Genomic DNA, 57671 nt, shown 5'->3' with positions numbered 1-57671 from the left:
AGCATTAATATGGAAGGTTTGAAACGACGCGGTTTTAGCCGAGAAGAAATTTCAATGTTGAGCAAAGCCTTCAAAATTATTTATCGCCGTGGGCTAACGCTGGAGAAGGCGATTGAAGAGTTGGGTTCCTTGAGTTCCAACACGGCCGTTCTTACGCCCTTACTCGACTCCCTTAAATCCTCCAAGCGGGGAATTGTTCGCTAATGAGTGAACAAGGTAATTCGATACCCCCGCTAAAAATCAAGCGTGTGGGTATTGTTGTAGGCGAAGCCTCGGGTGATATCTTGGGTGCAGGCCTAGTTGCCGAATTAAAGCGCCGGTTTCCACAATGTGAGTTTGAGGGTATCGGTGGTCCGCGAATGGAGGCTCTGGAATTTCGGTCATTGTTTAATATGGAGCGCTTGGCGGTTATGGGCCTGGTGGAACCGTTAAAACGTTTGCCAGAACTCCTCTCAATAAGAAAGCAGCTGCGTAAGCATTTTATTGCCAACCCTCCCGATATTTTTATTGGTATTGATGCCCCGGATTTTAACTTATCGCTGGAGCAAAGTATTCGTGCTGCTGGTGTCCCGACGGCGCACTATGTTAGCCCGTCCGTATGGGCTTGGCGCCAGGGGCGGGTAAAAAAGATCGAACGCGCTGTGGACTTGATGTTAACGCTTTTCCCGTTTGAGGAAAACTTTTACCGCGACCACGAGGTTCGTGTCACTTGTGTAGGTCATACGCTGGCTGACGATATTGCGCTAGAGCCCAACCAACAGGATGCGCGTAATCAGCTGGGTTTATCTATTTCACCCCAACAGAAAGTAGTGGCCCTTTTACCGGGTAGTCGGGGGGCAGAAGTTAAGCATCTTGGTAGAGTATTTTTCGAAGCGGCTACACTCTGCACAGAAGTCCTGCCGAATATCCAGTTCGTAGTGGCTGCAGCGAATGAAAAGCGTTTGGAGCAAATTCAGTTACTCACGCAGGATTTTCCTGAGTTACCGTTAAAAGTAGTTTTGCAAAATTCCCATGCTGTAATGGCCGCGGCCGATGTGGTACTTATGGCTTCTGGTACAACCACTCTCGAAGCGCTGCTACTGAAAAAACCAATGGTTATTGCCTATAAAATGGCTTGGCTTTCGTGGCAAATTCTTCGCCGGTTGGTACGAAGCCCTTTTGTTGGGTTGCCCAATTTATTGGCGGGCAAGCAGCTGGTTCCTGAATTATTGCAAGACGAGGCCACGCCAGAAAATATTGCTAAGGCGCTAGGTCAGATGCTTCAAGACGTAGGGTACGTAAATCAATTGCAAGCTAGTTACCGCGATATTCATTTGTCTTTGCGGCGGAATGCCGATGCGGCGGCCGCCGATGCTATTTGTGAGCTATTGGTGCAAAGGAGAGATATCCATGGCAAAGCCTAATACTATTATTGCGGGTGTGGATGAAGTGGGGCGTGGGCCTTTGGCTGGTGACGTGGTTGCGGCTGCGGTGGTACTTGGGGCAGATCATGGAATTGTAGGATTGGCCGACTCAAAAAAGCTTTCGGAAAAAAAGCGTGAGCAATTATATGAGCAGATTTGCGAGCGCAGCAAGAGTTGGTCGATTGCGCGCGCGAATGTCGAAGAAATTGACGAACTTAACATTCTTCATGCTAGCATGTTGGCGATGAAGCGCGCAGTGGAGTCGCTGTCACTTCAGCCGCATCATGTGTTTGTTGATGGTAATCGATTACCGGTGTGGCAGTATTCTGCCGAGGCTGTGGTGCAAGGAGATAGTCTTATAGAGGAGATCAGCGCCGCATCGATTGTAGCAAAAGTGACCCGTGATCGTGAAATGCTTGAACTTGATGCCAGATACCCCGGTTATGGTTTGGCAAAGCATAAGGGCTACCCAACTAAAGCCCATATTGCGGCTTTAAAACTGATGGGTCCAACCATTATCCATCGGAAAACGTTTGGGCCTGTCAAAACTCTTATAGAGCAGCAGGCGCTGTTTTAGTCTTTTTAAATTTCTATTGTGTATATCATCCCTGTTCCGTCGTGCAGTTTGCTTTTATAGACGCGCCGTTTGTCTTTTCGTGGCATCAAAATAGTCAATTACACTATAAGCTTGCTTTTGGCTGTTATTTATCAGCTATACCTTAAGTAATGGACTTTGTGGCCGTTACTTCTTCATCGTGCTAGTGAAATGTTTGCGTGTAGAGGTTTCTGTCACCGGGCGTATTTAACTCAGCGCTATTCATTATGTCGAGTTGAAGTTCGGCGTATGGACGTGCCGCTAATCGCTGCATACGCATGTGATTTTTGAGAAGCGGGGAATCACTTTAGGTTTTTCAGTGTGTGAGTAAGACGTATCTGTAGGGTATTTTGCCCTACAGAGCCGTGAGTTGCGTTTGTTTGTCGGGTATTCGTACAACCTTGCTAAGGAATAACGTGTCTAAAATTGAAAGCTGGAATGAAAGATGCGTGTATAAACGGAAATGGAAGCTCCTATATTAATTTGATGCCAAACTGGGTGTGTTCAGCTGAGTTTCAGCAAGTTGATGTAAGGTTGATGTGGTATCTGGCTTTCAATGCGAGGCAGCAATGACAGTTAAAATTGAAAATAGACACTTCGGTGATGCAAATCCGGTTGTAAACACTTTCATCGGCTCATGGATGGGATGGTTCAATTACTGGAGCCACTGGTTTTATGATGATGATTCCCTTATGCGCCAGTTTATTCGACACCCTTCAGATATTCCTATCAATTATTGCTTGGGAAGAATCCAAAAAAAAACCATCGTAGAGTTGGAAAAAAACTTTTTTGCATCCGATCACTTGCGCGATGTTAGTCATGGAGGTTTGTGTTTCAGCGCTGATTGCCCGGTACGCAAAGGAACACAAATTCATATAGAGATTGCTATTGAAAACCCACCCTATGAAGCAGACGGTGTTGTTGCTTGGTGCAGGCCAGAAGGAGACCATTTCGCTGTTGGCGTACAGTTTAATGAACCCTCAACACAATTTAGCGTGCGTATGGTTGAGCAGGTTTGCCATATCGAACACTACAGAACTTTGGTGCGCCAAGAAGAGGGGCGACACTTGAGTAGTGAAGAGGCCGCGGAAGAGTGGGTAGCAAAATACGCTGCGGAATTTCCCGCCTGAGTATTCTTTTAGTGTTATTCCTTGCTGTTTAAAAGAAAGCTTAACGCCAAATTTTACTTGTTAAGCCGCCAAAAGTTTGTCGTATCGACGGCTGAGAATGTCGTAAAACTGTTCCCTTAATTGCATTATCGATATTTTCAGGTCGGCAATTTCCTGTTCACTGATATCCTGTCTGCCCACATAAACCTGCTTGCGGAAGAGTGCGATTCTAGCCGCATACAAGCGTAGGGTTTTCTCCATATTTTTTTCCCCTAGCATCAGTAAGCGCGCTTCTGCAGACGAGAGACGCTCGAATTCTTTTACTAATTCTGAATTTACGCGCTCAAGTTCCTGTTTTCTAGCCGGAGGCCAGCGCTTACCAAAGCGAGTCGATTCAATGACCAGGGAGGAGTACTTAGCAAAACTGTGATTTACGTGGCCAACATCTGAGGATATCTGCTCTAGTAGGCCAATACGTTTGCTCTTAGGGGACAGATCAAAGGGGGTTTCCTCTCGCCAGCGTTTACCCAGCCAAAAGCAGGCAGTCGCAACAAGCGCGCCGAGGCCAATTTTAAGTATGCTGTCGAGAATAAGCCAAATATCGGAAGTCATAATGCTGGAACCCTTTGTCGTCAAGTTTTTGACAAAACTGGCCCATAACGGGCGTGTTTAAGAGTCTCAGCAAGAAATAAACCAGACTGGCGGCATTGCTTGGCTTAACCGCCGGCTAGTTTGGTGTTATGCCCCAGCTTTGTTAATTGTTCTACAAGCTTTTCGCGATGATCTCCTTGAATTTCAATTACCCCACCCTTTACTGATCCGCCGGTTCCACAGATTTGCTTGAGTTTTTTGGCGAGATCTTTTAACGGCTTTTCTTCGAGTTCGAAGCCGCTGAGGGTGGTAACGCCCTTGCCTTTGCGACCTTTGGTTTCTCGGCGGATACGAATAATGCCATCGGTTTGAGCTGGCGCGGTTTTGGTCGCGCCTTCTTTGATTCGCCCACCATCGGTTGAATAGACCAGTTTGCTGTTTTTCATGTTGTGAACCCATGACCATAAAGGTGTGGATTATAACTTACGTAGTTATTTTTACGGCCGGAAGGGTATACTCTGGCGAAAAAAGGAAGCGCTATGGTTGCCAATTCGCCCTTTACCCCGTCTGATTTACAGGCAAAGCTCTACGAAGTTATTTTTGGTACGGATACCCCGCTAGGTAAACGCTTCGACATTGTGGTTATTTTCCTGATACTGCTCAGTGTTCTCGCGTTAATGTTCGATTCCATGGCTGGTTTTTCCGAGCAGTGGCAGAACTACCTGTATGTAACCGAATGGGCTTTTACTCTTGTATTTACGCTGGAATATATGGTGAGGATCTACTGTTCCCCCAAGCCGTTCCGCTACATTTTCAGCTTTTACGGTGTGGTGGATTTTATATCGGTGTTGCCCAGCTATCTAAGCCTTTTTATTGCCGGGGCCAACTATCTTCTGGTTATTCGGTTGTTGCGAGTGCTACGTATTTTCCGCATTTTGAAGCTGATCCGCTATTGGTCGGAAGCGAATATTTTAATGCGAGCGATGCTGATGTCTCGGCGAAAAATATTGGTATTTTTCATGTCGGTTCTTGTTTTAGCGACAATTTTCGGTTCGATGATGTACCTCGTGGAGGGGCCAGAACATGGTTTTAGCAGTATTCCCACAAGTATCTATTGGACGATTGTGACTATCACTACGGTCGGTTATGGCGATATCACACCGCATACAGGGCTAGGGCGAATCATTGCCTCGGCGGCGATGTTAACGGGCTATTCTATTTTGGCTGTGCCTACGGGTATCTTTACAGCAGAGCTTGCGCAGGAAATGCAGCGTGTGCGGAAGTCTTTGGTATGCGGGGGGTGTTCCGTTTCTGGGCACGAAACCGATGCGATTTTTTGCCGCCACTGCGGGTGTCAGCTTGGCAGCACAAATGCCGATTGATTGGAGGTGGCCTTTCTTCGTTTAAAAGTACATTAGTGCCAGCTTAAAGAATGTTTCAATGTAAGAGGAATCTGCCGCCATTCTTTCCTGTTCTATACTCTATTTGGTCTCTCATTCGATTTGCGTCTAGTTGCCGCTTTTGAAGAGCAATTAACGGTATGAATTAAAGGGTGTACGTTTGGTTAACCCCCCGAAGAGTCATTTACTTTTGGATATTGCTGGTTTTCGGCAATTTGATCCCACTAGGCAAGCCGAACTGGTCAGTATACTTAACAATATGAGTGCGGCGATCTACTACCTGGACCGCTGGGGGGTTATTTCTTTTACCAATCGAAAGGCGTGCCAAAAACACCCGTTCGCTGAAGTTAAGGGAAAGGGCTTCCTCGAGCTTATCCAGCACTGGGCGGACCCAAATGAAACGCAGCGTGAACTGATGCAGGTGGCTCGAACTGGCGTTCCCTCCAGGGCCGTGCGGGAGAGGACGTTTGAGCACGGGGTTGAGTGTTGGTTTAGCGTTGATAAGTTACCGGTATCGGATACTGAGAATCAGGTCGTTGGCGTAATATTGGTGATTCTGGATATTACAGCGGATGTTGAAGCTGAACGAGCGCTTCGGGAAAGTGAGGCCCGGTACAAGGCTTTTATATTCAATAGCGCTGATGCGATATGGCGCTATGATTTGTGCCCACCGGTGGATACGCGCCTGGGTATCGACACCCAGGTTAAGCAGATTCTTCAGCGCGCACTATTGGCTGAATGCAATGATACTTTGGCTGCTCTTTTTGATGCAGCAAACGCAGACGAAGTGATTGGCATCCCGCTGCATCGCAGCGGCTCTTTGTCCGGAAGGAAACATGTGAGTACCTTTGTTGAGCAGGGCTACAAGCTGGATGACAGTGAGTTTACTCGACAAGGAGGCAGCCTGGACTCGCCGAAAACCATGCAAACTACAGCTATCGGTATTGTTGAAAATGGTTTTCTAACGCGGGCTTGGGGGATTACCCGCGACATTAGCTCACAAAAGCGCAACCTTGATCATATGGAGTACCTTGCCAATCACGATTCACTAACCCGCTTGCCCAACCGTACTTTACTCTATTCCACCGTTGAAAATACGTTACAAAACCTCCCCGGGCAGAACCGGCTGATGGCCTTACTGCTGATTGATTTGGATCGTTTTAAGGAAATAAACGATACCCTTGGGCACCGGGCTGGCGACTCTGTGTTGCAACAATTGGGGCCGCGCTTGGAGGCTGAATTGTCGGAAATGGACGGCATGGTGGCCCGGCTGGGCGGCGATGAATTTGCGATATTTTTGCCGCGTATTCGTAATAGTCACCAAGCTGTTGTGATGGGGCACCGTTTCCTCGATTGTTTGACCGAGCCTTTTGATATTGAAAATATTCGTTCGGAAGTCAGTGCCAGTATTGGTATCTCCATTTACCCAACCCAAGCGCAAGATCTAAGTACTTTAATGCGATACGCCGATGTTGCCATGTACCACGCGAAGAGCGCTCTAAAAGGCGTGTCTGTATACGACCCTGAGTTCGACCCCCATTCTCCAACTCGACTAGAGCTAGTGGGAGCACTGCGTCGTGCGGTGAGAGAGGAGGGTTTAATGTTACATTTTCAGCCAAAAATTGACATGAAAAGCCACAAGGTCTACGGCTTTGAAGCATTGCTGCGCTGGAATCATCCTGTGGTGGGTATGGTGCCGCCAGGGGAATTTATTCCCATTGCCGAAAAGTCGAATATGATGTACCCGATGACCTGTTGGGTGATGGAAAACGCTATCAAGCAGTGTGCTATATGGCGGAACCAGGGTTATGACATCACCATCGCAATAAATTTGTCAGCGAGAAATGTGACGGATGATCGATTACCAAGTGAAGTGAAGAAGCTATTAGAACGGTATCAGTTGTCCGGAAAGCATGTGGAAATGGAAATTACCGAATCGGTTCTATTGGTAGACCCTAAAAAGGCGAAGCAAGTGATGGAGGAAGTGGCGGAGCTGGGTGTCGTGTTTTCTGTTGATGATTTCGGCACGGGTTATTCTTCCCTCGCCTACCTGAAAAGGCTGCCTGTGGAAACATTAAAAATTGATAAGTCTTTTGTGTTGGGTATGCTCGACGATGAGCAGGATGAAATTATTGTAAATTCCACTATAAACTTGGCACACAACCTGGGTATAAAAGTGGTCGCGGAAGGCGTTGAGACGGATGATGTATATCAGCGGCTTCATCTATATGATTGCGACAGTGTGCAGGGGTTTTTTATTGCCAAACCGATGAGTATAGAAGTCGCTAGTCAATGGTTGGGGTCCAGCCAATGGGCTTTTTAGTTTTCTCCTCAGCTTTAGTTTATTGCGGGGGCGCATAGATGTTGCGCCTCTCAAGTATAGGCTCCCACGTTTAGAAATCCGCCAGTTCTCGCCGCATTTTACGAATAGATTTTAGCTCTTCTTGAATTTTCGCCCTAGTCTGTTCGTCTGTGTTTTTTACCAAACGTAGAGCATTAGCCATTTGGATTTCAGCTTTATCAAACAGGCCGTTAAGCTTAAAGTATTGCGCTCGAGCCATGTGAACTTCAAAAATATTGCCCGCAAGCCCTTCCACTTCGGCCAGCAGGTACCAAATGTAGTCATCCTTTGGGCGGCGTTTTACGTGCATGCGCAGTATCTGGTTGCAGTAATTGTATTGGCCTGCTTGCATAAGAACTTCAGCTATTCGGGTGTTGTAGGCGTGGTTATTGGGCTGTTGTTTTAGCTCTTTTTCCAGCAGTGTAATCGCTTGCTCGTACTTCTTTTCGCTTGCATAAATGTCTACTTGAGCGACTAGAAAAAAGTCGTTGCGCGGGTCTTCTTTTAACAGTGCCGATACCAATTGTTGCGCACGCTTGGTTTTCTCGTCACGGATAAGCGCGAGCGCTAGACCGTAATTGGCAGCGGTATCACTGTAGCGGTCGCCACGTACTTCATCTTCGAAAATTTGCACGGCCGTATTGCGGTTTTTTTCGTGTAATAGGTGTGCACGTACCTTAACGAGTTCGTATATAAGTTTGGTCGAACTGGCGCCTACACTTTCTTGTTGCGCGCGAAGCCGCGCCTCGGAAACGCGCGATTCCGTGACCGGGTGGGTCATAAGAAATTCGGGGGGGCGGCGGGTGAAGCGAGATGCGTGCAGCATGTTTTCGAACATTTTTGACATTGCGTAAGGGTCCATTTCGCTGCGTACCAATGTTTCCATACCAATACGGTCTGCTTCCTGCTCCATTTGCCGGCTAAAGCGCAACTGTGCATCAAGGGCGCCAGCCTGCACGGCGGCGATAGCGGCAATACCAGCGTCACTGCCCGCTGTCATACCAAGGATAATGCTCGCAACAAAGGCGGCGATTAGCGAGGTACTGGCATTGGCTTGTTGTTCAATGCGCCTTGCATAGTGACGCTGGCTGAGGTGGGCGATTTCGTGCGCGAGAACCGATGCTAGCTGTTCTTCAGTATCGGCGTAACGGAATAAGCCTGTATGTACGCCGATGATACCCCCAGGTACGGCAAATGCGTTCAGCGTAGGGTTTTCAATAACGAGGATCTCAAGGCGTCGATCTTGGAGCTGACTGTAGGTCGCAAGTTGTCGAACCAGCCGTTCAATATAGACCTGCAGGAAGGGGTCGGATGTGGTGGGTACCTGGGCTCGATAAACCTGAAGCCACTTCTGGCCCAGATCATATTCCTGTGCTGGGGTAATCAGGCCTGCACTGCTGCCGCCCAGTTCTGGAATTTGGAGGTCGGCGGAAAATACCAAATTCGACAGCGATAACCCTACCAGAATTGATATCAGGAGCCGGTAAACGCTATTTAATACTCTTGCTGTGGGTTGTGACTTATACAAAATGCTTAAACCTTGTGCTTTTCGGCCAGCTATTAATTCCGGCTTTATCCTATTCTCTTGTTCTATCTGGAGGGGTCTATGAACTATAATTCCGCGACTCCAAAGTGTTAGACGCTTATTTACTCTCCGAGGTTCCCCGACTGTTCAAATGCCCACCATTGAAACGAATCTGACTATAGATGCAATGGGCCTATCGTGTCCAATGCCGTTGCTTAAGGCTAAGCAGGGGCTGAGCAAATTGAACAGGGGTGAGACCCTGAGGTTACTTGCAACTGACCCTGGTTCCGAGCGGGACATACAGGCTTTTGCCAAGCTTTCAGATCATACCCTTGTCAGCCATGAATCAACCGATGGTTGTTATCAATACATTATCCAAAAAGGCTGAATTCAGATCTCATGATAAAAATATTTCAAACTTGGCTGGAGCGTTACTTCGCCGATGAGGAGGCCGTTCTCGTTGCCGTTATCCTTGTGGTGGGTATCGTCATATTGGCCAGTCTTGGGGTTGTGCTGGCGCCAATGATTGCGGCCATAATTATTGCTTTTTTGATGCAGGGGATGGTGCTTAAATTGAAATCTTGGGGGGTGTATCACAACGTTGCCGTTAGTATTACGTTCCTTGTTTTGACGAGCGCACTTTTGTTGTGCATGTTGTTTATTGTGCCGGCTTTTTGGCGGCAGTTAATTAATTTATTGAATGAAACCCCTAGAATGTTGGTGCAAGGCCAGCAGGTTTTATTATTGTTGCCGCAAAAATACCCTGCGTTAGTTTCAGAGATGCAAGTTAAGGAATTAATTGATGCTTTACAAATTGAAATGACCCAGTGGGGGCAGAGTATATTGTCGTTTTCGCTGGCGCAATTACCGGTATTGGTTGGCGTGTTGATATATGTAGTGTTAGTCCCGATTCTGGTTTTTTTCTTTTTGAAAGACAGTGAGGTTATGCTTGCATGGCTGGGCAATACCTTACCCAGCCGCCGGCCGGTAATGACTGAAATTTGGCGCGAAATGAATTTGCAGATTGCGAATTATGTTCGCGGCAAAGCTATAGAAATAGTGATAATAGCCGGTGTAAGTAGCGTTATCTTCAGCATATTGGGCTTGCAATATGCGTTGCTTCTGGGGATTGCCGTAGGGCTTTCTGTGTTAGTGCCATACATTGGTGCGGCGGTTGTTACGTTACCCGTTGCTATGATCGGTTTTTTTCAGTGGGGTTGGTCTAACGAGTTTTTCTACGTGATGATTGCGTATGGCGTTATTCAGATGCTTGATGGCAACGTACTTGTGCCGGTGCTTTTTTCCGAGGCGGTTAAAATGCACCCCGTTGTTATTGTTTTGTCTGTGTTGGTGTTCGGTGGTTTGTGGGGTTTTTGGGGGGTTTTCTTCGCTATTCCGTTGGCTACGCTATGTAAAGCGATTATCAATGCATGGCCAACCGTGTCGAATTTTGGTGCCGATAACAAAACTTGTATTCAAGATGAAGACGCAGCCGGGAAAGCGCCGTGATACGGCCGTATTCGATCTGAGTTCGGGTACAGCCAAGCGCAGCTAGGGGTTGCTCTTGACCCGGTATTCGTAGTTTGAGCCTGCTTTTCTCCTGGTTTTGTTATACAAAATTATGCTGCATCGCAGCTAATTTGACCGCTGGCTTATTGAAATTTATATGTGTAGAATCGTGACACCAAAAAATCTCGCACACCTCAGGTTTTTTGTTAGTAGGACACACTGCCGCGCAATTCCCGCTACCGTTTAAATTGTAATCAGCCATTAAACAGTAGTGTCATTTAGCAGTTGCAGCTGATTGTTACCCACTTATTTCTACCCCGGAAACTCAACCCCCAAGGTTAGAAATGATTTTGGTGATACGAGGAATAGAGCACTATTCTTCAATCGGTCGGCGTAATCCTTACTGACAGGCAAAACCACATTATCCAAGCGATGAAAAACTGAGCAGTCGATGCTTATGGTTACCACTATAAGTAGCGTTGGCGAGAATACATTTATCTAAAAAACTACCTTTCCCTGGTGGTTACAATAGGAGGCTTGAATGCTTGAGGAAACTGATGCTCTTGAAACTCAGGAGTGGATAGAGGCTTTAGAATCGGTAATTCGGCATAGCGGCCCAGATCGCGCCCGTTATCTATTAGTTGAATTGGCTAACAAGGCAACCCATAGCGGTGTACGCCTACCAACAGCTATCAGAACCCCATACATCAATACTATTCCCGCAAGCGAAGAGAAGCGCTCACCCGGCGACGAGCATATGGAGCGTCGAATTCGCTCATTGGTTCGCTGGAATGCGATGGCAATGGTAATGCGCGCAAACGATAATGCGGACGCACTTGGGGGGCATATCTCATCGTTTTCCTCCTCAGCAACACTCTATGAAGTCGGTTTCAACCACTTTTTCCGTGGCGATGATGGTGAACAGCGCGGTGACCTCATTTATTTTCAGGGTCATATCTCTCCCGGTATCTATGCGCGCTCCTATTTGGAGGGTCGCTTTTCCGAAGAGCAGCTTGATAATTTCCGCCGCGAAGTTGATGGCAATGGTCTTTCCTCATACCCGCACCCGTGGTTGATGCCGGACTACTGGCAATTCCCGACGGTATCCATGGGCTTGGGGCCGATTCAGTCTATATACCAAGCGCATGTTATGCGCTATATGTCGGCGCGTGGTCTTTCTCCGCGTGGTGATCGCAAGGTTTGGGCATTCCTCGGTGATGGTGAGTGTGATGAGCCGGAAACATTGGGCGCTATTTCTTTGGCTGGTCGCGAGCAGCTGGGTAACTTGATCTTCGTTATCAACTGTAATCTTCAGCGCTTAGACGGTCCTGTGCGAGGTAACGGTAAAATCATTCAGGAGCTTGAAGGTGTATTCCGTGGGGCTGGCTGGAATGTAATTAAGCTGGTCTGGGGAGGCGGCTGGGATCGCCTGCTAGAGAAAGATAAGTCAGGCTTGCTACAGAAACGCATGATGGAAGTCTGCGATGGTGAGATGCAGAACTACAAAGCGAATGGCGGTGCATATACCCGTGGGCATTTCTTTGGTAAATACCCCGAGTTGCTGGAACTGGTTTCCGATATGTCTGACGAGGAAATCTTCCAGTTGAACCGCGGTGGTCATGACCCTCAGAAGGTCTATGCGGCCTACGCTGACGCAGTTGATCACAAGAAGCATCCAACGGTGATTCTTGCTCAGACCGTAAAAGGTTACGGCATGGGCGCCTCCGGCGAGTCGGCGAACGTTGCTCACTCTGTGAAAAAGCTCGACTTGGAAGACCTGAAAAAATTCCGTGATCGCTTTGGTATTCCTATTTCTGACGACGAGTTAAAGACGGTTCCTTACTACCGTCCTGCGCCGGATTCACCTGAAATGGTGTATATGCGCAGGCGTCGTGAGGTGCTTAACGGTTACCTGCCTTCCCGCGTTTCGGACTTTGAGCCGCTTAAATTACCCGAAATGGACAAATTTAAAGGCTTGCTGAAGGGGACTGGTGAGCGAGAGATTTCTACCACTATGGCGTTCGTTCGCTACCTTTCTACCCTAGCGAAAGACAAAAATATGGGCTCACAGGTTGTGCCTATTGTGCCTGATGAGGCGCGTACCTTTGGTATGGAAGGAATGTTCCGCCAGTTAGGGATTTATTCTTCCGGGGGCCAGCACTATACGCCCCATGATCACGACCAGATCATGTACTACAAGGAAGACAAAAAGGGCCAAATTCTGGAGGAAGGGATTAACGAAGCCGGTGCCATGTCTGCGTGGATTACTGCCGCAACAGCCTACAGCACTTATCGTGTGCCAATGGTGCCTTTCTACGTTTATTACTCTATGTTTGGTTTCCAGCGTATTGGTGATCTCGCCTGGTTGGCTGGTGATATTCAGGCTCGTGGGTTCTTGATTGGTGCGACTGCCGGTCGTACCACTTTGAACGGTGAAGGCCTGCAGCATCAAGACGGCCACAGTCACTTGCTGGCGAACACCATTCCTAATTGTCGTTCATACGACCCTACATACAGTTACGAGCTGGCGGTGATTATTCAAGACGGCCTCAAGCGTATGTATGTGGACAAGGAAAACGTCTTTTACTACCTCACCACCATGAACGAAAACTACGTTCACCCCGATATGCCTCTCGGTTCAGAAGAGGGCATTATTAAGGGTATCTATAAGCTTAAGGAAGGTAAAAAGAGCGTTAAGAAGAAGCGCGTTCAGTTAATGGGCGCCGGTACTATTTTGCGTGAGGTTGAGGTGGCAGCTGAAATGTTACGTGAAGATTGGGGTGTTGAATCCGATATTTGGAGCGTAACCAGTGTGAATGAGTTGGCCCGCGATGGCCAGCGAGCCGACCGCTGGAACTTACTGCACCCGGGTGAAGAGCCTCGCAAGGCTTACCTCACCGAGCAACTTAGTGAATCAGAAGGCCCATTTGTAATTTCTACCGATTACATGAAGAGCTATTCTGAGCAATTGCGCGCTTATGTGCCTGGTGCATACGCCGTATTGGGAACCGATGGTTTCGGTCGTTCCGATGCCCGAGCCAAGCTGCGCAGTTTCTTCGAAGTTGACCGCTATTTTGTCACTATTGCGTCCCTGAAAGCTTTGGCAGACGAGGGTAAAGTACCAGCAAAAACTGTAGCTGATGCCATGAAGAAATACGGCATTAACCCAGAAAAAACTGACCCAACGACATGCTAAGAAGGGAGTAACGTAGTGGCTAAGCAAACTATACAGGTACCCGATATCGGCGGTTCAGACAACGTTGACGTAATCGAAGTGTGCGTTGCGCCTGGCGATGTTGTGGCTGCCGAGGATTCCCTGCTGGTTCTGGAATCCGATAAGGCCTCCATGGATATCCCAAGCCCAATGGCGGGAACTATCGTCAGTGTTCTTGTCAATGAGGGTGACACTGTTTCCGAGGGCGACAATATTATTGAAATAGACACAGAGGCGGCTGATAGTGTGGTCGCGCCTGAGCCAGAAGCACCTGCTCCTGCTGTTGTAGTAGAGCCCGCGCCGGTTGCGGCGCAACATACTGCAGAGCAAGTTAGTGGTGGAGAGGAAACGATAAAAGTTCCTGATATTGGTGGTTCTGAAGGTGTTGACGTCATTGAAATATGCGTCGCGCCGGGTGATGAGGTTACTGAAGGCGATTCTCTTATCGTTCTTGAAAGTGATAAAGCCTCGATGGAAATTCCTGCTCCTGTGAACGGAACAGTGGTAAGCCTTCTTCTCGCCGAAGGCGATAAGGTTTCCATGGGTGATGATGTTCTGGTGATGACGACCGGTGCTGCGCCCGCTGCGGCTATTGAAGTAGCTGTAGCTGCGCCCGCTCCGGCCGTTGAGCCTGCTGCAGTGGCTTCTACTCCGGTTGCTGCCGGCGGGGTGATAGACGTTAATGTGCCCGATATTGGTGGCTCAGAAGGTGTTGATGTAATTGAAGTTTGCGTTGCCGAGGGTGACGAAATTTCAGAGGGCGATTCCATGGTCGTGCTTGAAAGTGACAAGGCTTCCATGGAAATTCCAGCGCCCCAGAGTGGAAAGGTGATCTCTCTGCTTCTTAATGAGGGTGACAAAGCTTCCGAAGGTACGCCGGTACTTAAGTTAGAAGTAGCTGGAACCTCTGCGGCTCCGGTTGCTATACCAGTTTCAGCTGCTGCAAGTACACCTGCTGCGAGCAAGCCTGCTGCTGTAGCTGCGACAGCCGTAATTGACGAGGTGAGTGCAACTACGGGTGATGTTTATGCTGGCCCAGCTGTACGTCAGTTGGCTCGTCAGTTGGGTGTTGATCTGGCTAAGGTTCGGGCCTCTGGTCCGCGCAGTCGTATTCAGAAAGATGACGTTCGCAAGTTTGTAAAAACTGTCATGAGCCAAAAGGCATCGTCGCCCAACGCTGTCACAGGTGGTGCAGGAATTCCTGCTATTCCTACGATAGACTTCGCACAATTCGGTGAAATCGAATTGGTGAAAATGTCTAAAATCAAGAAAGTTACCGCTGCGAATATGTCCCGTAACTGGTTGAACGTGCCGCACGTTACCCAGTTTGATGATGCCGATATAACCGACCTAGAAGAGTTCCGTAAGGGCATGAAGGCCGAAGCCGAGAAGAGAGGTGTGAAGTTAACGCCATTGCCTTTCTTGCTTAAAGCCTGTGCTGCCGCGCTAAGAGCTGAACCTAAGTTCAATGCTTCTTTGCATGCCGATGGTGAGCACATTGTGCAGAAAAGCTATGTGAACATTGGGGTCGCAGTTGATACACCGAACGGTTTGATGGTTCCTGTTATCCGTGATGTGGATAAGAAAGGTCTGTATGAACTGGCTAAAGAATCTGTTGAACTAGCGGGTAAGGCCCGTGACGGTAAGTTGCTACCTCGAGATATGCAGGGCGGGTGCTTTACTATCTCCAGTCTTGGGCCAATCGGTGGTACAGGCTTTACGCCAATCGTTAATGCCCCTGAGGTTGCGATTCTTGGCGTTTCTAAGGCAGCAATTAAGCCCGTATGGAATGGTTCTGAGTTCGTGCCACGTCAGACATTACCGCTGGCGCTCTCGTACGATCATCGAGCAATTAATGGCGCAGATGCAGGTAAGTTCTTTACCTACCTGAGTGCAATTCTTGCCGATGTACGGAAGTTGTTGTTGTAACGGTTTATTAAGTTTCGCAAGAAATCAAAAGCCCGCGCTTCTACAGTGCGGGTTTTTTTGTGCTTAACAGAAAGCTTGAGGCGCCTCTATGAGTCGAACGCAAGTAAGCGCCAATCCGACTACAGGCTTGTATTCCAAGGCAGTAAGGCCTCAACCTGTTCGACACTTTGAGCGTTTGGAAGCTCTCTAAAAACCTGTACGAGGTAGTCATACACATTTAGCTCATTCGCCTTGGCGGTTTCGATCAAACTATAAAGGTTGGCGCTAGCTTTGGCACCCGCTTGGCTTTTGCTGAACATCCAATTCTTTCGACCAATTGTAAACGGACGTATTGATCTCTCCGCCGCGTTGTTATCAATTGGGTATCGACCATCGTCGACATAGCCAACCAAGCGACCCCATTGATTATTCAGGTACACCAAGGCTTTACCGATTGCCGTTTGTGGTGGCACAGTAACAAGGCTTTTCTCCATCCATGTTTTTAGTTTTTCGAGGATCGGCAAGGCGTCGCTTTGACGAATTTGGTAGCGTTTATCCGGCGGTTCGCCTTTGATTTTCTTCTCAATGACGTAGAGCTTTTGGATATAGGCTAAAGCTTGATCGGCTTTGCCCGTTTTTCCTTTCTTTTGTAATGCTTGTGCATCTTTAAACTTTCTTCTGGCGTGCGCCCAACAACCTATACGAGTAATGCCGTACTCAGTGCACGCTCTTTGGTAACCCTCATAGCCATCCACCATAATCGCAGCGTTATCTTGACTGAGCAGGTTTAGTGGTACTTGCTGGCTACGCGTATCAGCATAATGGAACACGCATGCGGGCTGGTGGCCGGTGTTGGTCATTACCCACATGTAGCTTTTACTTTGCGCTGCCTTTCCGGGCTCATCTAATACCTGCAGCGTGGTTTCATCTACATGCAAGCACGGTTGACTATGGAGATGATCGATCAGTAAGTTAATAAGTGGTTGTACTCGCTCACCGCATTTGACCATCCAGTTGGCCATATTCGTTCTATCCAGCTTAATGCCTATGCGCTTGAACATCTCGCTTTGGCGGTACAGCGGTAAGGCGTCAGCATATTTTTGAGTGGCGATGTAGGAAAGTAAGCTAGGACTAGCAATGCTTTTTTCGATGGGTTGTTTTGGCTTGCTCGCAGTAACAATATGATTGTCACAGCAGGGGCAAGCATATTTGAGCCGCTTATGCCGTATCACTTTGATCTTGGCTGGAATGATCTCTAATTGCTCATGATCGTCACTGCCAATGTTTTTAAGCTCGGAGCCATCGTGCGGGCATACTTTCTCCTCTTCCGGCAGGTCGTGGATAATGTCTTCACGTGGGAGGTTGTCTGGAAGGGTGATCCGAGGTTTACTTTTACGTGTATGGCTTTTAACAACCGTAGTTTCAGATTCTGAGATTAAAGCTTCATCAACCAGGCATTCTTCTACTTCATTAAATAAGCCCATCTGATCTGGCGATGATTTTTCACTAGAGGTGCCGAAGCGCTTACTGAGAAGATGTTTTATTTGTTCGTGAAGAGCCGATATTTGTGCATCACGCGCGGCTATTCTTTCTCCACTTTTTACTTTTTCAGCGGCGAGCTGCTCACGCAATAAATCATTTTCTTTTTGTAAGGCCGCTGCATCGTTCATAGCGGCTATTATACAAAATATTTAAACGACTTCGGTATACTTTAATTGCTGATGGGGCATAAATTTGGCAAAGTCGAAGCCGCGTAACAACCAACACCATTGCTCGTAGGTTATTGAAACCGTCGCCAGCGGCGCTTTCCTAGGCCATTTGAATTTAGCTTTTTCTAAACGCTTCTGCCAGAGGGAAAAACCGGTGCTATCCCAGTACAGGACTTTAAGCTGGCTACGGTTCTTATTGCAGAAGACAAACAAGGCACTATCGTAAACATCCAGCGCCATCTCTTCGCTGACGATGACGGCCAATCCATTAATGGCTTTGCGGAAATCTACAGGGTCACGGTGTAAGTAGATTGGAATTGAATCTCGCCACTGGATCATGCCAGAGAGCGCACCAATGAGACGAAGGACGGTATGGACATGGTCGCAGGGCAATGGATTTTACAATGGCCCACCTCTACAGTCAGGCCTTCAGGTGAGGCTGGCTCCAACTGCACAATAGCTTTCGCAAAAGCACCACCGTCTTGAGCTTTGCGCTTGGAGAGCTTTAAGTTGAAATATTTGGTATTGAGATTGTGTTGTTTGCAGAACTCTGTCTGCGAGAGCCCTGACGAATCGAATTTTTCGAAAATCTCGGGCCAATTGTATTTTTGGTAAGCCATACAGCCTCCTTGATAAGTGAGGCTGTAGAGTAGTGAGTGATTCAAGCTGACTGAAGGGTGTAGTTCGTTTGGCGCTTACGAACGCAAAGCTCCGTTAGGCCGCGCAGAGGCTAAAATTAATTAATGGGTGAGTCGAGGTTATTTGGCTGGGGAGCTGTTAGTTCTGTTCAGCGGTTTCGTTGAAGCAGCGTACTCGATCAGCGGTTTTACTAGGGTGCATGTCTCTGCACTGTTCACGGGTTGGCCGGATGGCTTGTGGGGGTGTGGCTGGCGCTAAAGATGCTTTTTTTGCGCGTTTGCGCTTCTCGCGCTCTTCGGCTTTGCGTTGTTGGGCTACTTGTTTTTCATAGTTGGAGGTTTTTCGTTTGAGCGCCTTGAGTTCCTCTTCATCTAGCCCTTGGCGTGGGGCCTCTTGGAGCTCAACGGGTTCAGCGCTCTTGCGGTATTTTTCTGGCACGCGATCCCCGTAGTGAACCTTGCCTTTTTCGTCCACCCACTTCATTGCCTCTGCGCTCACGGTGCGACATATTAGTGGTGTTGCCACAAAACACAGTAGCGCCAAACTGACACACAGTTTACTGTACATAGATGAGAACCCTCGCCTGTGCCCTTTCGTCAGGGTGCTTAAAAGCTATCTACTCGTATTTTAGACATTAACTATTGGATTTTGTCCTTTTTCTTCGCTTTTTTAATTTTAATTTGTTTAGAGTTTTCTCCCCAATAGCGCATTTTGCTCTTACCGCTTGGCTGATATTGCAGTGTTAACCCTGCGTTGCCATAACCTTGGAAATAGCTCAGTTTAAGTTGGTGGTCACCTTGATCGAGCGTGACTCTGCATACCTGTTTGCTGTATGCGCGGTCGCCACTGAAGGAGCATATCCGTTTACCGTCTATTTCCAGCGCGAAACCGTCGTCACTACCCACAAGGAATCGGTAGCCACCTTTTTCTTTCACGGTAAAATCTGTATTAATCTCAGCAAAAAAATCATTGGGCCAGCCTAACAAACCAAGCTTTGGATGAAAAAAACGGTCTTTATCGTAAAGGTTAACCTCGTCGATCAAAATACTACGGGTGTCAGAAATTGAGCGTGTTTGATCAATGGATGTAATGTGTGAGCGGCTTTTCATTAATACCAGCTCTATCACGCCGTCTACGGACGGCGGCGTAATTTTATTAACGATGATAATAAACAATATGGCTAGCAAGGCGGAAAATACCGTATTGCTATCGAGTTTAACTTTAATCATTTCACCACCTCCAGTTGCCAAAAGTCGAACCAGTTGCGCAAATTAAATTCTGCCTCGGTTATCGGCACGCTGTAGGTGAACGGGGAAAAGATGTAAAAAGCAAAAGCAACCAATACTACGGCAGCTGCTAGGTTGATTAATGCGTGGCGGTTATTCTCGGCCAGCGCTTTGTGGAAAATATAGTTGTAAACCAGTGCGAGGTTGATTATGCCGAAAACAAGCGGCACCAAGTAGTGGTAAAGGTACATTACCCTTTCAATCTGCAGTATTGCGGTCATGTAGGCAATGTATAGAGAGGTAAAGGCACTGATCCAGTAAAACAACTTAGGGTGTGCAATGGGGTTTTGGTACACAAAGCGGCTGATAATGAGCCCTACCGATAAAAGTAGCCCGGCAATTACCGAAAACCAGACAACGGGGTTGGGCACAATGTTGTGGTACTGAACCTGGGTTACACCATTAACGGTATCTTTGTTCCAGCGGTAATTAATGGTTTTCTGACCGATAGGCCAGCCAATCGAATGGCTGCCGTTCTCGCCAGTTTTACATACGTCGAGCCGGGGAACACCGTCTGCATATTTGGACATATTGGTGTAATTGTCGCGCAATGCTATAGCGAAAGTGGCGAGTGAGCCGGTGTTACCTTCGCGGATAGCTTGTCGATATTCTTCGCTAGCACTGTAGGATTTGGGGCCCATCGTTGTACCAAGCGAAATGTGCACATAAAAAACGGCCAGTACCACCAGAATAACCGGTACAACCCCAGCCGGCACAGTGACTGCCAAGCGCTTAATCAGTGAGGGGAAATTCCAAGTTTGAATGTTTTGCCATTGGTCGACGCCATACAGTATGACAAACAGCAGTAGTAGCACGGCAGCGTTGACCTTAACCGAAAAGGCAAGGCCAATGAAAACCCCAAGAATGGCATAGTCTTTTAATTTTATGGCTTTGGCCACTTCTATGGAGCGTGTTAGCCAGTAGATGGCACCGAGAATAAAAAACATCTGGATACCTTCGAGCATGGCTGCTCGGGAATGCACCACCATAGCGTTATCGAGAATAATGATGGCGGAAAAGGCGGCGGCCAAGTGTGCATTTTTCGTTATGTTGTTAACTATGCCGAAAAAGAACAGTGCTGATAACGCCATTAGCAGTGTTGATGGCAGCCTAAAGCCGTAAAAGCTGAACCCTTCTGGGACATGGCTGCCATTGATATAGTCGGTTCGTGTAAAGGCTTTTTTGTCGAGGTGGTCATTCAAGCCCAGTAACGATTCTGATGCGGCCATAAGGAGCTTGCCCAGTGGAGGGTGTGGCTCCATATACATCACGCCGTCGATGTATTTTTGGGCGGAAGCGATGTGATAATTTTCATCCCAAAACAGAGAGGTAGGCTGGCCGTAATTGGGTAAATAAATGGATAGCGAAAGCAGCAGAACAAGGCCAAGGTAGATATGCTTGCAATGCTTTTTTATTATATTTTGCATGGCTTGTTATTATTGTTTAGTCCTAATGGATGATAGTCTGGTCACTAGATCAGGCTATTACAGCGAACGAACGAGTTTAGTGGATCAATCCTTATTCTGCTAGTGTTAGGCGCGTTGAATGTGAAGAGGGTTTGCTGGTGGGGTGTTGTGTTTGGCAGACGTTTTGGACCGTTTTTGTGGGGAAGCTTCCATGCTGTACTTCTCCTTCTCCTTCTCCTTCTCCTTAACCGTTCGTGGTGATTGCTTTCCTTGTGGCTTAGGTTCTGTGTGAGCGATTAAAAAATATTCAGTTGCTTGGTTTTACCCTTTCGGCTTTTGTCATTGGGGGTTGGGGTGTGCTGGAGCAACATCGTTTCCGGTCATCCATGGTTTTCGGGATGTACCTACGTCCTGTAGGCCGTTGCTCCTGCGCATCCATGCGCCCGCGACATACCTACGTCCTGTAGGCCGTCGCTCCTGCGCATCCATGCGCCCGCGACATACCTACGTCCTGTAGGCCGTCGCTCCTGCGCATCCATGCGCCCGCGACATACCTACGTCCTGTAGGCCGTCGCTCCTGCGCATCCATGCGCCCGCGACATACCTACGTCCTGTAGGCAAAAAATCCCGGCTTTTCGGCCGGGCAAGACTCGCAGGAGGCGTTTGGTGGTTTACTGGTTGGCGGCTACTTCCTGTTGCTGGCCGGGTGAGTAAACCTCGATGCGTACTTTTCTTTCCATGGCATAGGCATCCATATTGTTGTCGAACGATTGCGATAGGCTCGATCCATGGGCTTGGTATTGAATTCGGTCTTTTTCTACTCCGCGTTCATTTAGTAGTTTCACTACGCTTAGTGTGCGTTCCTCAGACAGTACGTTGTTGTACTCGTCGGTGCCGCGTGGGTCTGCATGGCCATTCAAACGAACATTTAGTGAAGGGTTGTCACGCAGGTAGTTGGAGAGCGAGTGAATGCGCTGCTTGTCTGAGTGCGAAAGGTCATCGATGCCGGTGGGGAAGAACACCATAAACTCTAGGGTGTCGGTGGCGTGCCTTTCTAGCTGCGTTATTTTTTTGTTTTGCGCATTCATTTCGTACTCCAGTGAGGCAAGCGAATTTTCGGCGTTGTCGAGTTCTGCCTTGGTTTTTGCGGCAGCAATACCTTTTTCACCAACGTAGATACCGGAAACTGCACCAATAAAGAGTCCTACAGGGCCAGCTACCGCGGCACCCGCTACGGCTGCCGTGGTGGCCCAAGTAGCGCCTATAAGACCAGCTTTCGTTTCTTCAGACATTTTTTTGTCAGCGGCCATTGCGGAAGATGCGCTTAGCAGTAAGGTAAGGCTTAGGGCTGTGGCGGCTTTAGGGTTAAGTGTTTTCATGATGCTTCTCCTTGAGAGATTTAAACTAGATTTACTGGGAAGTTGTTTCGTTGCCCTTGCTTGGGGTACAGGCTTATTAAGCGCTCACAAATGGGCAGACCTGTGGTGATCTCAGGGCAAAGTAGCGATTGAAAATGGCGAAAAATGGCGGCGAGAGCTTAGTAGGTGGGTCGATTGCACTTGTTCAGCAATCGCTATAAAGTTGCGCAGCCTTTAGTTAAACCCATGAGATGTGATCGAGCTTGGTTTCAACAAATAAATCCGACACCCAAAAAAGCGGCAAAGCGAAGCCAAGGGGTATGCTGAGATCCAGCGCTGTTGTTAGTAGTATGACAATGGTGTCTCGGGTGCTTGGGCTGATTCGGGATATATTATTTGCGCGGTTTTTGGGCGCAGAAGCCTCTGCCGATGCTTTTTATGTAGCTTTTAAAATACCTAACTTTTTACGCCGTCTTTTTGCTGAGGGTGCTTTTGCGCAGGCTTTTGTGCCGGTGTTGTCGGAGTATCGCCAGCAGGGGAGTCAGGCTGCGGTTAGGCATTTTATCGACCGTATTGCGGGTTGCCTTGGCTCTTCGCTTATTTTAATCAGTGTGATTGTGGTGGTAGCTGCGCCCCTGGTAACTGCCATTTTTGGTATGGGGTTTTTACTGAAAAACCCCGATAAATTTGACCTTACCACCGACCTACTGCGTATTACGTTCCCGTATATATTCCTTATATCGCTCACTGGGTTTGCCGGTTCAATTCTTAATAGTTACGATAAGTTTGCGGTTCCTGCTTTTACGCCAGTATTGCTGAATGTTGTGTTGATTATGGCAGCGGCAATCGTTTCCCCGCTGATGGAGCAGCCAGTATATGCGCTTGCTTGGGGCGTGGTTGTGGCCGGAGTATTGCAGCTGCTCTTCCAGGTGCCGTTTTTGATACGCTTGGGTTTATTGCCGCACCCGAAGGTGGATTGGGGCGATGAGTCTGTTGTAAAAGTACTGAAACTTATGGCCCCGGCAATGTTTGGTGTATCGGTCGGGCAGATAAACTTGTTGTTTGATACGGTGCTGGCATCCTTTCTTCCTGATGGCAGTATTACTTGGCTGTATTTTTCTGATCGTTTAACCGAGTTACCCCTCGGGGTGTTTGGGGTTGGTATTGCGACCGTTGTGTTGCCGAGTCTTTCTCGACAGTTTGTTTCGGGTACTGAGAAGTTTAGCGCAACACTTGATTGGGCTATTCGTATGATTTTACTCGTTGGCTTGCCGGCGGCGTTAGCGCTGATGATTCTTGCCGAAGCCATTCTCTATGCGTTGTTTCAGTATGGGGAATATCTCTCCATAGACGTGTATATGTCGAGTTTTAGTCTGCGGGCGTACACCCTTGGCCTTGTGGCTTTCATGTTGATTAAGGTACTTGCCAGCGGCTATTTTTCGCGTCAGGACACACGCACACCCGTGCGTATTGGCATTATTGCTATGGTTGTTAACATGGGGTTGAATATAGTGTTTGTTGTTCCATGCCATTTTTTGTGGCAAATAGGCCACGCGGGTCTAGCGCTTGCTACATCCATCTCCGCTTTCCTTAATGCCGGACTTCTTTATCGAGGCCTTAGAAATGACAAGGTCTACGTTCCCGGGGCGGGCTGGAAGCGCTTCTATCTGCAGGTGTTGGGGGCAAACGCGACAATGGTGGCGGTATTATTGTTTGGCCTCATTTTGGTGGGGGATCTTGCCAATATGGGCGTAGTTGAACGCGTCTCGCGCGTTATATTGCTGTGTTTGGTTGGGCTTTTAAGCTATTTAGGGGTGTTGCTACTGCTTGGTATGCGTATGCGCCATCTTCGTGTTGCGGGCTAGCGCTCGGTTCAACGCTAACACCCGTCGCTCACTAACCCAAGCTGCGCTATAATCGCCGCTTTTCGCGAACCCGGACAGGCTGGTCCCACGTAATTCAGATGGCGCAGCAAGAATTTATTAATGGCCTCAATGCATTGTTGCCTTGTCATCACGACTGTGTGGCGACTATTGGCTCTTTTGATGGTGTTCACCTCGGTCATCAGGCCTTGATTGCTCAAGTTCAGAAAATAGCCTCTCAGTTGGGGCTGCCTTCCGTGGTTATAGTGTTTGAACCTCAGCCCTACGAGTACTTTTCTCGAGAAAAGGCTCCGTCGCGTCTTACACGCTTGCGAGAGAAGGTCGGGCAGCTATTTGAGCAAGGGGTAGATCGCGTACTTTGCCTCAAGTTCGACCCGATGTTGCGAGGCCTATCGGCTCAGGCTTTTGTGGATCAAGTACTGGTATTCGGGCTGGGAGTTCGCCACTTAGTGGTGGGGGATGATTTTCGCTTTGGCTGTGATCGTAACGGTGATTTTAGCTTCCTCCAGCAATACGGTGAGCATGCTGGGTTTAGCGTAACTGATACACACACTCAGTTAGCCGAGGGCGTACGTATTAGCAGTACACGTATTCGCTCCTTGCTGGAACAGGACAAGCTCGCTGAGGCGAGCAAATTGCTTGGCCGAGAATACAGCGTCACCGGCAGGGTAGTTTACGGTAATCAGCTGGGACGCACTTTGGGTTTCCCCACCGCAAATATTGGCCTTGGTCGATATCGAGCTGCCGTGCAGGGGGTATACGCTGTTACGGTTACCGGCGGGGGCTGCTGAAATCCCACCGAGGTGTGGCAAATGTGGGGGTGAAACCTACCATTAGTGGCGGGCGAAAACCGCTGCTCGAGGTGCATATACTCGACGTGGAGGCTTCTTTATACGGGGAGTGTTTGCATGTCGACTTTAAACATAAGTTACGTGCGGAAATGCGTTTTGATAGTCTGGAACAGTTAAAAAGCCAGATAGCGCAGGACGTTGAATCAGCTCGCAGCTGGTTTCAGTATCCCGAATACCAAACGAATTAACATCATTAGATTAGTTCAATACAGAGACATTATGACCGACTATAAATCGACCCTGAACCTCCCCAAAACCAGTTTTGCTATGAAAGCAAACTTGGCTCAGCGGGAGCCGCAAACCCTTAAACGCTGGTATCAGGAAGAGCTGTATCAGCAAATCCGTAAAGCTCGGGCGGGGCGTGAAAAGTTTATTCTGCACGATGGCCCTCCCTATGCGAATGGCGATATACATATCGGTCATGCGGTTAATAAAATCTTAAAAGATATCATTATTAAAGAAAAAACCATCAGTGGTTTTGATGCGCCTTATATTCCCGGTTGGGACTGTCACGGCCTGCCAATTGAGCACAACGTGGAGAAAAAGGTCGGAAAAGCCGGAGTTAAAGTTGACCACGCTACTTTCCGCAAGAAGTGTCGGGAGTATGCTGCACGCCAGGTAGAGGGGCAAAAGAAAGACTTTATTCGCCTTGGCGTTTTGGGCGAATGGGAAAACCCCTACCTAACAATGGACTTTGGTACAGAGGCCAATATCGTTCGTTCATTGGGCAAAATTGTAAAAAATGGTCACCTGAATCGTGGTTTTAAACCCGTGTATTGGAGTGTTGTTGGTGGTTCGGCGCTTGCGGAAGCGGAGGTTGAGTATCAGGATAAAACCTCTTTTTCTATCGATGTGAAATACCCCGTTGTCGATGAAGCCGATCTTACCGCGCGCATGGGGGCGCTGAGCGGCAGCGGTTCGGTATCCGTGGTGATTTGGACAACCACCCCTTGGACTTTGCCGTCCAGTCAGGCGGTAAGCGTGAACGCAGAGTTGGATTATGTACTGCTTCAGGTAGGCAACGAGCGGCTGCTTTTGGCCGAAGCGTTGCTGGATACGGTCACTAAACGCGCGGGCTTTGAGAATCCCAAAGTTGTGGCTACCTGTAAAGGCCAGCAATTAGAAAACTTACAGGTAAACCATCCTTTTTATAGTCGTGTAATACCGGTGATTCTCGGTGATCATGTCACTACGGATGCGGGTACTGGCTGTGTGCATACCGCTCCGGATCATGGTGTGGAAGATTTCGTGGTAGGCACTAAATACGGTATCGGCACACTTAACTATGTGGATGAGCATGGTGTGTATCGCGACGAAGTCGAGATTTTCGCCGGTGACCATGTGTACAAAGTGGATGAAAAAGTCATTGCCCTGCTGGAAGAAAATCATGCGCTGCTTCATCAAGAGAAGTTTGTTCACAGCTTTCCCCACTGTTGGCGAACAAAAACGCCGTTGATTTTCCGAGCAACACCGCAGTGGTTTATTAGCATGAACCAGAATGGTTTGTTGGCGAACGTTAGAAAAGCCGTCGATGGCGTTAAGTGGATTCCCGATTGGGGTGAAGCGCGCATTAATTCAATGTTGGACTCCAGCCCAGATTGGTGTATTTCTCGCCAGCGTACTTGGGGCGTTCCTATTACGTTGTTCATACATAAAACAACGCAGGAGCTACACCCAAATACTAATGAGCTGATTGAAGCCGTAGCGAAAAGAATTGAAGAAAAAGGTATGGAGGCCTGGTTTGAACTGGATGCGGCAGAGTTGTTGGGCGAGGATGCCGAGCGCTACCAAAAGGTAACCGATACGCTGGACGTATGGTTTGACTCGGGTGTTACGCATTATTCAGTGATGCAGCAACGCGAGCAACTGGGTTATCCGGCCGACTTGTATCTGGAAGGTTCAGATCAACACCGCGGATGGTTTCAGTCGTCTTTAAAAACAGCCATTGCGATTAACGGCACTGCGCCTTACCGGCAGGTGTTAACCCACGGTTTCGCCGTTGACGCCGAGGGCAAAAAAATGTCCAAATCTATCGGCAATACGGTTTCACCTCAAAAAATAATGAATGACCTAGGTGGAGATGTCTTGCGCCTATGGGTAGCCGCCACGGATTTCAGTGGTGACATGAATGTGTCGGACGAAATCCTCAAGCGTACCGCAGATTCCTATCGCCGTATTCGCAATACCGTGCGCTATTTTCTCTCCAACCTTACCGGTTTTGATCCCGCAGCCGATGGCGTAGCCTTTGACGACATGGTAGAGCTTGATAAGTGGGCGGTAGACCGTGCAGCTAAACTGCAAGCAGAGATTAGAAGCGCCTATACAAACTACCAATTCCACACAATTTACCAAAAATTACACAATTTTTGTGTGGTTGATATGGGGGGGTTTTACCTCGATATTATTAAAGACCGCGTGTATACCATGAAGGAAGACAGCGCTGCACGGCGCTCTGCGCAAACTGCGCAGTACCATATTGTGCAGGCGTTTGTGCGTTGGATAGCGCCAATTCTCTCGTTTACTGCGGATGAAGTTTGGCAAGCATTGCCGGGCGAAAAAAGTGGTAGCGTGTTTACCTCTGAATGGTGGCCATTGGAGCAGCACGCTGAAGATGAAATGCTGTCGGAGACATTTTGGCTTCAGGTCGCCAAGGTTAAAACGGCGGTTAACGGGGTGATAGAAAGCAAGCGTAATGATGGCGCTATTGGTGGCTCCCTAGCGGCCGACGTCACCCTATATTGCAGTGATGAACTCTATGGCGCGCTGTCCAAATTGGGTGATGAATTACGTTTTGTGTTTATCTGTTCCAGCGTTCAATTGGCGAAAACCAATGCGGGAGCAGGTATGGAAACCGATGTCGATGGGCTAACCGTCGCAGTTGAAAAATCCGAGCAACAAAAATGCACCCGTTGCTGGCATCACCGTAAAGATGTCGGTGCTTGCAGCAAGCACCCAGAATTATGCGGTCGCTGTGTAGATAATATTGATGGCGCCGGTGAGGAGAGACAGTTTGCTTAATCAATTACAGACGGTATGGAAGTGGTATCTGCTGGCCCTAGTTGTGATTGTGTTGGACCAGATTACTAAGCAGTGGGCAGCGGGGGTATTAGAATATGCTCAGGTTGAGCGCGTCACCTCCTTTTTTTACCTGACCCTGCGCCATAACAACGGAGCGGCTTTTAGTCTATTTGCTGAAGGTAGCGGCTGGCAGCGTTGGTTTCTCGGTGGGCTAGCGGCCATTGTAAGCGTGCTTTTGGTGGTTTGGATTGCACGTTTACGCAGTACTAATTGGCGAGAATCCTGCGCTTTGGCTCTGGTTCTGGGGGGCGCGCTTGGTAATTTGATCGACAGGGCCTTGTTCGGGTACGTTATTGATTTTATTGCAGTGCACTATCAACATCACGAGTGGCCAGCCTTCAATATTGCTGATTCCGCCATTTGTATTGGCGCAGGGCTTATGATTTGGGATGCCGTTTTTACAAAAAAAGCCGGGTCCCCAAAGGTTGAATCACATGGTTGAAATGGTTATTGCTGAGGGTGCTCAGGTTACTCTGCATTTTGCGCTGGTACTCGAAAACGGCGACATCGTTGATTCCAATTTTGACGGCGAGCCGGCCACGTTTGCGGTGGGGGATGGCAGTTTGTTGCCTGGCTTTGAGCATTCATTGTTCGGAATGGCCAGCGGTGAAAATGCCGAGCTCACCATTCCGCCAGAAAAGGCTTTCGGCCAGCCAAACCCCAATAATATTCAGCATGTCGATCGCAGCGCTTTTAGTGAAGACTTCGAGCTTGCACAGGGATTGGTGGTGTCGTTTGCCGACGCCGCCGGATCTGAAACTCCCGGTATAATTGTTGATGCAGACGACAAAGAGGTGACCGTGGATTTTAACCACCCGCTGGCGGGAAAAAGCATTCTCTTCAAGGTGGAAATTATTGCCGTTGTGCTGGCCGTAACCCACTAATCGCTTTACAGAGTTAACCTAGTATGGAAATTAAATTGGCAAACCCCCGTGGCTTTTGTGCGGGAGTGGATCGTGCGATTGATATCGTCAATCGGACTTTGGATGTTTTTGGCGCTCCTATTTATGTTCGTCACGAAGTTGTCCACAACAAATTTGTTGTAGAAAGTTTAAAAGAGCGCGGTGCGGTTTTTGTCGATGAGCTTGAGGATGTGCCAGATGACGTCATCGTTATTTTTAGTGCTCACGGTGTTTCACAGGCGGTTCGTGCCGAGGCCCAACGCCGGGGTTTAAAGGTGTTTGACGCGACTTGCCCACTGGTTACCAAGGTGCATGTTGAGGTCGCCAAATACAGCAGCGAAGGGCGTGAATGCATTTTAATTGGTCATGCTGGTCACCCTGAAGTTGAAGGCACCATGGGCCAGTATGATACGTCCAACGGCGGCATTATTTATTTAGTGGAAGATGAAGCGGATGTGGCGCGGTTACAGGTTAAAAACCCGAAACACCTTTGCTATGTAACGCAAACAACACTCTCCATGGATGATACCGCACGGGTCATTGATAGCCTGCGAGAAAAGTTTCCCTATATCAGGGGCCCCCGTAAAGATGATATTTGTTACGCAACGCAAAACCGTCAGGATGCTGTAAGGCAGTTGGCGTTGGAATGTGATCTTGTTCTGGTTGTTGGCTCACCCAATAGTTCTAACTCGAATCGGTTGCGCGAGCTAGCCGAGCGCTGCGGTGTAAAGTCATACTTAGTGGATGGCCCTGAAGACTTAGATCAAAAGTGGTTTAACCAAGTACATACAGTGGGAATAACCGCTGGCGCTTCCGCCCCCGAGGTTCTGGTTAAAGATATATTTGATGGTTTAATGGCTATGGGCGCTTCGGCACCACAGGAACTTAGTGGGAGGGAAGAAAATATCAGCTTTTCGTTGCCTAGAGAACTGCGCTGAGTAGTTCTTACTGACTGACCTTGGGGCTTTTAGATTAATTACAAAGTGCTAATAATTTTGCTGTCTTACGGATTTGACTGCTGGTTCAAAGAATAAGAAACGTATCTCAATAAGAATAAAAAGTATTTAGTGATTAAGATAATTTGTTCTACGGCTAATAAGCGTTAAGATCGCTGACCAAATTTTTTTCGTGACACTGTTCACAGCAAGGGAATGCTTACAAACCACCTTACGTTGTTTGTCGGTGCTTTAAGCCAGTTATCCTCTAATTGGCACCGACGTTCCCCAATTTTGTTATAACTATTTAAGCGAAAGCTTTCATCATGGATCTGATATGTTCTACTTTCATTCGCAACGCGGTATGACCCTTCCGGAACTTATGATGGGTATTGCCCTCTTTGCGATTCTTGTGAGTATGGCTGTTCCCAGTTTCGAAGGAATGATGCGTCGCCAAGAATTGAACGCACAGCTAGGTCTGCTAAATTCAACCCTCGCATTTGCACGTAATCAAGCCATTACTCGAAAAGAAGATGTCACTTTTTGTGGCACGGCCGATGGTGCTACCTGCACCACCTCCAGCAACTGGAGTGCAGGCTGGTTAGTTTTCGTCGATGAAAATAGCAATGGCAATTTTGATGTGGGTGAATTGGTATTAAGGTCGGGTGGCGAAGATGGCGGCCAGGCAAAACTAAATGTTGTTAGCGCCGTGCCATTGTCTGTTCGGTACCAGGCGTCGGGAGAATCCGAAACTGGAGTATCTACGCTGTATTTGTGTGCGGGTAATGCAGAAACCGGTGCCGACACTAGTAAATCCAGAACGTTGACGGTATCTCGGGTTGGCAGTACGCGCGTTGCAAAAGGGGCTACCTGCCCTTAAGCGAGGCCCTGAATCCTTTCGGGGCATTATTTGGAGTTGGAGTTATGTTTAGACGGAATTTGAGTCCTATGCCTTGTTCATCACAGCAAAATCAATCTGGCGCGGCAATGATCGAAACGGTGGTTTCCCTTTTTATGTTGGCCGTGGGGCTGATGGGGACGCTAGCCATGCAAGTGAAGGGCGTGAACAGCAACCAGCGTGCAAACCTTGTTACCGAAGCGAATATTCTCGCTGCGGATATGGCCGACCGAATCCTCGCCTATAACAGTGACGATATAGCGTCAGATGATGATGACTACGCAGGTATTTATACGGGTTCAGGCAATGCACAAGACAATAGCAGCTGTCTTGACGATGGTTGTGATAGTAGCGAACAGAAAACGCTGGATACCTACCAGTGGGGGCAGGCCGTTAGTTCTAGCCTTCCCGGCGGTACGGGCGAAGTTCAGTACGCTGATGGTGTATACACTGTTGTTTTAAAGTGGAGCCAAAGTGATACGTTTGTCGATTCCACCTGCAGTGGTATCGGTGATGATCTGCAAGATACCAGCACCGAAAAAGCGTGTTTTGCCTATCAATTTCGGTTGTAAGAAATGGACTTTAATATGCGAAAAAAACGCGAAAAACGCGTCTCAGCTTTTCCCTATTACTCTGTAACACTGCTACGCCACCAGGCGGGTGTCACCATTGTTGAGGTGATGGTGTCTATTGCTATTGGCCTGTTTATTTTGGCTGGCGTTGTTCAGCTTTACGCGAGTGCAACGCAAAACTCTGCTGTTGTGCAAGGCTCGTCAACCATTCAAGAAAATGCGCGTTATATCTTTTCTCGATTGGCGGAGGATGTAAGTCAGGCGGGGTTTGGGGGGTGCTTTAATCTGACGGCAGCTTCTGCCAGCGGTGCCTCTCGGTTTACTAATGTGGTTGCAGGTAATAATGCGGAGGGAGAGTTATATGATTTTGAGCAGTTTATAGACGGTGTTGATAATGAGGCGATTGAAAATCTTACTTTCGATGCTTTTACTGTCCGTTACACTAAATCCTCCGAACGTCATCTTGCACTTACTCATGTAAACCCCAGTTTTACGATTGCTGATAGTGCGCCTTTTAAACAGGGTGATTTGGTGCTTGTCACAAACTGCTCGCGCATGACAATGTTTCGTGTTTCGAATGAGCCGGCAGGTTCTGGCGTTCTCAGTTATGCGGAAACAGACGGTTACAACTCTTTGGGTGAGGGTGGACTTGAGGACGCTTATGAGGTGCGTGTTAAGGAGGAGCAAAAGCCAGGAACTCCTCCGGTATTCCTTTCACGCAGTACCATGGGAGTGGCCCAGTACCGCATAGACACTAGTGCAGCCGGGGAAGCGGCTGGTGTGAATTGTTCATCTGAAAATGCCCATTACTGTGCGCTCTTCCGTAAAACCACAACCGAGGGGAAGGGCGATGAATTGGTTGAGGGGGTGCAGGGCTTTGAGGTGGAATATGGCTGGCAGGATTACAACAATCAGGACACTTTATATTTTACCGATGCAGGTAGCGTACAAAATAACTGGAACTTGGTTGATCGAATTAAGGTTACAGCTACGTTAAATTCTATTAGCACGGCGCCCACGAACGAAGGGGTTCAGCGTATGGAGCGATCCTATTCGCGGGTATTTTTAGTACACAACCAATTCCCCAGTGATACTCAGTTCCGAGAGGAGCTTTAAACGTGAATATCGATAGTATGTATACTCATTCCCAGCGCGGTGCAACCTTAGTTATTGCATTGATTATTTTACTGATTATGTCGTTAATCGGTATTTCGAATATGCAGTCGTCAACTATGCAGGAACGCATGGCCGCCAATAACCGCCAGAAAACCGTAGCGCTTTACGCCGCTGAATCGGCGCTTACGGCGGCTGAAGAATGGGTTCAAGATAATGTCAGGAGTGTGGGTGACCTGTTGCGGTTCTCGGGTAGTGACGGTCTGTATTCAAGAACGGATGTGTCATCGGGAATTTCTGCCGCGCCATTATTAAATCATGTTGCCGATGTGACGGATCCTGATAGCTGGGGGGATTTCGGTGTGTCCAGTATTGGCGAGACCCCTATTGTTGATATTAATTTAGTGAGTCAACAACCTCGATACGTAATTGAATATATAGGAATCGATAAGGGCACTGCCGGGAGTGATGTATCAGAACTTAATGCCGATACACACGATAAACCATCAATAGCCTATATGTTCAGGATAACCGCGATCGGTTGGGGCAAGGATGACAATATTTACACTGTGCTTGAGTCTGTAATTCGTACCGGTAGTGGAGAGTTTTTTTCCTACTAGTCTTAGTTCTTGGATTAAGCACAGCAAAAAATTTCAGGCGGAAATAGAGTATGAATGGAATAACGGCAAGTAAATGGAGATTGGCAGTTGTCGCAACTGTTGTGTCGCTGACGTTTAGTGGGTGGAGCTATTTGGCTTCGGCTTCGCCGCTGGTTTTAAGTAAAGCGCCGCTTTATGTTGGCTCGGGTGTTCAGCCCAATGTGCTGTTTCTGCTCGATGACTCGGGCAGTATGGCGCAGGAAGTGTCGATGACTCAGGGAGCGCGAATACTCGCCAAGGCGATACATGACGAAACTGATGTGCCCTTGTTTAATGATGCATTCAATTTTGATACTAACCAGGTAGATTTATCGCCTGATGACCTGCAAGAGTATCTCAAAGTATGCTCCGGCTACAACGCATTGGGCTATAACCCCAATGTTATTTACACTCCGTGGGAAACGTTTGGTAATGCGGTATACCCTAATATGTGGAAAGATCCCACGAACCAAAACGAGGGAACAGTATCGATTAGTGGTGTGAAATACGTCGAGTGGAATGATACCGGTGTTGCTGGATATTTTGAGCTGGGAGAATGTAACGTAACGAGAGAAGACGGTCCTGATGGTATTCAGTACACCTACGATGAAACTAACTTAATAACGCCGACGACCGATTTAGATAAACAGAATTACGCAAACTGGTATACCTATCATCGAAGCCGGGATTATTTATTTAAGCGCGCGCTTTCTGGTGTGTTTATGGGGCTACAAACCCGGGCCGCAGTGGCAACTATTAATGCCAACGCCGGTCTAGGTTGGGGCATGGAAATGAAGGACGTCGATGATGTATCCAACCCCAGTAATGCAGGTGATCCTGATACTGCTCAAGAGCTGAATAAAGCAGAGCTGCTCTCTACGCTTTTTCAAGTGTCTAATGCAAGCGGCATCCGCCGTACGCCTTTGCGACGTGCATTGGAGAATGCCGGGCGATATTTTTTGGGTGATTACGCCAATTATACGGTGCAAGAGGGGTTTGTTACGGCTAGTGGGCAGCCGACCGATCCGATTTTAGCGGAAGCTGCTGGTGGAAGCTGCCAGCAGAATCATACTATTCTGGCTACCGATGGGTACCGAAATGAAAGCTCGAATGCACATTTTATTGTAGGGGATTATGGAAACGCAGACGATGAAACAGGAAATGCTTACGATGGAGGTCTTTACGCCGATAGCTTAAGCAATACACTTGCCGATATTGCCATGCATTTTTATAAAATGGATATGCGTGATTACAGCAATGATGTAAGAGCTAATACTGCCATTGGCGACACCAACCCCGATGAAAACCCGGGACAGCATATGACTACTCATACGCTGTCATTTGGTATTGTTGGCAATATTTCTGGTCCTCCAGAGGAGTGGTCAGAAGGGCAGGGCTGGCCTACTTCGATTTCGAATAATACTCCCGAGACATTGGATGATCTGATTCACGCTGCTTATAACGGTCGCGGGGAATACTTAAGTGCCATGGATATTACTAGCCTGCAGGCATCGCTGCAGTCTGTGATTGATACCATTAAACAGGCGGCAGAGGGCACCGGTGCTGCGGTCGGCTTTAACTCTACCAGTATTGCCGAGGGTTCAACGCTTTATCAGGGCAAATTCAACTCCACCCATTGGGACGGGGAGCTATTTGCTTTTGATTATTCCACTGGTGATGTAGAGACATTGCTGTGGGAGGCAAGTGATCAACTGGATATATTGGTTGAGAATAGTTCCAGAAAAATTATTACCTACAACGGTTTGACTGGTGTTCCCTTCGTTGCGCCCAGTAATTATGCAAGCCTCAATCTTGCTGATGGTGACCTCTCTATCGCGCAAATGGCGGACTTGCTCATAGGCGGGCCTTTGGCCGATGGTGAAAAACAGGCCTACGTACAGGATGTTGTTGAACACCTGCGCGGAGATGGTGACGGCACGCTGAACGCCGAGCGCAGTTTTCGTCAGCGGGAAAGTTTGTTGGGCGATATTGTCCATTCCAGCCCACAGTTTGTAGGACAGCCTTCTCAGCCCTACCCGAACCATATTGAAAGTTCTGCAGCACCCTATTTTTCTTACGTTACCGACAACGCCGAGCGTACGCCAATTGTTTATGTGGGTGCCAACGATGGCATGCTTCACGCGTTCAACGCGGATACCGGTGTGGAAGTGTTTTCTTATATTCCCAGTGCAGTGTTTTCTACTGATGTCGATGCAGGCCTGCATCATCTGGCGAGCGAAAACTACACCCATTTACCCTATGTTGATGCGACCCCAACATCCGCGGATGTGTATATCAATGGCTGGAAAACCTACCTTGTTGGTGGTTTGGCTGGTGGGGGCAAGTCTATTTATGTTCTCGATATTACCGACCCAGCTTCGTTAACAACGGAATCCGCCCTTGCTTCTTCGGTTGTTGTATCGGAATTTTCTGATGAAACTCTGGGTTACACCTATAGTCGCCCACGTATCGCGAAATTAAACGATGGTGAATGGGTGGCAATTTTCGGTAATGGCTATAACAATTCCACCGATGGCGAGGCATACCTCTATGTGCTTTACCTCGACGGGGCTGGGCCAAACGGCTCAGCCTATCAAAAAATTGGCCCGCTTGGGGGTGATTTAGGAAATGTAAGCGGCGGCGGTTGTGAAAATGCGGGTAGCGACTGTAATGGTTTATCTTCTCCAACGCTGTTGGATTTGAATGGTGACTCAAAGTTAGATCGCGTTTACGCCGGGGACCTTCATGGCAATATGTGGGCCTTTGATTTCACCGCGTACGATAACAACAATCAATATATTGAACCGGTGGTTGCCCATAGAGATGATTCCGATAACGGCGCGCCACTGTTTAGTGCTTGTTTGGGCGCGAACCCTGAAGGCGGCTATTGTGCCCCGTCGGATAGACAGCCGATTACGCTAAAACCCAAAGTGGTTGCTCATGAGAGCGAAAACGGCTCTAGCACTAAACCAAATCTGATGGTGTTGTTTGGAACGGGGCGTTATTTGTCATCGACAGATTTAACCGATACTACTCAGCAAGCCTTTTACGGTGTATGGGATGCCGGCTCAAATTTTGGCGAGTTAAGGCCTGCTGACCTGACCGCGCAAACGCTCACGGATTTGGCCGCAGGCCAGCGAACGGTTTCCACTAATGCGGTTGATTTTGTAGCCAGTACGGAAGAGTTGGTAGATACCAACTTTGGTTGGTATCTAAACATGGCTGAATCTCGGGAACGGGTAGTAATCGACCCTTCCGTGGCTGGGAATTTGGTATTGTTTGTCACGACGATTCCGGTAAGTGGGGTGTGTAATCAGGCGGGCACAGGAAACCTGATAGCCGTGAACATGTTCACGGGTGCTAGGCCCCCATTTGAGGTGTTTTCATCTCTCGGTAGTAACGTGGCGAGCATCCCAATTGGAGCGCTGCCGGGAGGTCTGGTTATCCTTGGTGATCGCATTATTATTTCGGATTCCAATGCAAGTATAAGAAGTATAGAAGGCCAGTTTGAGCATAAGCGACCCACGCGTAGGTCAGCTTGGTCAATACGTAAGTAATGAGAGGCAGGAAGGTGAAACGTTTAAGCAGCGGTTTTTCTTTGATTGAGCTTTTAATTGTTCTTGTAGTTATTGCAATTATTTCTGTAATTGCAATACCCTCTTATAAAGAGCAAGTTGATCGAGGGCGCAGAGCTGAAGCTAAAGCCTATCTAATGGAACTCGCTTCCCGACAGGAACGCTTTTTTACCCAGTATTCATCCTATGCCGACAAAATTCATGAAGAAAGTTGTGTTGGGGCGAGTTGCGGTTTGGGTATGGCTAATGATTTAAGTCAGGAGGGCCACTATCAGGGTAGCCTATCCGCCACACCGGATAGTTGCACCCCTACTGGAACACTTTGTGTTTCCTTTGTACTAGCCGCTACCGCTATAAATTTAGATGAAAAGTGCCCAACGCTAACGTTGGACCACACGGGGAAAAAAGGTGTTCAGGATGAAACTGATCCGGTTATTATTGATTATTGCTGGCGCTAATTAGCCACAGCGGTTCCTCAGTTCCGCTTCCGGTGCAATTCGCACTCGGCCTGTCCTGTACACTATTAGCTGAGCTTTGTAATTGTTTGTATCGCTGCTTAGATCACAGTAGTAGATCCTTCCGCTCTGGTAGCGAGTGCTACCATTCTCGTCGAAATGTACAAACGGTTTGTTTAGCGAGGATCTCCAACTCAGCGACTGCAATGGTTGGAGTAAATCTAAGCTGCGCAGCAAGGTCTCGTCTTCGTCGAGCCTGTTATTGCGGTTTTTATCGACAAAAACAATAAAGGGGTGCTCCCAGTCCGAGCTGCAGCTCATTTCATCGGCGCTGGAGCAAACGACAACGGTTTCTCGCCTATCGACGGCTTCTTGGCGACCATAATTCAACAACTGCTTGATGGAATACAGTGTTTCTTTTTGCTGATTTTTTTTTAAAAGGTGCGAAAAAGAGGGCACGGCTATGGCGGTAAGAATGAAAAATAAGCTGGTTGCGATTAACAAATCCAGCAGGCTCACGCCGAGTTCCCGGCGGCGGAGCTTCTGTGCCTGAATGCTATTGTACATGTTAGCCGTCCCTGTGTGATTTCTGTAGAGCACAGGGTAACCACTGGGACGTCATTTGACTGTAGGAAATCGCTTGTGTAAAAAGTAAGACCTTGGCGGTTAAGTCTGCAGTAATGCGCTAGTCATCGCTGTCATCCAAGCCTAGTTTTGCCAGTCGATAGCGCAATGAGCGGAAACTTACTCCCAGTTTTTTGGCCGCCATGGTTTTGTTCCAGCGGGTTTTCTCCAGCGTTTCACAGATAATTTCTTTTTCTACTTCTGCTAGGTAATCGTCGATGGATGCGTGATTCTGGCTGGCGTGAAAGTGCCCTGCTGTTCTAACATTTTCATTTTTAGGCTCAGGTTCCGCGCTGTGTTCCAGTTGTAGATCGAGATCGGTAATTTCATCCTCATCACAGAGCGTGAAAGCGCGTTCGAGAATATTTTCCAGTTCACGAATATTGCCGGGGTAGGGGTACTCAATTAGCCGTTGCTGCGCATTTGGGTGAATGCGTGGTTTCTCTAGGTCACAGGCGGTTGCGATGCGGGTAAGCAGTGTGTTGATCAGCTCCGGAATATCTTCTTTGCGGTCGCGAAGCGCAGGAACATTCATTTGGATAACGTTTAGACGGTAAAATAGATCTTGGCGAAAGTCTCCCTGGTTCACGAGCTTTTCGAGGTTTTTATGGGTTGCGCTCAAAATCCTCACGTTAGTTGCGACTTCGGTGGGGGCTCCTATGGGGCGAACAGCTTTTTCTTGGATGGCCCTCAGCAGTTTTACTTGCATATCTAAGGGCAAGTCGGCGACCTCATCCAAAAACAAAGTGCCGCCTTCCGCGGCTTGGAACAGGCCTAGCTTATCCTGACCTGCACCGGTAAAAGTACCTTTTTTATGGCCGAAAAACTCACTTTCCATTAGCTCTTTTGGGATTGCGCCGCAGTTTACGGCTACAAATGGCGCACTGGCTCGAGGACCAAGTTCGTGTATTGAGCGTGCCACCAGTTCTTTACCGCTGCCGGATTCGCCACTGATATAAATCGGTGCCTGTGAGCGGGCCACCTTCTGAATCGTTTTTTTCAGTTTAATAATAAGCGGCGAGCTACCCATGATTTTTGCGCTGCTTTTACTGGTTTCTGGCAGTTTACTTGCGGATAAGGCGGAGCTTACCAGTTCACGCAGGGAGGGTAGATTGATCGGTTTACTGACAAAATCAAAGGCGCCAGCTTTCATGGCTTCGATGGCAATGTCCATGTTGCCGTGGGCCGTGATTACGGCTACCGGGAGAGCACTTTGACTCTTTTGAATATGCCGAACCAAATCCAGTCCGTCACCGTCCGGCAGCTTCATATCGGTAAGGCATATGTCATAGCTGCAAGAATCCAAGTAGTTTTTTGCTTCGCGAATATTTGCGGCGCTATCCACATCCAGTGCCATTCTGGAGAGTGTGATTTCCAGTAGCTCACGAATATCCGGTTCGTCGTCAATGATTAGGGCGCGCATATTGGGCATTAGATCATTCTCTGGTGGTGAGTGCTGTCTATCCGAAAACAGCTTTTATTGTCAGTTGTTCGCTTAAAGTACAAGCTCGCTTGGTTGATTTCACACAGCTCTCTGGAAATGTACAAGCCCAAACCTGAACCTTTTTCGTCGGTGGTGTAAAAGGGGTCAAATATCTGCTCTAGCGTTTCCGCATCAACACCAGGACCGTCGTCAATAATTTCAATAAAGGCGGTGTCGTCATTTTCGCTGATTCCAGCATGGATTGTCACCTGTGCGCGACCGGTGCTTTCCTTGCTGAAACGAATGCCGTTATCGCAAAGGTTAGTGATAACCTGGGATAGGTGCACAGGATCGAATTTAGCCGTTGCTGTGGCCGAGCCGATGGAGAAGGCAATGGTGGCTTTCTTCACAGCTTGGTATTCGTTGATGAATTTAGGTAGCCACTCGGCTAATTCGAGGGTTTGCGGGGAGGGCTCTTTTCGGCGTGAAATGGTGAGAGTGTTCTCAATAATTTGATTTACCCTGTCGGAATGCTGCAAAATTATTTCGATGAGGCGGGTATCCGCTTTATTAATGTAATCGGCTTCACTCAATAACTGTGCCGCGTGGGAGATAGCTCCTAGGGGATTGCGGACTTCGTGAGCAATACTTGCGGTGAGCCGGCCCAGGGAAGCAAGCTTGAGTTGCTGTAATTGTTGTGCAAGTGTGCGGAAATCCTCCATGTACAGAATCGTACGTTTGGCTTCGCCGGTATCGAGGATGGCGAAGCTGACGCGAACATCTTGCCCCACTCTCAGCGTATGCTGGCGTGGCGCTGATTTTTCGGGCTCTAGTTTCCACACTTCAATCAAGTTGCCAAAATTTGCCAGTGACGATAGTAACGAGCCAGAATAGTTCGCTTCTGGGAGATCCATTAGCTGAAGCGCAGACTGGTTAATGAGCTCAATGTGTTCGTCTTCATCAACCACAATAACGCCGGTTCGCATACGCGTCACAATATGTTGTGCCAGTCGTTGTAAATGCTTGGCGTATTCGGCTTGTGCGGCGGCCTCGATATCGCTCTGGCGAATTTTATTGGTAAGGTAGTGAAAGCTTATAGCGGTAAGGAAAACCAGTATGCCCAGAGTGCCAGCCGAAAATAGCTCGCTGGAGAGCCCGCTTTTGGACACGCTTGGTAGATACAGCGCCTCAGCGATAGTGATAAGGCTGGTTAGTGCAGCAAAAGCGAAGGCCAATTGGCCGCGGACAAATATACTGGCCATGGCCACGTTAATCAGTAGCAGATAGCTTAGGCTGCTATTCAAGCCGTCGCTGGCGTGAATCATCAGCACTAGCGCGGCAAGGTCTATTATCAGCATGGCGCCGATGCGCTTGGTCGAGTATGCAAGATCTTTGGCACTGAACATTAGAATGTTCAGCACGCAGGCAAATACATAGCCTAGGGAAGTCCACTCAAATAGCTTTGGGGCCAGTTTTCCTAAAATTTCGTGGGGACCACTGAATGTGAAGGTTACCCACAATAGGCATCCGAGCACCAATCGATAGTATAAATAAACCCTCAAAACCCGAGGATTATGGGGGGGCTTGTTATGGGTGGAGCTTTTAGAGTTGTCGTCGGCCAAGATTTCGTCCTTTTTATGCGCGGTGGGTGCCGTGCACCTTTGCGCTTTAGTGGTTAATCACCGAAAATGTGCGCCGCTTTTATATTTCGCTATTGGAGTAGCAGAAACTATATGTCTACCTTAAAAATTGCAATGGCTCAGATCAATCCACATGTTGGTGACATTGATGGCAATCTCGAAAAAATTTGCTATTACGTAGAGCTGGCGTTGCGTCAATTTGATGCGGACATTATTGTCTTCCCAGAACTGGCGCTTACAGGGTATCCGCCGGAAGACCTACTTCTGCGCCCTAGTTGTGATATCCGGGTGTCTCGCGCGCTAAAGGAGTTGTGTACAAAGAATTACCCCTGTGCTGTGGTTATCGGGTATCCCAAGAAGGTGGACGATAAGTTATTTAATATGGCGGGTGTTATTCGCGACGGTGAAGTTGTATTTGAATACGCAAAACAGTGCTTGCCAAATTATCAGGTATTTGACGAAAAGCGATATTTTACTGAAGGTGCGGGCAGTTGCGTTTTTACCTGTGAGGGGGTGAGTGTTGCACTCTCCATATGCGAAGATATTTGGGATGGCAGCCCTATTGCACAGGCCCACTCCTGTGGCGCCGATATTTTGTTGAATCTGAACGCATCGCCTTACCATCAATGTAAGCAAGTCGAGCGGGAAACGCTGGTGGCCATGCGTGCAAAAGACATTGAAGCGCCGGTTTTGTATGTAAATCAAGTGGGTGGGCAGGATGAACTCATCTTTGATGGCGGATCATTTGCTGCGAATAAACAGGGTAGTATCATTCCCGCCGCTGGTTTTTTTGAAGAAAGCCTCGCCGTATTAGCCTTCGATAAGGCATCTTCTCAAATTAGCGCTCTTACACCGTCCCCGAAAAAACAAACTGAACCCCTCGCAATTATTTACCAAGCACTGGTGCTGGGGGTAAAAGATTATGTGAATAAAAACGGTTTTAAGGGCGTTGTGTTGGGTTTGTCCGGGGGGATCGATTCGGCATTAACCCTAGCGATTGCTGTGGATGCTCTGGGCCCGGAAAAAGTAAACGCCGTGATGATGCCTTTCCGCTATACCTCTGACATGAGTAAAAATGATGCTGAAGAGGAGGCTAAGCGCCTTTGCGTGGCCTACCAGAGCATCAGTATTGAGCCCATATACGAGGCCTTTATGAGCCAATTGGCGGGTGCGCTTGCCAATACCGCGCGTGATACGACGGAGGAGAATCTTCAGGCCCGTAGCCGGGGAGTGTTGTTGATGGCCATTTCGAACAAGCTTGGTTATTTAGTATTAACCACAGGTAACAAGAGTGAAATGGCTGTGGGTTATGCCACTTTATACGGCGATATGGCGGGTGGCTTGGATGTATTGAAAGATGTACCTAAAACAGCTGTATTCGCATTGGCGCGCTACCGTAACACCTTGTCTGAGGTTATTCCTGAAACGGTTATCACCCGTCCACCTTCGGCCGAGTTAGCGCCTGACCAGAAAGATGAGGACTCGTTACCGCCGTACGAAATTCTCGATCAGATTCTGGAGCTTTATATCGAGCAGGACTTCAGCGCGCAAGCCATTATTCAGCAGGGCTTTGACGCACAGGCGGTAAAAAGGGTGATTCGTTTAGTTGATGTAAATGAATACAAGCGTCGTCAGGCGCCTGTTGGTATTCGTATCAGCGCCAGGGCCTTTGGTCGAGATCGCCGATATCCCATTACTAATGGGTGGAAAATCGGCGATTAGTGCTGAACCCCCGCCTCTTTACTGCGGTGGCTGTGGATCTGTCTGTTCCTGGTAAAACGAGTTGTACTGTTCACGCGTATCGAAATTGATGTGGGGTTGTTTTTTAAACAAGCCCAGGGTGATGTAGGTAACCCAAGAGGTTTTCTGGTCGCGGCCAAAGCGATAATTAAACTCGCCTTTTTTCAGCGTTGGGTGATCCGGGTAGTTGGCAATAAGTACCTTGGCTGCACTTTCAGAAAGGTCTTGCATACCCAGCATATGGTAGGCCTGCGCCATTACAGCGAGAGCGTCGGGTACGGCTGGTGTTTGGTGCAAGTGCTCCACCACATATCGGCCACGGTTGGCGGCAGCAATGTAAGCGCCGCGCTTAAAGTAATAGTTAGCCACATGAATTTCGTAACGAGCGAGCATATTACGCAGGTAGGTCATGCGTTTTTGCGCGTCCAAAGCGTACTGGCTTTGAGGGTAGCGTTCGAGTAGCTGGGTAAAGTAGTCGAAAGATTCTCGTGCTGTACCGGCATCGCGCTTGGTAATATCGGTAGGCATTATGGCGTAAAAAGATGTATCGTTTTGGAATGCAGATACACCGCGCATATAGTAGGCATAGTCTACGTTGCGATGTTGCGGGTGCAAACGGATAAAGCGGTCCGCCGAGGCGACGGCGGCGTCGTATTCATCGGCTCGGTAGTAGGCGTATATTAGTTCGAGCTGAGCCTGTTCGGCGTAGGTGCCAAACGGGTAGTTTTCTTCCAGCAGCTCCAGGGTTTCGGTCGCTGCGTCCCAGCTGGACGTACGCAAATATTTTTGCGCGACCTCATAGGTCATTTGTTCGCCGGTTTGTTCCAGTTTAGAATCTTTGCTTGAGCAGCCGCTCAGGAAAATAAAAAAGGCAGCAATTATTGCTGGGTAAACATTTAGGTGTTTAGTCATTTCAAATCTTGGCTAATTGCTTTATAAGGCCATTGTGGCAATGTCTGTGTAATATTGTTCTGTGTTTCTTTTTTGGTTTCGATTAGAGCTAGAATCGAAACCTGTAGCAGAGCACGGGCTCACAAAGAATCGTCTCTACAATAAGCGCTGAATACTATAGTGGCGTCTCTTGAGAGGGCCGACAGTGTAATCCAGCACTAGGTTTAAATACAAATGCCCCCTGAAAATATGTTCACATTGGAAGACACTCCACTCTCAGCAAGCAGCTCCGGCGAAGCCATTGACCATACTTTTACGGTTCCGGTTGAAAAAGCCGGCCAAAGGTTGGATCAGCTGGTAGCCGAAATGTTCCCTCAATACTCACGTTCGCGATTTCAGCAGTGGATTAAAGACGGTGCTCTTACTTTGGACGGAGCCCAAGTAAAACCCAAGAGCAGGGTCAGCGGAGGTGAGCGGGTTGAGCTGCGTGCGCGAGAGGAGCCCCGTGGGGATTGGCTACCAGAGCCTATTGAACTGTCGATTGTTCATGAGGATGACAGCATTCTTGTGATTAACAAGCCCGCAGGCCTTGTGGTACATCCCGCTGCTGGCAATTACTCGGGCACACTGCTGAACGGTCTGTTGTACCATCGGGCCGAGCAGGTTAATGTCCCGCGCGCAGGTATTGTGCACCGTTTGGATAAAGATACTACTGGGCTTATGGTTGTCGCTAAAACCGATGCGGCACAGCTGCACTTGGTGAACCAGCTACAGGCACGAACAGTTAAGCGCAGCTATCAGGCTATTGTCGTTGGCGAAGTCCGTCAATCGGGGATTGTGGAAGCGGCTATCGGTCGCCATCCGTCAGCTCGTACTCGCATGGCCGTAGTGAAATACGGGGGCAAGGAGGCCGTAACGCACTACCGGCCCATTCGCCAGTATCCTGGGTTTACGCACCTCGAATTGCAATTACAAACGGGCCGCACACATCAAATTAGAGTCCATATGGCACATCTAGGATTCCCGCTGGTAGGAGATCAAACTTATGGACGAAGGCTTCCCGCCAAGCTGCTTAGGGCTGAGCCCCAATTGGAGCATCTGGCACAATTCAACCGGCAGGCGTTGCATGCGTTCAAGCTTGGCCTTCTCCACCCTGACTCAAGTGAATATTGTGAATGGCAGGTACGACTCCCAGAAGATATGTCTGGCTTGCTAAGCTTGCTGAAAACCATATAGCGGAGATATAGGCATGGAAGTGCTGACTGAACAGGGGAACTCCATTCTCCGGCCCACGTGGCCCCTACCTTCGGGCGTCAATGCTTTTGTTACCACGCGCCATGGGGGCGTGAGCGATGGCGCTTTCGATAGCAACAACCTTGGCCTGCATGTGGGTGACGATGTAAAGGCTGTCGAAGTCAACCGTCGCAAACTGCTTAGCCATCTGCCTTCCGAGCCCATGTGGCTTAATCAGACTCACAGTACCCGTGTCATTCAACCTCGCCCGAGCATGCGACTCTCGACAAAAATGCCACCCAACGCCGACGGTGTTTTTACGCGGGAGTCGGGGCAGGTTTGCGCTGTTATGACTGCGGATTGCCTGCCGGTTCTTTTTTGCGCGGAGGATGGAAGTGAAATCGCTGCCGTGCATGCAGGCTGGCGTGGCCTCGCCAATGGCATACTGCCGGCCGCCTTGTTAGCTTTTCGATCACGGCCGCACCGCATCATGGCTTATTTAGGGCCCGCCATTTCAGCGCTACATTTTGTGGTCGGGGTCGACGTTTATCGGGCGTTTGGTGAAGCGGGCCGAGCCCGAGGGTATGCTTCTATGGTGGATAGCGCTTTCCGTCTGGTAGACCCGGTAGTGGGTGAAAACCGCCGTGCGCTGGACAGTGGCGCAAAGCTGCACGCCGACTTATTCCGTTTAGCGAGGCTTGAACTCGAAAGTTTGGGCGTTAGTCAGGTGTTTGGCGGAGACCTTTGTACGTACAGTGATCAGAGCCGGTTCTATTCCTACAGGCGAGACGGCCGAACCGGTCGCTTTACTACGTTGATCTGGAAAGAATAAGCGCCTAGTTTAATCTAGCGCCAGCGACCGTGTAATTTTAACTAAGGTGGTATCATCTGGGTAACGTTTAATGCTGAACCCAAGGTTTTTCGCTAGCTTCAGCATTTTTTGGTTGTCAGATAAGACTTCTCCCTCCATGACTCTTAGCCCTTGATATCGGGCGTAGCTCATTAATTCATTCATGAAATGCTGGGCAAGTCCCTTGCCCTGCCACTGGTCGGCAATGGCGATGGCGAATTCGCAGCTTTCTCCGTCTATGCCCATAACATAGCGAGCCACACCAATTTGGATGTCTTGCCCGCGCTCTGTAACAACCGCAATTAATGCCATTTCACGGTCGTAGTCGATCTGGGTTAGGCGAGCGAGCATATCGGGAGGCAATTTGCGAAAAGTGTTCATGAACCGGTAATGCTTGGCCATTTCCGATAGTCCTTCAACAAAATCACTCTCAATTTCGGCGTCTTCCGGGCGGATGGGGCGGATAGTACAAGGGTGCACCCCGGCCAGTAAAACGTCCTTGGTCAGGTGGCTGGGGTAGGGGTGTATTGCCGTATGCGAATAGCTATGTGCGGTTGTGCGGTAATTTTGCAGCACGATGCGTGCATCCACCGCGATAGCGGCTTCACTGTCGGTAATTAGTGGGTTGACTTCGAGCTCGCGGATTTGTGGAATTTCGCAGGCAATTTCTGAAATACTGAGGAGCACATCTTCAACGGCCTGCACATTGGCTGCGGGCATACCCCTAAATGTCTCCAGTAGTCGCGCGGCCCGGGACCGGGAAATTAAGTCTCTGGCCAGTAGTCGGTTCAATGGTGGCAGGGCTACGGCTCTGTCGGCCAATAGCTCTATGGTGTTGCCGCCTCCCCCAAAGGTAATTACGGGGCCAAATATGGGGTCTTGGGAAATGCCCACGCTCAGCTCACGCCCGGATTGGGAGTGGATCATAGGTTCCACGGCTACGCCTTGAATGTTGGCCTCGGGGCAGTGTTTTTTTGCTACATCAATCAGTTCGTCAAAAATAGCGTGCACGGCTGCAACACTGGTTATATTCAAGCGTACACCGCCGAAATCTGATTTGTGGCAAATATCCTGCGAGAGGATTTTCATTACCACTGGAAACCCCATGTTTTTCGCTGCAATTACAGCATCCATGGGTGTTGTGGCAAGCATAGTTGGTGCAACCTGAATGTGAAAGGCCGCTAACACAGCCTTAGATTCAGCTTCTGTCAGCACCGTCCGCTTGTTGCCAAGGGCATTTTCGATGATGAAATTAGCACCTTCCATATCGGGCTTGTTTTCATGGAATAGCGGGCCGGGTGTTTGTAGGAGAAGTTGCTGATTACGATAAAAATCGGTGAGGTATGAAAACCCCTGCACAGCGGTTTCCGGTAGTCGAAAGCTGGGTATGGCGGCATCGTTAAGAATGTCTCGCCCAGGCTGCACGAGTTTTTCCCCCATCCAGCAGGTGAGGATGGGTTTACGTTTATTTTTGCGTCCCAGTTCGGCAATTCGTTCGGCCACTTTAGACGGATTGGTGACCGCCTGCGGTGTTAAAATCACAATGACGCCGCTGGTTTCAGGGTCGTCAAGTACCAACTTGGTGGCTTCCTCGTAGCGGTCGGCGTCGGCATTGCCAAGAATGTCTACAGGGTTGCCGTGAGACCACATCGGAGGCAGTACCTCGTTTAATTTCTGCATGGTGTTTGTACTGAGATTTGCCAGCGGAATATTCAGGTCACAAGCCACATCACAGGCCATGGCGGCAGGCCCGCCCGCGTTTGTCACAAAGGCTAGCTTATCGCCGCCCTTTACACGCAACCCCTGTGAAAGTACCGCAGCAGCCGTAAAAAAGTCGCCCAAATGCATGCCGCGAACAACGCCCGCGCGTCGGATAGCGGCGTCGAATACGTCGTCGTCTCCCATGCGAGCGCCGGTGTGAGATTGGGTAGCTTCCATGCTGGCTTGATGGCGGCCGGCTTTCACCACAATCACGGGTTTTACCCTGGCTGCGGCGCGCAGGCCCGTCATAAAGGCGCGCGCGTCGCGAATGCCTTCCACGTACAGCAGAATGCTGTGGGTTTTCGGGTCAGTAATTAGGTAATCGAGAATCTCACCAAAATCGACATCCAGTGACATGCCGCTGGAAATAACCACCGAAAAGCCAATGCCTTTTCCCTGTTTGGCGGCCCAGTCTAGGGTAGCGGTACAAACGGCTCCAGACTGGGAGATGACGGCAATATTGCCTTTGGAAACCTCTCCGTCGGTAAAAGCGGCCGTAAAATTATAAGAGGGGCGAATAACACCTAAGCTGTTGGGGCCAAGAAAACGAATTTGGTGACGCTTGGCTATTTCGCGCACAGCCCGTTCCAGTTCCTCGCCCTCGGGCCCCATTTCGCTAAACCCTGCAGAAAGCATTAATACGGATTTAATACCGTAATCACCGCATTGTTCGAGAATACTGGGAATGGTGTGGGAGGGAGTGGCAATAATAGCGAGCTGAATGGGAATGGCTGCCGCAGCGAGATCGCCAAAGCAGGGTTTGCCTTTAATGCTTTCATGTTTGGGGTTGATTGGGATGACGGGTTTATCGAAGCCGCCATTGATGAGATTGTGGTAAACGACACTGGCCAGGGTATCTTCGCGATCGCTCACACCAAAAACGGCAACAGACGTCGGTTCAAAAAGTGCAGACAAGTAGTGCTCGCGCTCGCCGTCCATAGAATCTCCTTTGATTCATACTACCAACGTTGTGTACGCCAATTTGCTCATACTAGACCTTTATCCGGGCATGAGAAATGAGAGAGGTCAATCTAACTCATATTTTACCAGCGTTGAGTGTGGCTTGAGTTTAGTTGCAAAGCCCCCACTTCATACACAGTGTATTCATATCGGCGACACCCCAATAGTGAAAGAGAGACGTTTGCTATGCGTATTGATCGTTTAACTAATCAGTTACAAATTGGATTGTCCGATGCGCAATCCCTGGCCGTTGGTCGTGACCACAATCAAATAGACCCTGTGCACCTGTTGCAGGCAATGCTCGATCAACAGGGCGGCGCGGTGCGGCCGTTACTGGCATCAGCCGGTTTTGATGTGGTTGGCCTGCGTAACGCGCTTACAAAGGCGTTGGAGGCCCTCGCAAAAATTCAGAACCCCACTGGGGATGTCAGTATGTCGCCAGAGTTAGGGCGATTACTCAATTTGGCTGATAAGCATGCTCAGCAAGCTGGAGATAAATTCATATCCAGCGAAAGCTTTTTATTGTCAGCAATGAAGGACAGTCGATCATCGCTGGGTAAGTTATTAGCTCAATTTGGAGCGGCTGATCGCTTGCAGTCGGCTGTTGATAAAGTGCGTGGCGGTGAAACCGTTGACGAGCCAGAAGCCGAGGGCAACCGCCAGGCACTGGAAAAATATACTGTCGATTTAACCTCGCGAGCCGAGGCTGGCAAACTCGATCCCGTAATTGGGCGTGATGATGAAATTCGTCGCACCATACAAGTTTTACAGCGCAGAACTAAAAATAACCCTGTGCTCATTGGCGAGCCTGGCGTGGGTAAAACCGCTATTGTTGAAGGTTTGGCGCAGCGTATTGTGAATGGAGAAGTACCAGAAGGCTTGAAGCATAAGCGGCTGCTGTCGTTGGACTTAGGTTCGTTATTAGCCGGGGCAAAATTCCGAGGTGATTTCGAAGAGCGATTAAAGGCGCTATTAAATGAGCTGGGTAAGCAGGAAGGCCGCATTATTTTATTTATTGATGAGCTGCATACCATGGTCGGCGCGGGTAAAGCTGAAGGCGCTCTGGATGCAGGTAATATGCTCAAACCAGCCCTGGCGAGAGGAGAGTTGCATTGCGTGGGTGCTACTACTCTGGATGAATACCGGAAGTACATTGAAAAGGATGCGGCCTTGGAGCGGCGTTTTCAAAAAGTCTTGGTTGAAGAGCCCAATGAAGAAGATACCATTGCAATATTACGTGGTTTAAAGGAGCGTTATGAGCTTCACCACGGAGTCGATATATCCGACTCCGCCATCATTGCCGCGGCCAAATTATCGCAGCGCTACATCACCGACCGGCAATTGCCTGATAAAGCCATCGATTTAATTGATGAAGCTGGTAGCCGTATCCGCATGGAAATAGATTCAAAGCCAGAGCAAATGGATCGGCTTGAGCGTCGCTTGATCCAACTAAAAATTGAGCGCGAGGCCATCAAAAAAGACGATGATGCTGCCGCCCTCGCGCGCCTGAAAACACTTGAGGAGCAAATTAATAAAGTTGATCGGGCCTATGCCGATCTCGACGAAATTTGGCGGGCCGAAAAAGCTGCACTGCAAGGTTCTCAAGAAATTAAAAGCAACTTAGAACAAGCTCGTCTGGATTTGGACGCTGCGCGCCGAGCTAGCGATCTCGGGCGGATGTCTGAGTTGCAATACGGCATTATCCCTGAGCTGGAAAAGCAGCTGGATATGGCCAGTCAGGCTGAAATGCATGAGATGAAACTTCTGCGGAATAAAGTTACCGATGAAGAAATTGCCGAAGTTGTGTCTAAGTGGACGGGCATACCGGTTTCGAAAATGCTCGAAGGTGAGCGTGATAAATTACTCCACATGGAGCAAGCGTTGCACAAGCGCGTAATTGGTCAAGAAGAGGCGGTAGTGGCTGTGTCCAACGCGGTGCGCCGCGCGCGCGCAGGTTTATCCGACCCCAATAGACCAAATGGTTCCTTCTTGTTTCTTGGGCCAACCGGTGTTGGTAAAACCGAGCTGTGTAAGGCTTTGGCGGAATACTTGTTCGACAGTCAGGACGCGATGGTGCGAATCGACATGTCAGAATTTATGGAAAAGCATTCTGTCGCACGATTGATTGGTGCACCTCCAGGTTATGTTGGCTACGAAGAGGGTGGATATCTCACTGAAGCTGTCAGGCGAAAACCCTATGCATTGCTACTGCTTGACGAAGTCGAAAAAGCTCACCCAGACGTGTTTAATATTTTGTTGCAGGTGCTAGAGGATGGTCGTTTAACCGACGGTCAAGGGCGTACCGTAGATTTCCGTAATACGGTAGTGGTGATGACATCGAACCTTGGCTCTACCTCCATTCAAGAAATCGCCGAAAATAAAGCCTACGATAGTCTCAATTTCGACGGTTCCCAGCAGGAGGATGAAGGTCAGAATGAGCATAAGTATCAGGCGATGAAAGAGGCCGTTATGGAGGTGGTGGTGGGGCATTTCCGTCCAGAATTCGTGAATCGCATCGACGAGTCTGTGGTGTTTCATCCGCTGGCGAAGAAGCAAATACGTGGCATTGCCAATATTCAGCTGAGCATTCTACGTAAACGCTTAGAGGATCGTGACTTGAAGATTAATATTGCCGACGAGGTGGTTGATCGAATATCTGAGGCCGGATTTGACCCCGTGTACGGGGCTAGGCCATTAAAACGAGCGATACAAAACCTTATTGAAAACCCGCTGGCGCAGGAAGTATTGGCTGGAAAATATCCGCCAGGGTCTACAATTGAAACGCGGCTGGCCGGAGATAGAGTGGTATTTGATTAGGTAAAGCGAATAAACACCAGAGATATAGGGGTTTATTCGCTCATGCTTTGTACGCAAGCGGGAAGGTTATTTACAGCTATCTGAAATGACTTTTTGAGTCGTGGCGATTTCCTGTTGAACTTCCTCTTGTGTCATATACCGAACTGATCCATCAGGCTGTTTCATGCGTATGCGGCCAGGGCGATTGAGGGTTCCCAAGCGCTTGCGTTCGTCTTCACACATTTGTTTCTGCTTTACCGCTACCTTACGTCTACGTTCAACCTCCTCCGGGGGGAGGTCGACCTCTTCTTCTGCAGGGGTTTGCTCATCGGCTTGAGCATTGGATTGACCACCATAGGTCTCCGGAGGTGTACTCTTCCCGCCATAGGTTTTGATTTTTATCGCTTCGACACCTGTTGGGGGATGTGAGCCGTAATGTACAACACCATCCGGCCCTTTCCAGCGATAGTAGTCCTCGGCAAAGGAGGCTGTGCTGAAGACACCCGCTGAAATCATGACTGCAAACGATAATTTGCGGAGTTTCATCGCAGTTGTCAGTAAGCTTGCTGCAAACGTTGCTTGTTTCATAGTCGAATCCAGTTGAATCGCACTTTTTACTTAGTTTTAAGAGTTTAGTTTACCGGTGGCGGCGCTAGCAAGGCCTAGGCGATATTCATGCTTGATAATGAGATCTGTGCCATTTGTGTATGTTGCACGATTTGAATGCTGCTTTAGACTGAAATGAGGCCGTCACGGCCGCCGGGCATAGGTCATTGGCTTGCTGCATCCCAAGTAATGGTGAATCCCGGCTTGACTTTGTGGAGCATGTTGCGACAATTAACGCTTCGCCAGATGGCAGTAGAACATCGATCAACCTCGGTGCCCCCCTATACAGGCTTGCCAACCGCATGCCTGACCATCCTGAAGTGCGAGGGAGTGATACCTAAATTCCCTGCCGGTGAGTTACAGGCTGAAAATGTTGTGACCTGTAACGTACAATCCAACTACCAACAAAAGTAGTGCACCGGATTTACAACGCATAATTTGAATACGATCAAAGAGGGTGAATTTCGCTCTTGGAGTACCTAACCCTTCGCTAGGATAATGGTGTTTCTGTTTTTTGGTAGTATTTAGCTTCAGGCTTCCGCGCTGAGTGACAGGCTTGTCACCCATATGTCATCGCGCTTCCTGTTAATGTATAAAGATTCGCCAGCAGACAATGTTATTCAAGCTCTGTTGAATACAGTAATTAACGTTAAACAACGAGGATAACAAAGTGGAAAAGCTCTCCGGTGGAGACATTCTTATCAAATCCCTTGCCGACGAAGGGGTGGAATGCGTTTTCGGCTACCCAGGTGGTGCCGCATTACATATTTACGACGCGATTTTTCGGCAGAAAGAGGTGAAGCATATTCTCGTGCGCCACGAGCAAGCGGCTACCCACGCCGCTGATGGCTACGCGCGGTCTACCGGAAAAACCGGTGTTGTGCTAGTCACCTCCGGCCCTGGTGCTACCAATGCGATTACAGGAATCGCGACAGCGTACATGGATTCCATTCCTATGGTTGTGATTTCGGGCCAGGTCGTGTCCGATAAAATCGGTGAGGATGCTTTCCAAGAGACCGATATGGTGGGTGTTTCTCGGCCGATTGTGAAACACAGCTTTTTGGTCAAAGATCAAAAAGACATTGCAGAAACCGTTAAGAAAGCCTTTTACATTGCTTCTACAGGTCGCCCAGGGCCTGTTGTTATCGATGTCCCCAAGGATATTACTAACCCGGTTGATAAGGTTGATTACAGCTACCCAGACAAGATTAAGTTACGGTCTTATACGCCAGCTACGAAGGGGCATACAGGGCAAATTAAAAAAGCGGTACAGCTCATGCTCTCGGCACGCAGACCTATGGTGTATGCCGGTGGGGGTGTTGTACAAGGTAATGCTTCTAAGCAGTTAACGGAAATTGTGCAAATACTGAACCTCCCAATCACCAATACGCTGATGGGTTTGGGTGCCTACCCGGGAACTGACCGACAGTTTTTGGGGATGCTGGGGATGCACGGTACTGTTGAGGCTAACACGGCCATGCATCATGCTGATGTCATTCTTGCTGTGGGCGCGCGATTTGATGATCGTGTGACCAATACGCCTAACAAATTTTGTCCATCCGCCAAAATTATACATATCGATATTGATCCGGCGTCTATTTCTAAAACCGTAACGGCCGATGTACCGATTGTTGGGCCTGTGGATTCGGTCCTCGATGAAATGTTGGAGCTAATAAAAGGATCCAGCGAGCGCCCTGATGCCAAAGCCATCGACGGCTGGTGGAAGGAGATTGAGGAATGGCGTAACCGCTATGGCATTTTAACCGCGCCTCGTTACGACACCAGTGGAGAAATGCTGATGCCGCAAGAGGTTGTACGGGCGGTATTTGAAGTTACAAATGGTGATGCATTCGTGACTTCAGATGTTGGCCAGCACCAAATGTTCAGTGCACAGTATTATCAATTTGATAAACCCCGGCGTTGGATTAATTCCGGCGGTCTAGGCACTATGGGCTTCGGTTTGCCTGCTGCCATGGGCGTGCAGTTTGCACACCGCGATGAAACCGTTGTGTGCATTACGGGCGAAGGCAGTATTCAAATGTGTATCCAGGAATTGTCTACCTGTACTCAGTACCATCTGCCGATCAAAATCATCTGTATCAACAATCAGGCTTTAGGCATGGTGAAGCAATGGCAAGATATGCAGTACGATAGCCGTTACTCCGAAAGCCTATACGAAGACTCACTTCCTGATTTTGTGAAACTTATGGAGGCTTACGGCCACGTAGGTATGCGTGTAACCAAGCGTTCCGAGCTCAAATCGAAACTGGAAGAATGTTTCGCCATGAAAGACAAATGTGTATTTATGGATATTTATGTCGATCCAAAAGAACATGTTTATCCCATGCAGGTGGCCCCGAATGGCACCATGCGTGACATGTGGTTGAGTAAAACGGAGCGAACATAATGAGAAGAATCATTTCACTGTTAATGGAAAACGAACCTGGGGCGTTATCGCGCGTAGTGGGGCTTTTTTCTCAGCGTGGTTACAACATTGAAACGCTCACTGTGGCGCCTACAGAAGATGAGACCCTGTCGCGCCTAACCTTAACCACCGTTGGTGATGACCATAAAATTGAGCAGATAACCAAACACCTCAATCGCTTGGTGGATGTTGTAAAACTCGTGGACTTAACCGAAGGTGCCCACATAGAGCGCGAGCTGATGATGATCAAAGTTCGTGCAACAGGAGCACAGCGGGCAGAAGTTAAGCGGTGCGTGGACATTTTTCGTGGACAGATAATTGACGTTACCGCGTCGGTTTATACCATCCAGTTAACCGGCGCCAGTGACAAGCTAGACGCCTTCTACCAAGCCGTTGGTGAAGCGGCAATACTGGAAGTGGTTCGCTCTGGCGTGTCGGGTATTGGCCGCGGTGAGAAAGTTCTAAGCTTATAAACCGCAGTAATTGAGCTGCTTGGTGTTCCACATACTTTATGAAGATCCTTAAGCGGCTCAAATTACACCTTATAAATAGCAGCATTCCAGTTCTCTGGAGCCTTAGAGCGGTTTTTGCTCGTCTTACGGGCTATTACCTCCTGCGCAGAAAGTTTGAACGAAAATTGGGGTATGCTCCCCAATTTCACGCCCCTGCGACATTTAATGAGCGAATACAGCACAGGAAACTCTTCGATCGAAACCCATTATTTGTTTTAGTTTCAGACAAAATTGCTGTGCGCGACTATATTCTTCGGGTTCTGGGGGATGGTGGTTGCAAATACCTTGTACCCTTAGTAGGGGTCTATGATTTCCCTGAGGACGTGCCCTTTCATGACCTTCCTGATAGTTTTGTAATAAAGGCTAATCACGGATCAGGGACAAACCTGGTGGTACCAGACAAAAAGGATATAACCCAAAAGCAGCTCATAGATATTTGTTACTCGTGGCTTTACCGGGTTTATGGCTTTTCCAGCTACCAGTGGGCGTACACGAAAATACAAAAAAAAATATTAGTGGAGCAGTTACTGTTAACGGAGACGGGCGAGATTCCTGAAGACTATAAAGTGCATATTGTAAAAGGGAAATGCGCATTTATTCATGTCGATTACGGTAGAGCTAAAGACCAAAGTAGAACCTTGTACGATCTAAATTGGAATGTTTTACCTTTTTCCACGTGTTACGAACAAATTCGAACGTCGCCAAAACCTCGCTTGTTAGAGCAGGTGGTCGAAACGTCGATAAAGCTTGCTGAGCCGTTTGAGTATGCTCGAGTAGATTGGTATCTGTTTGGAGATCAGGCTTATATTGGCGAAATCACCCTGTATCCCGGAGGGGGTTTATCAAAGTTTTTCCCTGAACAGTACGACCAAATTGTGGGTGATGCATGGGGGAGCTAAATTTTTGTCTTTTCTGTGACCGACTAGCGTTTACCTATATTGTCCCACAGTGCTTTTACTAATGGGCTTTTAAGTCCTCGGGTCTTTACGCATACGCCCACTTCAAATGGGACAAGTTTCGGCTGCAGGGGGATGGGTTTAACCCGGTTTTTCAAAGGGCTATTTTCGTAGACAATCTGGGGGATTAAGCCAACGCCAAATCCAAGGCTTACCATGCTTACGATGGCTTCATTTCCAGCCACTTGAGCATAGATGTTCGGTTTTATCCCCTCTGAATTTGCCCATTGATCAAAGCGCTCTCGCGCTAAACCTTTCTCCGATACAATCATAGGGGTGTGGCTCAGCGCACTTTCATTTTGTCGTTTAAATATTTGTTCGTGCTCCTGATTGTCTTGCGAGCAGTAAAATACTAACGGTGAAGTGTCAAATTTTTTAAAACTGAGTGAAGAGTGCAGTACCGGAGGTTTTGCTGCAATCGCGATATCCTCGTGGCCATCGATAACCCTTCCCATTGCATCTGCCGAGTCTCCGGTATGCAGTTTGATTTGGATCAGAGGGTGGCGGTCACGAAAATCCTCCATTATCTCGTAAAGGAAGCTATAGCTTGCGGTTACCGAGCAATAAAGGCTGATGGAGCCCGATAACAAGCCTGAACCGGAATTCATCGTATCCTTGATTGTCTCCCACTGGCGAACCAACTCTCTGCTGTGCTCCAAAAACTCCTGCCCCTTACTTGTTAGCGATACAGAGCGGTTGTCGCGGTCGAAGAGGCGGACACCCAGTTCCTTTTCCATCTGCTGAATTACCCGGGTAAGCTTGGAGGGGCTGACGTGGCATTGCTCGGCGGCTCGATTAAAGTGTTCAGCATTCGCTAGTCCAATAAACAATTTGAGCTTTGAGGTATCCATCGGCATTTCGTAATCTGCAATAATATGTTGCAAATATATCATTTTACGTAACGAAGGTAATCTACTATTCTGCACACCGTTTTCGGGTCGATAGGCTCCCCCCCCCAACTATGCTAAGAGGTTTACACCATGAAGGTTTATTATGATAAGGATTGTGATCTTTCTATTATCCAAAGCAAGAAAGTCGCGGTAATTGGTTACGGCTCCCAGGGTCATGCCCACGCGTGCAACCTGAAAGATTCCGGTGTAGATGTTACCGTTGGTCTGCGTGCAGGTTCATCTTCTATTGCAAAAGCTGAAGCTCACGGCCTAAAAGTAAGTGATGTTGCGTCCGCTGTTGCAGCTGCAGACGTTGTAATGATCCTGACTCCAGATGAGTTCCAGAGTGTTCTTTATAAAGAAGAGATCGAGCCAAATATCAAAGAAGGTGCAACCCTAGCCTTCGCCCATGGTTTTGCTATTCACTACAATCAAGTCGTTCCCCGGAAAGATCTTGACGTTATTATGATCGCGCCTAAAGCGCCTGGTCACACCGTACGCTCTGAATTTGTTCGTGGTGGCGGTATTCCGGATTTGGTGGCTATACATCAGAATGCTTCTGGTAAAGCTCTGGACGTTGCTCTGTCTTATGCTTCTGGTGTGGGTGGTGGTCGTTCCGGTATCATCGAGACCACATTTAAAGACGAGACTGAAACGGACCTCTTTGGTGAGCAGGCTGTTCTGTGTGGTGGAGCGGTAGAATTGGTGAAAATGGGTTTCGAAACCCTCACCGAAGCAGGCTATGCGCCTGAAATGGCGTACTTCGAATGTCTGCACGAACTGAAATTGATTGTAGACTTAATGTACGAAGGTGGCATTGCTAACATGAACTACTCCATCTCTAACAACGCTGAGTATGGTGAGTACGTGACTGGCCCGCGCGTTATTAACGAGGAAAGCCGAAAAGCCATGCGCCAGGCATTGCAAGATATTCAGCGTGGCGAATACGCCAAGCAGTTCATCCTTGAAGGCCAGTCAAACTACCCATCGATGACCGCATGGCGTCGAAATAACGCTGCTCATCCCATCGAAACTGTGGGCGAGAAGCTGCGGGGAATGATGCCGTGGATCGAATCCAATAAGATTATCGACAAGAGCAAAAACTAATCGCCCTTGTATATTAAGAAAAGCGCAGCTTAGTCTGCGCTTTTTTTATGCGTCTTAGTTTGGCGCTTGCTCCAATCAGGTTTAATATCACGCTTCAAGATTTTGAGACGGACGGTAGCAGTATGACCAGTGACAAAACAGAAAACGACGCGGCTTCGCAGGAGCCAGTGGCGCCAGAGGATAATCTTTCACTGAAGGTGTCAGAGGTGCTTCCTGTGGATGAACACGTTGAGGATGTGTCTGAGAACGGAGAGCAGGTAAGGCGCCGAGGTGTGTATTTATTGCCTAACCTCTTCACTACGGGAGCATTGTTCGGCGGCTTTTTTGCCATAGTGTCGGCTATGAACGATAACTTCGCCAATGC

General features: G+C 48.6%; 49 protein-coding genes (2 of these 49 running past the window's edge). 32 read left to right on the top strand and 17 right to left on the bottom strand.

Translation table 11 applies throughout. From position 1 onward, the window contains the following. From lpxA to H5336_RS04895, 4 genes are all read left to right on the top strand, one after another. On the top strand, nt 1-204 hold the 3' portion of the coding sequence (lpxA, locus tag H5336_RS04910) for an acyl-ACP--UDP-N-acetylglucosamine O-acyltransferase (protein ID WP_185231955.1). Its footprint begins 579 nt before the window's first position; 204 of the gene's 783 nt are visible here — the last part of the coding sequence; its start codon lies beyond the left edge, outside the window; it ends in the stop codon at nt 202-204. Next, nucleotides 204-1403, top strand: coding sequence for a lipid-A-disaccharide synthase (lpxB, locus tag H5336_RS04905; RefSeq protein ID WP_185231953.1), 1200 nt, complete (start codon nt 204-206; stop codon nt 1401-1403). The genes lpxA and lpxB overlap by 1 nt, the downstream gene beginning before the upstream one ends. Beyond that, a complete protein-coding gene (rnhB, locus tag H5336_RS04900) occupies nt 1390-1980 on the top strand; it encodes a ribonuclease HII (RefSeq protein ID WP_185231950.1) in 591 nt (196 codons plus the stop codon). The genes lpxB and rnhB overlap by 14 nt, the downstream gene beginning before the upstream one ends. A 587-nt stretch (nt 1981-2567) precedes the next feature. Continuing rightward, a complete protein-coding gene (locus H5336_RS04895; protein ID WP_221627982.1) occupies nt 2568-3128 on the top strand; it encodes a PilZ domain-containing protein in 561 nt (186 codons plus the stop codon). Between the two features lie 60 nt (nt 3129-3188). Here H5336_RS04895 and H5336_RS04890 read toward each other — a convergent pair whose 3' ends face one another. Then, complete coding sequence (locus H5336_RS04890; RefSeq protein WP_221627981.1) at nt 3189-3719, bottom strand: energy transducer TonB; 531 nt, start codon at nt 3717-3719, stop codon at nt 3189-3191. Nucleotides 3720-3823: 104 nt separating this feature from the next. Beyond that, nucleotides 3824-4144 (bottom strand): stress response translation initiation inhibitor YciH, encoded by a 321-nt coding sequence (gene yciH / locus H5336_RS04885; protein ID WP_185231948.1) that lies wholly within the window; start codon nt 4142-4144, stop codon nt 3824-3826. Nucleotides 4145-4237: 93 nt separating this feature from the next. Here yciH and H5336_RS04880 point away from each other — a divergent pair, with 93 nt between their 5' ends. Both H5336_RS04880 and H5336_RS04875 read left to right on the top strand, forming a co-directional pair. Further along, nucleotides 4238-5080 (top strand): ion transporter, encoded by an 843-nt coding sequence (locus H5336_RS04880; RefSeq protein WP_185231946.1) that lies wholly within the window; start codon nt 4238-4240, stop codon nt 5078-5080. Nucleotides 5081-5258: 178 nt separating this feature from the next. Then, nucleotides 5259-7421: a putative bifunctional diguanylate cyclase/phosphodiesterase gene (locus H5336_RS04875; protein ID WP_246439032.1), complete on the top strand. Its 2163-nt coding sequence runs from the start codon at nt 5259-5261 to the stop codon at nt 7419-7421. A gap of 70 nt (nt 7422-7491) precedes the next feature. Here the strand turns inward: H5336_RS04875 and H5336_RS04870 are convergent, their stop codons facing one another. Beyond that, nucleotides 7492-8967 carry a M48 family metalloprotease gene (locus tag H5336_RS04870; RefSeq protein ID WP_185231938.1) on the bottom strand — a complete coding sequence of 492 codons (1476 nt, stop codon included), beginning with the start codon at nt 8965-8967 and terminating at the stop codon, nt 7492-7494. Nucleotides 8968-9115: 148 nt separating this feature from the next. Between H5336_RS04870 and H5336_RS04865 the strand changes: the two genes are divergently transcribed. From H5336_RS04865 to aceF, 4 genes are all read left to right on the top strand, one after another. Further along, entirely contained in the window at nt 9116-9352 is a 237-nt protein-coding gene (locus tag H5336_RS04865) for a sulfurtransferase TusA family protein (protein WP_185231936.1), read from the top strand. Nucleotides 9353-9363: 11 nt separating this feature from the next. Next, nucleotides 9364-10473: an AI-2E family transporter gene (locus tag H5336_RS04860; protein WP_185231934.1), complete on the top strand. Its 1110-nt coding sequence runs from the start codon at nt 9364-9366 to the stop codon at nt 10471-10473. 541 nt (nt 10474-11014) lie between these two features. Beyond that, nucleotides 11015-13669: a pyruvate dehydrogenase (acetyl-transferring), homodimeric type gene (aceE, locus tag H5336_RS04855; protein WP_185231932.1), complete on the top strand. Its 2655-nt coding sequence runs from the start codon at nt 11015-11017 to the stop codon at nt 13667-13669. A 15-nt stretch (nt 13670-13684) separates the two neighbouring features. Beyond that, entirely contained in the window at nt 13685-15616 is a 1932-nt protein-coding gene (aceF, locus tag H5336_RS04850; RefSeq protein WP_185231930.1) for a dihydrolipoyllysine-residue acetyltransferase, read from the top strand. Nucleotides 15617-15735: 119 nt separating this feature from the next. On the opposite strand, the gene tnpC is transcribed toward aceF, so the two are convergent. The 7 genes from tnpC to H5336_RS04815 form a co-directional block, all read right to left on the bottom strand. Next, nucleotides 15736-17265, bottom strand: a complete 1530-nt coding sequence (gene tnpC / locus H5336_RS04845) for an IS66 family transposase (RefSeq protein ID WP_185231928.1) — start codon at nt 17263-17265, stop codon at nt 15736-15738. Nucleotides 17266-17286: 21 nt separating this feature from the next. Further along, nucleotides 17287-17643 carry an IS66 family insertion sequence element accessory protein TnpB gene (gene tnpB / locus H5336_RS04840; RefSeq protein WP_185231926.1) on the bottom strand — a complete coding sequence of 119 codons (357 nt, stop codon included), beginning with the start codon at nt 17641-17643 and terminating at the stop codon, nt 17287-17289. After that, complete coding sequence (gene tnpA / locus H5336_RS04835) at nt 17640-17924, bottom strand: IS66 family insertion sequence element accessory protein TnpA (protein WP_185231924.1); 285 nt, start codon at nt 17922-17924, stop codon at nt 17640-17642. The genes tnpB and tnpA overlap by 4 nt, the downstream gene beginning before the upstream one ends. Before the next feature lie 157 nt (nt 17925-18081). Beyond that, the gene (locus H5336_RS04830) at nt 18082-18510 is read right to left on the bottom strand and encodes a DUF4124 domain-containing protein (protein WP_185231922.1); all 429 of its coding nucleotides are present in this window, start codon (nt 18508-18510) and stop codon (nt 18082-18084) included. Nucleotides 18511-18581: 71 nt separating this feature from the next. Continuing rightward, nucleotides 18582-19172 (bottom strand): PA14 domain-containing protein, encoded by a 591-nt coding sequence (locus tag H5336_RS04825; RefSeq protein WP_185231920.1) that lies wholly within the window; start codon nt 19170-19172, stop codon nt 18582-18584. After that, entirely contained in the window at nt 19169-20656 is a 1488-nt protein-coding gene (locus H5336_RS04820) for a phospholipid carrier-dependent glycosyltransferase (protein WP_185231918.1), read from the bottom strand. Before H5336_RS04820 ends, H5336_RS04825 begins: the two co-directional genes overlap by 4 nt. A 650-nt stretch (nt 20657-21306) precedes the next feature. Further along, nucleotides 21307-22014 carry an OmpA family protein gene (locus H5336_RS04815; RefSeq protein WP_185231916.1) on the bottom strand — a complete coding sequence of 236 codons (708 nt, stop codon included), beginning with the start codon at nt 22012-22014 and terminating at the stop codon, nt 21307-21309. A gap of 299 nt (nt 22015-22313) precedes the next feature. Here H5336_RS04815 and murJ point away from each other — a divergent pair, with 299 nt between their 5' ends. The 13 genes from murJ (at nt 22314) to H5336_RS04755 (ending at nt 36896) form a co-directional block, all read left to right on the top strand. Further along, nucleotides 22314-23858 carry a murein biosynthesis integral membrane protein MurJ gene (gene murJ, locus H5336_RS04810; protein WP_185231914.1) on the top strand — a complete coding sequence of 515 codons (1545 nt, stop codon included), beginning with the start codon at nt 22314-22316 and terminating at the stop codon, nt 23856-23858. Between the two features lie 98 nt (nt 23859-23956). After that, nucleotides 23957-24667: a bifunctional riboflavin kinase/FAD synthetase gene (gene ribF, locus H5336_RS04805; RefSeq protein ID WP_281385345.1), complete on the top strand. Its 711-nt coding sequence runs from the start codon at nt 23957-23959 to the stop codon at nt 24665-24667. Between the two features lie 29 nt (nt 24668-24696). After that, nucleotides 24697-24915 (top strand): riboflavin kinase, encoded by a 219-nt coding sequence (locus tag H5336_RS23365; RefSeq protein WP_313556252.1) that lies wholly within the window; start codon nt 24697-24699, stop codon nt 24913-24915. A gap of 31 nt (nt 24916-24946) precedes the next feature. Continuing rightward, the gene (gene ileS / locus H5336_RS04800; RefSeq protein WP_185231912.1) at nt 24947-27745 is read left to right on the top strand and encodes an isoleucine--tRNA ligase; all 2799 of its coding nucleotides are present in this window, start codon (nt 24947-24949) and stop codon (nt 27743-27745) included. Further along, a complete protein-coding gene (gene lspA, locus H5336_RS04795; RefSeq protein WP_246439031.1) occupies nt 27738-28247 on the top strand; it encodes a signal peptidase II in 510 nt (169 codons plus the stop codon). Before ileS ends, lspA begins: the two co-directional genes overlap by 8 nt. Beyond that, nucleotides 28240-28689, top strand: coding sequence for an FKBP-type peptidyl-prolyl cis-trans isomerase (locus tag H5336_RS04790; RefSeq protein WP_185231908.1), 450 nt, complete (start codon nt 28240-28242; stop codon nt 28687-28689). The genes lspA and H5336_RS04790 overlap by 8 nt, the downstream gene beginning before the upstream one ends. Before the next feature lie 23 nt (nt 28690-28712). Beyond that, a complete protein-coding gene (ispH, locus tag H5336_RS04785) occupies nt 28713-29645 on the top strand; it encodes a 4-hydroxy-3-methylbut-2-enyl diphosphate reductase (protein WP_185231906.1) in 933 nt (310 codons plus the stop codon). A gap of 334 nt (nt 29646-29979) precedes the next feature. Further along, a complete protein-coding gene (locus H5336_RS04780; RefSeq protein ID WP_185231904.1) occupies nt 29980-30522 on the top strand; it encodes a GspH/FimT family pseudopilin in 543 nt (180 codons plus the stop codon). 68 nt (nt 30523-30590) lie between these two features. Further along, nucleotides 30591-31112 carry a type IV pilus modification protein PilV gene (pilV, locus tag H5336_RS04775; protein ID WP_185231902.1) on the top strand — a complete coding sequence of 174 codons (522 nt, stop codon included), beginning with the start codon at nt 30591-30593 and terminating at the stop codon, nt 31110-31112. A 15-nt stretch (nt 31113-31127) separates the two neighbouring features. Further along, a complete protein-coding gene (locus H5336_RS04770) occupies nt 31128-32228 on the top strand; it encodes a PilW family protein (RefSeq protein ID WP_185231900.1) in 1101 nt (366 codons plus the stop codon). A 2-nt stretch (nt 32229-32230) separates the two neighbouring features. Next, nucleotides 32231-32845: a pilus assembly PilX family protein gene (locus H5336_RS04765; protein ID WP_313556242.1), complete on the top strand. Its 615-nt coding sequence runs from the start codon at nt 32231-32233 to the stop codon at nt 32843-32845. 50 nt (nt 32846-32895) lie between these two features. After that, nucleotides 32896-36420, top strand: coding sequence for a pilus assembly protein (locus tag H5336_RS04760; RefSeq protein ID WP_185231897.1), 3525 nt, complete (start codon nt 32896-32898; stop codon nt 36418-36420). A 14-nt stretch (nt 36421-36434) separates the two neighbouring features. Beyond that, a complete protein-coding gene (locus tag H5336_RS04755) occupies nt 36435-36896 on the top strand; it encodes a type IV pilin protein (protein ID WP_185231895.1) in 462 nt (153 codons plus the stop codon). Here the strand turns inward: H5336_RS04755 and H5336_RS04750 are convergent, their stop codons facing one another. From H5336_RS04750 to H5336_RS04740, 3 genes are all read right to left on the bottom strand, one after another. Then, nucleotides 36897-37460 carry a GspH/FimT family pseudopilin gene (locus H5336_RS04750; protein WP_185231894.1) on the bottom strand — a complete coding sequence of 188 codons (564 nt, stop codon included), beginning with the start codon at nt 37458-37460 and terminating at the stop codon, nt 36897-36899. It abuts the gene before it with no gap. A 118-nt stretch (nt 37461-37578) separates the two neighbouring features. Next, nucleotides 37579-38949, bottom strand: coding sequence for a sigma-54-dependent transcriptional regulator (locus H5336_RS04745; protein ID WP_185231892.1), 1371 nt, complete (start codon nt 38947-38949; stop codon nt 37579-37581). After that, on the bottom strand, nt 38949-40562 hold the full coding sequence (locus H5336_RS04740; RefSeq protein WP_185231890.1) for a sensor histidine kinase: 1614 nt from the start codon (nt 40560-40562) through the stop codon (nt 38949-38951). Before H5336_RS04740 ends, H5336_RS04745 begins: the two co-directional genes overlap by 1 nt. 111 nt (nt 40563-40673) lie before the next feature. Here H5336_RS04740 and H5336_RS04735 point away from each other — a divergent pair, with 111 nt between their 5' ends. Continuing rightward, entirely contained in the window at nt 40674-42302 is a 1629-nt protein-coding gene (locus H5336_RS04735; RefSeq protein ID WP_185231888.1) for an NAD+ synthase, read from the top strand. A gap of 18 nt (nt 42303-42320) precedes the next feature. Here the strand turns inward: H5336_RS04735 and H5336_RS04730 are convergent, their stop codons facing one another. Next, nucleotides 42321-43232 (bottom strand): outer membrane protein assembly factor BamD, encoded by a 912-nt coding sequence (locus H5336_RS04730; RefSeq protein WP_185231886.1) that lies wholly within the window; start codon nt 43230-43232, stop codon nt 42321-42323. 213 nt (nt 43233-43445) lie between these two features. On the opposite strand from H5336_RS04730, the gene rluD reads away from it, so the two are divergent. Beyond that, nucleotides 43446-44447, top strand: coding sequence for a 23S rRNA pseudouridine(1911/1915/1917) synthase RluD (gene rluD / locus H5336_RS04725; RefSeq protein ID WP_246439029.1), 1002 nt, complete (start codon nt 43446-43448; stop codon nt 44445-44447). Between the two features lie 13 nt (nt 44448-44460). After that, nucleotides 44461-45276 carry a peptidoglycan editing factor PgeF gene (gene pgeF, locus H5336_RS04720; RefSeq protein ID WP_185231884.1) on the top strand — a complete coding sequence of 272 codons (816 nt, stop codon included), beginning with the start codon at nt 44461-44463 and terminating at the stop codon, nt 45274-45276. A 9-nt stretch (nt 45277-45285) separates the two neighbouring features. Here pgeF and H5336_RS04715 read toward each other — a convergent pair whose 3' ends face one another. Then, nucleotides 45286-47994 (bottom strand): bifunctional acetate--CoA ligase family protein/GNAT family N-acetyltransferase, encoded by a 2709-nt coding sequence (locus H5336_RS04715; RefSeq protein ID WP_185231882.1) that lies wholly within the window; start codon nt 47992-47994, stop codon nt 45286-45288. 207 nt (nt 47995-48201) lie between these two features. Here H5336_RS04715 and clpB point away from each other — a divergent pair, with 207 nt between their 5' ends. Then, a complete protein-coding gene (gene clpB, locus H5336_RS04710) occupies nt 48202-50832 on the top strand; it encodes an ATP-dependent chaperone ClpB (RefSeq protein WP_185231880.1) in 2631 nt (876 codons plus the stop codon). A 66-nt stretch (nt 50833-50898) separates the two neighbouring features. On the opposite strand, the gene H5336_RS04705 is transcribed toward clpB, so the two are convergent. Then, nucleotides 50899-51399 (bottom strand): DUF4124 domain-containing protein, encoded by a 501-nt coding sequence (locus tag H5336_RS04705; RefSeq protein WP_185231878.1) that lies wholly within the window; start codon nt 51397-51399, stop codon nt 50899-50901. A 688-nt stretch (nt 51400-52087) separates the two neighbouring features. Here H5336_RS04705 and H5336_RS04700 point away from each other — a divergent pair. Genes H5336_RS04700 through H5336_RS04690 form a run of 3 tightly spaced genes read left to right on the top strand, consistent with a single transcriptional unit; the run spans nt 52088 to nt 55253 of the window. After that, nucleotides 52088-53824, top strand: a complete 1737-nt coding sequence (locus H5336_RS04700; RefSeq protein ID WP_185231876.1) for an acetolactate synthase 3 large subunit — start codon at nt 52088-52090, stop codon at nt 53822-53824. Then, entirely contained in the window at nt 53824-54315 is a 492-nt protein-coding gene (gene ilvN / locus H5336_RS04695) for an acetolactate synthase small subunit (protein WP_185231874.1), read from the top strand. Before H5336_RS04700 ends, ilvN begins: the two co-directional genes overlap by 1 nt. 38 nt (nt 54316-54353) lie before the next feature. Further along, nucleotides 54354-55253, top strand: coding sequence for an ATP-grasp fold amidoligase family protein (locus H5336_RS04690; protein ID WP_185231873.1), 900 nt, complete (start codon nt 54354-54356; stop codon nt 55251-55253). Between the two features lie 23 nt (nt 55254-55276). On the opposite strand, the gene ilvY is transcribed toward H5336_RS04690, so the two are convergent. Then, nucleotides 55277-56203 (bottom strand): HTH-type transcriptional activator IlvY, encoded by a 927-nt coding sequence (gene ilvY / locus H5336_RS04685; protein WP_246439028.1) that lies wholly within the window; start codon nt 56201-56203, stop codon nt 55277-55279. 87 nt (nt 56204-56290) lie between these two features. On the opposite strand from ilvY, the gene ilvC reads away from it, so the two are divergent. Both ilvC and pssA read left to right on the top strand, forming a co-directional pair. After that, nucleotides 56291-57307, top strand: coding sequence for a ketol-acid reductoisomerase (ilvC, locus tag H5336_RS04680; protein WP_185231868.1), 1017 nt, complete (start codon nt 56291-56293; stop codon nt 57305-57307). 122 nt (nt 57308-57429) lie between these two features. Continuing rightward, nucleotides 57430-57671: the beginning of a CDP-diacylglycerol--serine O-phosphatidyltransferase gene (gene pssA / locus H5336_RS04675; RefSeq protein WP_185231866.1), read on the top strand. The gene runs 628 nt beyond the window's last position; 242 of the gene's 870 nt are visible here — the first part of the coding sequence; the start codon lies at nt 57430-57432; its stop codon lies off the right edge, out of view.

The organism is Teredinibacter franksiae, from assembly GCF_014218805.1.
Taxonomy (GTDB): Bacteria; Pseudomonadota; Gammaproteobacteria; order Pseudomonadales; family Cellvibrionaceae; genus Teredinibacter; species Teredinibacter franksiae.
This window is presented reverse-complemented; position numbering and strand designations above follow the sequence as displayed.

Bases quoted from the DNA above. Each gene is read 5' to 3' on its own strand.
- H5336_RS04830 (WP_185231922.1), bottom strand. From the start codon at position 18,510: ATGTACAGTAAACTGTGTGTCAGTTTGGCGCTACTGTGTTTTGTGGCA.
- H5336_RS04780 (WP_185231904.1), top strand. From the start codon at position 29,980: ATGTTCTACTTTCATTCGCAACGCGGTATGACCCTTCCGGAACTTATG.
- pilV (WP_185231902.1), top strand. From the start codon at position 30,591: ATGCCTTGTTCATCACAGCAAAATCAATCTGGCGCGGCAATGATCGAA.
- H5336_RS04715 (WP_185231882.1), bottom strand. From the start codon at position 47,994: ATGGACGGCGAGCGCGAGCACTACTTGTCTGCACTTTTTGAACCGACG.
- rnhB (WP_185231950.1), top strand. From the start codon at position 1,390: ATGGCAAAGCCTAATACTATTATTGCGGGTGTGGATGAAGTGGGGCGT.
- H5336_RS04750 (WP_185231894.1), bottom strand. From the start codon at position 37,460: ATGTACAATAGCATTCAGGCACAGAAGCTCCGCCGCCGGGAACTCGGC.
- H5336_RS04690 (WP_185231873.1), top strand. From the start codon at position 54,354: ATGAAGATCCTTAAGCGGCTCAAATTACACCTTATAAATAGCAGCATT.
- H5336_RS04860 (WP_185231934.1), top strand. From the start codon at position 9,364: ATGATAAAAATATTTCAAACTTGGCTGGAGCGTTACTTCGCCGATGAG.
- H5336_RS04815 (WP_185231916.1), bottom strand. From the start codon at position 22,014: ATGAAAACACTTAACCCTAAAGCCGCCACAGCCCTAAGCCTTACCTTA.
- H5336_RS04735 (WP_185231888.1), top strand. From the start codon at position 40,674: ATGTCTACCTTAAAAATTGCAATGGCTCAGATCAATCCACATGTTGGT.
- clpB (WP_185231880.1), top strand. From the start codon at position 48,202: ATGCGTATTGATCGTTTAACTAATCAGTTACAAATTGGATTGTCCGAT.
- pgeF (WP_185231884.1), top strand. From the start codon at position 44,461: ATGGAAGTGCTGACTGAACAGGGGAACTCCATTCTCCGGCCCACGTGG.
- H5336_RS04705 (WP_185231878.1), bottom strand. From the start codon at position 51,399: ATGAAACAAGCAACGTTTGCAGCAAGCTTACTGACAACTGCGATGAAA.
- ileS (WP_185231912.1), top strand. From the start codon at position 24,947: ATGACCGACTATAAATCGACCCTGAACCTCCCCAAAACCAGTTTTGCT.
- ispH (WP_185231906.1), top strand. From the start codon at position 28,713: ATGGAAATTAAATTGGCAAACCCCCGTGGCTTTTGTGCGGGAGTGGAT.
- H5336_RS04790 (WP_185231908.1), top strand. From the start codon at position 28,240: ATGGTTGAAATGGTTATTGCTGAGGGTGCTCAGGTTACTCTGCATTTT.
- H5336_RS04730 (WP_185231886.1), bottom strand. From the start codon at position 43,232: ATGACTAAACACCTAAATGTTTACCCAGCAATAATTGCTGCCTTTTTT.
- tnpB (WP_185231926.1), bottom strand. From the start codon at position 17,643: ATGATCCAGTGGCGAGATTCAATTCCAATCTACTTACACCGTGACCCT.
- H5336_RS04760 (WP_185231897.1), top strand. From the start codon at position 32,896: ATGAATGGAATAACGGCAAGTAAATGGAGATTGGCAGTTGTCGCAACT.
- lpxB (WP_185231953.1), top strand. From the start codon at position 204: ATGAGTGAACAAGGTAATTCGATACCCCCGCTAAAAATCAAGCGTGTG.
- H5336_RS04890 (WP_221627981.1), bottom strand. From the start codon at position 3,719: ATGACTTCCGATATTTGGCTTATTCTCGACAGCATACTTAAAATTGGC.
- ilvN (WP_185231874.1), top strand. From the start codon at position 53,824: ATGAGAAGAATCATTTCACTGTTAATGGAAAACGAACCTGGGGCGTTA.
- H5336_RS04880 (WP_185231946.1), top strand. From the start codon at position 4,238: ATGGTTGCCAATTCGCCCTTTACCCCGTCTGATTTACAGGCAAAGCTC.
- aceE (WP_185231932.1), top strand. From the start codon at position 11,015: ATGCTTGAGGAAACTGATGCTCTTGAAACTCAGGAGTGGATAGAGGCT.
- H5336_RS04865 (WP_185231936.1), top strand. From the start codon at position 9,116: ATGCCCACCATTGAAACGAATCTGACTATAGATGCAATGGGCCTATCG.
- murJ (WP_185231914.1), top strand. From the start codon at position 22,314: ATGCTGAGATCCAGCGCTGTTGTTAGTAGTATGACAATGGTGTCTCGG.
- yciH (WP_185231948.1), bottom strand. From the start codon at position 4,144: ATGAAAAACAGCAAACTGGTCTATTCAACCGATGGTGGGCGAATCAAA.
- ilvC (WP_185231868.1), top strand. From the start codon at position 56,291: ATGAAGGTTTATTATGATAAGGATTGTGATCTTTCTATTATCCAAAGC.
- H5336_RS04825 (WP_185231920.1), bottom strand. From the start codon at position 19,172: ATGATTAAAGTTAAACTCGATAGCAATACGGTATTTTCCGCCTTGCTA.
- H5336_RS04745 (WP_185231892.1), bottom strand. From the start codon at position 38,949: ATGCCCAATATGCGCGCCCTAATCATTGACGACGAACCGGATATTCGT.
- tnpA (WP_185231924.1), bottom strand. From the start codon at position 17,924: ATGGCTTACCAAAAATACAATTGGCCCGAGATTTTCGAAAAATTCGAT.
- H5336_RS04895 (WP_221627982.1), top strand. From the start codon at position 2,568: ATGACAGTTAAAATTGAAAATAGACACTTCGGTGATGCAAATCCGGTT.
- ribF (WP_281385345.1), top strand. From the start codon at position 23,957: ATGGCGCAGCAAGAATTTATTAATGGCCTCAATGCATTGTTGCCTTGT.
- ilvY (WP_246439028.1), bottom strand. From the start codon at position 56,203: ATGATATATTTGCAACATATTATTGCAGATTACGAAATGCCGATGGAT.
- H5336_RS04820 (WP_185231918.1), bottom strand. From the start codon at position 20,656: ATGCAAAATATAATAAAAAAGCATTGCAAGCATATCTACCTTGGCCTT.
- H5336_RS04770 (WP_185231900.1), top strand. From the start codon at position 31,128: ATGCGAAAAAAACGCGAAAAACGCGTCTCAGCTTTTCCCTATTACTCT.
- tnpC (WP_185231928.1), bottom strand. From the start codon at position 17,265: ATGAACGATGCAGCGGCCTTACAAAAAGAAAATGATTTATTGCGTGAG.
- rluD (WP_246439029.1), top strand. From the start codon at position 43,446: ATGCCCCCTGAAAATATGTTCACATTGGAAGACACTCCACTCTCAGCA.